Origin of the sequence: Klebsiella oxytoca NBRC 105695 (assembly GCF_001598695.1) — a bacterium.
GTDB lineage: Bacteria > Pseudomonadota > Gammaproteobacteria > Enterobacterales > Enterobacteriaceae > Klebsiella > Klebsiella oxytoca.
Map to the genome: position 1 here is coordinate 169760 of NZ_BCZK01000010.1, position 56017 is coordinate 225776.

Below are 56017 nucleotides of genomic sequence, written 5' to 3' on the forward strand. Positions count from 1 at the left end.
GGTTAGCGATAACGCGGCGCTGATTGGCCTGCGCAAGCTGGTGCGCAACATCGAGCTATCGGTGAGCGAGCCGCACAATCTGGCGGCGAAGCTGGAGATGCTGTGGGCCTCTTATTATGGCGGTGTGGCTATTAACCATGCGGGCACTCATCTGGTTCATGCCCTTTCCTATCCGTTAGGCGGCAAATATCACCTGCCGCACGGCGTGGCTAACGCCATTTTGCTGGCGCCTTGTATGAAGGTGGTGCGCCCACACGCGGTGGCGAAATTTGCCCAAGTCTGGGATCTGCTCCCTGAAGCCGACCTGACGCTTAGCGAAGAAGAGAAATCCCATGCGCTGGTCGCCTGGCTCGCCGCGCTGGTGAAACGCCTGCAGCTGCCCGATAACCTTGCCGCGCTGGGCGTACCGCCAGAGAGCATCAGCGAACTGAGCGAAGCGGCGCTGAACGTCAAGCGTTTACTGAATAATGCGCCATGCAGCGTTAACCAGGATCAGGTTGAAGCGGTTTACCGCACCCTGTTCCCCGCACAATAACACCAGGGAAGAGATGAAATGAGCAATTCAATTACCGGCGTTCTGACCGCCATCGTCACGCCTTTTACCGCAGAGGGAGCCGTGAATATCCCGGCGCTAAGGCAGCAGGTACAGCGCCAGCTCGCCGCGGGCAACGGTATTTTTTGCGGCGGTACCAACGGCGAATTCTTTGTGCTGAATGAAGCGGAAAAAATCGCCGTCGCTAAAGCCTGCGTGGATGAAGTTGCCGGTCGGGCGCCGGTGGTGGCGCATATTGGCGAAGTGTCGACTCGCGAAACGATCCGCCTGGGTCAACAGATCGAACAACTGGGCGTTGACGCGGTCTCCGTGATTACCCCCTGGTTTGTGCCGCTAAAACAGGATGAGCTGATCGCCCACTATACCGCCATTGCTGACGCCCTGAGTGTACCGGTATTTCTCTACAACATCCCGGCGCGCACCGGCAACACCATTGAACCGCAAACCGCGCGCGCGCTGGCGCAGCATCCAAACATTATCGGCGTCAAAGACAGCGCCGGCAGCTACGAAAGCCTGAAGGGTTTCCTCGATGCGGTCCGGGATATCGCCGATTTTGACGTGCTGAACGGCCCTGATTCGCTGATACACCAGGGTTTTGTTGAGGGCTGCTCCGCCTGTATTTCCGGGCTGGCAAACGTCGCGCCAAAAGAGATCAACGCCATCTGGGCAAATTTTAAAGCGGGCAATGTTGAGGGCTCCCGCCAGGCTCAGGAGAGCGTCACCGGTCTGCGCACCGATCTTTATAAAGTGGCGTTCTCGCCGGCGGCGGTAAAAAAAGCGCTGCAGCTGATGGGCCACGATGTTGGCGACAGTCGCTACGCGGTGAGCTTCACCTCGGCGCAGTGCGAGGAAATTAATCACATTATTGCCAAATATATTTCCTGACGATAGCGGAAATAGTTAATTAAATTTCCGGCACTGGTGTAAGCAAAAAATCAGTGCCGGCAATATTTAATATTTTATATATAACGTCTTACGTAACGTAAGGGATGTTTCAATGTTTATATGGATGCTTGACCCTGAAATATGGTTGACGCTGGTAACGCTCACCTTTCTGGAGATTATTCTCGGGGTCGATAATATTATCTTTCTCTCGCTGGTAGTGGCCAAACTGCCACCGCATCAACAAAATGTTGCGCGTAAGTTGGGATTAAGCGGCGCAATGGTTATGCGCGTGCTATTGCTGGTATCTATTGCCTGGCTGGCACATATAACGGTGCCGCTGTTTACTATTGCGCATTTTGTCGTATCGGTGCGCACTATCATTTTATTTGTCGGTGGTTGTTTCCTTATTTACAAGTCACTGCAGGAGATACGCGGTGAACTGCAGCTGGAAGAAGAGTCGCATGGCGGCGGCCAGCGTCAGCTTTCGCTGGCGGGCGCGGTTGTCCAGATTATGCTGCTGGATATTGTCTTTAGCCTGGATTCAGTTATTACCGCAGTCGGTTTGTCGCAACATATTTTCATTATGATTACGGCAGTCATTATTGCTGTTGGCATTATGATGTTCGCGGCAAAGACCATTGGCGATTTTGTCAATAACACGCCAACGATGAAAATGCTCGCTTTAACCTTTTTGTTGCTGGTGGGGATATTATTGGTCGCGGATAGTCTGGAGATACACATTGCAAAAGGTTATCTCTATTTTGCCATTTTCTTTTCGCTGGCGGTGGAAACGCTCAATATTATTCGTAATAAAAAAATCATTAAGGCTTCGCAGCCCGCAGAAGCTTACGACTCATTACAGCTAAACAAATAGAACCCTACTGAAAATAACGGAGTATGAATATGTCTGTAACCGCAATTCGTGACGGAATCATTAATCAGCATGAACAGGACGCGCGGGTCGAAACCGCGATGTTACCGTCATCCTGCCCGCAAAACCATGCGGCAAACCTGCTGCCGCTGCCGGACGGCTCCCTGATGTGCGTCTGGTTCGGCGGTACCCAGGAAGGCGTTGCCGACATCTCCGTTTGGGGATCGCGTCTGCTGCCCGGGAGCCGCCAGTGGAGCGATGCGGTCAAATTGTCTGATGACGCCAGCCGTTCCGAGCAAAACCCGGTGCTGTTTCTGGCGCCGGATAACGTGCTATGGCTGCTGTGGACCGCGCAGATCTCCGGCAACCAGGATACCGCCATCGTGCGCTATCGCCAGTCAACGGATCTGGGTCAAACCTGGGGCGAGATTGCCACCCTGCTCGATAAGCCCGGCACCTTTATTCGCCAGCCGATCATCGTCCTCGACAACGGCAACTGGCTGCTGCCGGTCTTCTACTGCCGCACTCAACCGGGTGAAAAATGGGTTGGCAACGACGATATCAGCGCCGTCAAAATCTCCTCCGATTGCGGCAAAACCTGGCGCGACGTCGAAGTCCCGCAAAGCCTGGGCTGCGTACATATGAACATCACCGCGCTGCCGGGCGGCACGCTGGTTGCGCTGTTCCGCAGCCGTTGGGCCGACAATATCTACTACAGCCAGTCCGTCGATAACGGCGAAAGCTGGTCAGTGCCGGAACCGACTGAACTGCCCAATAACAACTCATCTATTCAGGTGACCACCCTCGCCAGCGGCGAACTGGCGCTGGTCTTTAACCACATGAGCGCCGCCGGCGCGCGGGAACGCCGGGCATCGCTTTACGACGAAATCGACGATGGCGATAACAGCCGTAAAGAGCCGGAAGTGACCAGCGGGCGTTCGGCCTTCTGGGGAGCGCCGCGCGCGCCGATGACCGTAGCCATCTCCGCCGACGGCGGTAAAACCTGGCCATGGCAGCGCAACCTCGATGAAGGCGACGGCTACTGCATGACCAATAACTCGCTGGATAAGCGCAATCGCGAGTTCTCCTACCCGAGTATCAAACAAGGGGCGGACGGCACGCTGCACATTGCCTACACCTGGTTCCGCCAGGCGATTAAATACGTGCACGTTTCGCCCGAGTGGGTGAAGGAGTCCGCACGATGATCGTCGGCAACCTTAACGCCCTGCCGCTGGCAGGGCTTCCCCCGGCGCTGCGGCAGATCCTATCCCTTCCGCAAGCCACGCTAGCGGCGCTGAGCGGCAGGCCGGACGGCCGCTGGCAGCCGGAAAACTGTCGCTGGTATTGCAATATCGGCGAAGCGCATACCCAGCCGACCGCCCAGCGGCACACCGAATATCACCATCAGTGGGCCGATATTCAGGTGATGCTGGCGGGCTGCGAGTTGATTAACGCCGGAATGCTCTGCGTCGCGCAGGATAGCGATGAAGAGCGCAAACCGGATCTGTTTATCGCCCGCGATAGCCCGTTGCCGGTATCCATCACCCTGTATCCCGGTGATTTTGCGATATTTCTGCCCGGCGAACCCCATCAGGCGCTGTGCGCGGTAGACGTGCCGTCAACGGTACGCAAAGCCGTATTTAAAGTGCCGAGCGACATGCTGGAAGGGTAAATAAGAAGGAGAAATAACAATGACAATGGAAATGATTCTGGCGCTGGGCATTCTGGTGCTAATGATAGTTCTTATTATGTCAGACAAAATGGCGTTTGGCGCACCGCCGCTGCTCGCCTGTCTGCTATTGGTTGTGACAGGGCTCTCCAACGTTCAGCAGGCCTTTGCCGGGTTTGTTAACTCAAGCGTCATTATGATCGCCGGCTTTATGGTGGTGATGGCGGCGCTGCAGAAAACGCGGCTGATCGGTAACGTAAAATCGGCGATGGTTAATCTGGTAAATAAAGGCAGCTATAAAAGCTACGCGCTGCTACTGGTGATTGTCATGATTGGCGCCAGCCTGGCGGGTACCGGTTCAACCGGCTACTACGTGCTGATTCTGTCACTGGTTTCGACCATCCCCTACAGCAAGAAGCTGCCGACCTCAAAGCTGATGATGCCGCTGGGATTCGCCACCAATCATCCTCTGTTCCCGGTTAACGTCGCGCTGCTGTTTGGCGTCACCGCCACGGTACTGCAAACCGCCGGTTTCAACGAGGAGATTTCAATGGTGAAATTTGCTCTGGTCAATCTGGTGATGTCGCTGGCCTTTTTGGCCTGGTGCCTGGTTGCGTATCGCTTTTTACCCGACCACCCGATCGCCGATGCCTCCGAGGAAGCGATGGCGGTACGCGAAGAGGAAGCCGTGGTGCTGCCCGCGTGGAAAGAGTATTGCACCGTTGGCGCCTTTGCGTTCAGCGTCGTGGGTATGATGCTGATGAACCAGTTAGGCAACATCGCCTATGTCGTACCGGGTCTCGCCGCTGCCTTCGTGATGATGATTAACGTTGTCGACTTCAAAGAGGTTCGCGATCATATGGGCGCGCCGGTTATCCTGATGATGGCCGGGGTGATCGGCGTCGCCGATGCGCTGGCAGGCACGGGCTTCACGGCAATGGTCGGCGATGCGGTGGCGGGCGTGCTCGGCGCAAACGTATCGCCCTTCGTGTTTATTTTTATCTTTGCGCTACTGACCAGCACCTGCTCAACCTTTACCGGGTCGAACATGGGCTCGGTGTATATCTTCGCGCCGATCGCGATCGCCGCCTGTACCAGCCTCGGCCTCAACCCTACCGCAGCCGCGATTGCGGTGGTCATTTCTGGCTGGAACGGTGGCTATATGCCGATTGACGGTATGCCGGCAATGATTCTGGGAATGGGAAAATATAAATTACCGGAATTCTGGATATTCTCGGTGCCGATGTACTTAATACGGATTCTGGCACTGTGCGTCGGCGCGATTGTGATATTCCCGATGTAGTTTTCTCTTCAATCTGTTCTGGTCTGACGCGATAGTGGCTCTGGTTTTTCGTGGAGTACGCAGGAGACGTTTGCCCAACACGCGGGGATGGATAAGGGATCGGCAGGTTTATTGCCGATCCCTTTTTATTTTGCTTACTCGCCTGACGTTATTTCACGTAGCGTGATTACGCCATTTAAATAGGTTACCGCCTGGCCGCTCATTAATACCCGCTCACCCTTTAGCTCGCAGCGAATATCACCGCCGCGCGCGGAAACCTGCCGCGCCAGCATCTGGGTTTTGCCCAGCTTCGCACGCCAGTAGGGAATCAACATGGTATGCGCAGAACCGGTTACCGGATCTTCCCACACCGCTTCTCCCGGGGAGAAAAAGCGGCTGACGAAGTCATATTCGCCGCTGCCTGCGGCGGTAACGGTAACTTTATGCTCACCCGGGATCATCGCGGTAATATTCGGCCGCAGGGCTTCTAGCAGGTCGCGAGAGGCCAGCTCGATAAGCCATGCGCGTCCCTTACGCGCGTGCAGATAGCTATCAATACCCAGCGCGGAGAGCATCGCGGCGGGCGGCTCACCCTCCTGCGTTTCTCCCGCCGGGAAATCCAGCGTCAGCCACTCGCCTTCACGGCTCACGGTCAGGCGACCGGAAGCGGTCGCGAAGTGAATGACCGCGTCAGGATAATCCAGGTGATGAAATATCACGTGCGCGCTGGCAAGCGTAGCGTGGCCGCAGAGATTGACCTCGTTGCGGGTGGTAAACCAGCGAAGCGCAAAACCATCGCTTTCTGGCACCACGAACGCGGTTTCCGACTGGTTGTGCTGCTGCGCCATGTTGAGCAGCAGCGCATCCGGCAGCCACTCTTTAAGCAGGCATACCGCCGCCGGATTGCCGGCAAAAGGCTGGTCGCTGAAAGCCGCCACCAGATAAAAAGGGATTTCCGTCACCCGGCCTCCTTAACGCAGCGTAATCGTGCCGATTAAATAGGTCGTCGCCTGACCGCCGATCAGAACCCGCTCGCCCCGCCACTGGCAGCGCAGATCGCCGCCGCGGGCCGAAACCTGCCGCGCCTGCATCTCCGTTTTGCCGAGCTTTTCGCCCCAGTAGGGAATCAGCATGCTGTGGGTCGAACCGGTCACCGGATCTTCCGCCACCGCCTCGCCCGGGCAGAAGAAACGGCTGACAAAGTCATACTCTTCATCCGCCGCGCTGATACAGATCATTTTACCGAGGCGCTGGAGTCTCTGCATATCCGGGCGCACGGCTTCCACCTGCTGGCGGTTGGCCAGAATCACCAGATAATCGCGCGCCACGCGTATCTCCTGCGCTTCGCGCAGTCCGAGCCCGGCCAGCAGTTCCGCAGGCGGCTGCTCAACGGCGGTCGTCGCCCAGGCCGGGAAATCCAGGGTCAGCCAGTCGCCGCTGCGCGTGACGCGAAGCTCGCCAACAAAACGGGTGCTAAAGACAATCGTTGATGACGGGTGATCGAAATATTCAAAAATCACGTGCGATGCCGCCAGCGTCGCATGGCCGCAAAGGTTGATCTCATCCAGCGTGGTAAACCAGCGCAGCTCGTATCCTTCATCGGTGCGGACGAAAAACGCCGTCTCCGACTGATTATGCTGTTGCGCCATTTTCAGCAACGTTTCGTCCGGCAGCCATTCGGTGAGCGGGCAAACCGCCGCTGCGTTGCCGCCAAAGCTATGGTCGCTGAACGCATCGACCAGATAAAAATTAATTTCCTGCATCGTTCGGTCCCTTCATCTTTTTTACTTATCGATAACATGACATAAACGGGATAATTGCACACCTTTTATAAGAAAATTAATCCGTTAGGTTCAGGTTTTTCCTTCAAACAAAAATGAGACTCAGATCACAAAATGGTTGTGTTTTAGGCAGCGATCGTTTTAAGATCGTGCCACTTCTTTCCTCTTTGTAACCAGCCCTGAACTTATGATGACAAATACGGTTTCACGCAAGGTCGCGTGGCTGCGCGTAGTCACGCTTGCGATTGCGGCATTTATTTTTAATACCACCGAATTTGCGCCCGTTGGCCTGCTGTCGGACATTGCTGACAGCTTCGGCATGGAAACGGCGCAGGTGGGGATTATGCTGACGATCTACGCCTGGGTCGTCGCGCTGATGTCGCTGCCCTTTATGCTGTTGACCAGCAAGATGGAGCGCCGTCGTCTGCTGGTTGGCCTGTTTATTCTGTTTATCGCCAGCCACGTGCTGTCGTTCCTGGCATGGAACTTTAACGTGCTGGTGATCAGCCGTATCGGTATCGCTTTTGCCCACGCGGTATTCTGGTCGATTACTTCAGCGCTGGCGATTCGTATGGCGCCAGCCGGTAAACGGGCGCAGGCGCTGAGCCTGATTGCTACCGGTACCGCGTTGGCGATGGTTTTCGGTATCCCGATCGGCCGTATCGTCGGGCAGTACTTTGGCTGGCGCACCACCTTCCTGGTTATTGGCCTGGGAGCGCTGATCACCATGGTATGCCTGATCAAGCTGCTGCCCAGGCTGCCGAGCGAGCATTCAGGTTCGCTGAAAAGCCTACCGGTGCTGTTCCGCCGCCCTGCGCTGCTGAGTATTTATTTACTGACGGTGATTGTGGTGACCGCGCACTATACCGCCTATAGCTATATTGAACCGTTCGTTCAGACGGTCGCCGGCCTGAGCGGCAACTTCGCGACCGTGCTGCTGCTGACGCTGGGCGGCGCGGGTATCGTCGGCAGCATTCTGTTTGGTAAGCTCGGCAACCTGCATGCTTCCGGATTAATCAATGCGGCGATTGGCCTGCTGCTGGCGTGTCTGCTACTGCTGCTGCCCGCCTCGCACAACGCTAACCACCTGATGCTGCTGAGCGTCTTCTGGGGCGTGGCGATCATGATTATCGGGCTTGGTATGCAGGTTAAAGTGCTGGCGCTGGCGCCGGATGCAACCGACGTGGCGATGTCGCTGTTTTCGGGGATCTTTAATATCGGCATCGGCGCTGGCGCGCTGGTGGGCAGTCAGGTCAGTACCCATCTGTCGATGGCATCGATTGGCTATGTCGGCGCGATCCCGGCCGTCGTCGCGTTAATGTGGGCGGTGATGATTTTCCGCCGCTGGCCGATCTCGCTGGACGACCATCAGCCGCATCACTCCTGATCGTTCGACTAAAAAAAGCCTGCCGGTTGCAAAACGGCAGGCTTTTTTATTTTTCCTGTCGGCGCAAAGTCGTCAGGCGTGATAGGTCGAAATAATCTCCAGCACGCCGTTGATGATGAATTGCACGCCCATACAGACCAGCAGGAAGCCCATCAGGCGGGAAATCGCCTCGATACCGCCCTTCCCGACCAGACGCATAATCGCTCCGGAGCTGCGCAGGCAGCCCCACAGAATAATGCCGACCAGCGCAAAAGTAATCGGCGGCGCCGCCAGCACGACCCACTCCGGGAAGTTTGCTCCGTGCTTTACCGTCGACGCCGAGCTGATAATCATCGCGATCGTCCCCGGCCCTGCGGTGCTCGGCATCGCCAGGGGAACGAAGGCAATATTGGCCGTCGGTTCATCTTCGAGCTCTTCCGATTTGAGCTTAGCTTCCATCGAATCATGGGCCTTTTGCTGCGGAAACAGCATCCGGAAGCCGATAAAGGCGACAATCAGCCCCCCGGCGATACGCAGTCCGGGAATCGATATGCCAAAGGTGTTCATCACCACCTGCCCGGCGTACCACGCGACCATCAGGATAGCGAACACGTAGACCGAGGCCATCAGCGACTGCCGGTTACGCTCGGCGTTATTCATGTTTCCGGCCAGGCCAAGGAACAGCGCCACGGTAGTCAGCGGGTTTGCCAGCGGTAGGATCACAACCAGTCCCAGGCCTATCGCTTTAAAAAGATCCATCATAGTGAGTTAAAGTCCTGTAAATATTGGATTATCAAAAAATGACGCGCGCCGAGTATAGCGTCGGTTGTCAGAGTAGCGCGAGTTCCCGGCAGAATGTATCCATCATGCAATAAATCATAAGACAACCGCGCCAAATAGAGTGACCTGCATCACAACTATCCGTTTTAGCAAATCGTGGCATCGGCTTATTCATCAGGTTGACTTATATTTGCCTAGGCAATAATATCTCCCGCAACTAAGTCATTGCCTGGGCAACCATCGTGAAAAGTACAAGCGACCTGTTTAACGAAATGATCCCCCTCGGACGCTTGATCCAGATGGTTAACCAGAAAAAAGATCGCCTGCTCAACGACTACCTCTCACCGATGGATATTACGTCCACCCAGTTTCGGGTGCTCTGTTCCATTCGTTGCGAAGTGTGTATTACCCCCGTTGAGCTGAAAACCGTCCTTTCCGTCGATCCGGGCGCCATGACGCGCATGCTTGACCGCCTGGTCTGTAAAGGCTGGATTGAACGGTTACCCAACCCGACTGACAAGCGTGGCGTACTGGTGCAGCTAACGCCAGACGGCGCAGCCCTTTGTGAGCAGTGTCATCAGGTTGTGGGTCAGAAATTGCACCAGGAACTAACAAAAAATCTATCGACGGATGAAGTGGCCACTCTTGAGTGCCTGCTCAAAAAAGTTCTGTCGTAATAAGAAGAGGTAAGATGATGTCCAGACGCAATAACGACGCCATCACTATCCATAGTATTTTGTCGTGGATCGAGGATAACCTGGAATCGCCCCTGTCGCTGGAGAAGGTTTCAGAGCGCTCAGGTTACTCCAAGTGGCACCTGCAAAGAATGTTCAAGAAAGAGACCGGTCACTCGCTGGGACAATATATCCGCAGCCGTAAGCTGACCGAGATTGCGCAGAAGCTGAAGCAGAGCAACGAGCCTATCTTATACCTGGCCGAGCGCTATGGCTTTGAGTCGCAGCAAACGCTGACGCGGACTTTCAAAAACTATTTCGATGTTCCGCCGCACCAGTATCGTATTACTAACGTGCCGGGCGAGTCGCGCTACCTGCTCCCGTTGAACAACTGTTGTTAACCGCCTGCAAAAAAGACGTATTGAGGAAATCATGAAACTATTCGCTTCCGCCGCCATCGTGCTATTGGCGCTGGTCTCCAGCCAGAGTTATGCGGAGCAGACCACCACTCCGGTTCGCCACAACAACCGGGATGCGATGATTATTCCTTCCGAGCATAATGATTCGCCTTTTGATTTCAATCACATGGCTTCGGGCAGTGATAAATCAGATGAACTGGGCGTACCCTATTACAACCAGCAAGGCCTGTAAAATCCCTTTAGCCCCGTCACCGGGGCTTTTTTTTATCCTCTCGCCATTCCAGGACGCACGATCCGCAGGCCGAAAACGTTGATATACAGCCCGGCCATAATGAGCACGGCCCCCAGCAGTTGCAGGCTATTCAGCGTTTCGCCGAGCAGCAAGGCGGCGCTGGCCATTCCCACCACCGGCACCAGCAGCGACAGCGGCGCTACGCGCCAGGTCTCATAGCGACCGAGCAGCGAACCCCAGATCCCATAGCCGACAATCGTCGCAACAAACGCCAGATACAGTAGCGACAGAATCGTTACCCCATCGATATGCAACAGGCTTGCCGCCATGATCTGCGGACCATCGAGAAGCCAGGAGGCCAGCATAAAAGGCAGCACCGGGATCAGCGCGCTCCACACGACTAAAGACATAATCGGCGGCCGGCTCGCATGGGACATGATTTTTTTATTGAAGATGTTGCCGCAGGCCCAGCTCAGCGCCGCCGCCAGGGTCAGCAAAAAGCCCACCAGCGGAACATGCTGTCCGCCGAGGCTGGCCTCGACCAGCACCAGGACGCCGAAAATCGCCAGTGCGATACCTGCCAGCTGTTTCGCCTGCAAACGCTCGCCGAAGATAAACGCGCCAAGAATAATGGTAAAAAAGGCCTGCGCCTGCAGCACCAGCGAGGCCAGCCCGGCAGGCATACCGAGGCTAATCGCGCAGAACAGAAACGCAAACTGGCCAAAGCTAATAGTCAGACCGTAGCCCAGCAGCAGAGTGAGCGGAATTTTTGGCCGCGCGACGAAGAGCAGCGCCGGGAAAGCCACCAGCAAAAAACGCAGCCCGGCAAGCATCAGCGGCGGCATATTATGCAGCCCCAGCTTAATCACCACGAAATTCAGCCCCCATACCACCACCACCAGTAATGCCAGCAGCCCGTCTTTTCGCGTCATACCCTGCCTCGGTTGTTATTGGATTTTTTGTGAACAAAATCAAACTACAGAATAATTCGTCCGCCGCCTAGATCATTATTTTCGGTAGGTCGCTGGCGTGCTTTTCATCACCGATGGGAACTATACAAGCGTCGGTTAGCATGCTATTTGTGATCGGGACAACAAAAATAACATCACTTCAGGCAAGGAAAAAATGATACCGACACTCAGGCGCTCAACGGCGGCGCTGCTGGCTTCGTCGTTGCTGTTAACGATTGGCCGCGGCGCAACGTTACCTTTTATGACGATCTACCTCACCCGGCAGTACCAGCTGGAAGTGGATAAAATCGGCTATGCGCTGTCGAGCGCGCTGATCGTCGGGGTACTGTTCAGCATGGGGTTTGGCATTCTCGCCGATAAGTTCGATAAAAAGCGCTATATGACTCTCGCCGTGCTGGCGTTTATTGGCGGTTTCATCGCTATTCCGCTGGTCAATAGCGTCGCGCTGGTAGTGTTTTTCTTCGCGCTGATTAACTGCGCCTACTCGGTATTCTCCACCGTCCTGAAAGCGTGGTTCGCCGACGTGCTGTCGCCGGAAAAGAAGGCGCAGATTTTTTCTCTTAACTACACCTTTCTTAATATTGGCTGGACCGTTGGACCGCCGATCGGCACTCTGCTGGTGATGTACAGCATTAACCTGCCGTTCTGGCTGGCAGCGGGCTGCGCCGCGCTGCCGCTGGTGTTTATTCAGCTGTTTGTCCAGCGCACCAGCGCCGCGATTGCTGAGGATAATGCGGTCCAGTGGTCGCCTTCGGTGCTGCTGCGCGATCGTGCGCTACTGTGGTTTACGCTCTCCGGCCTGCTGGCGTCATTCGTCGGCGGCTCTTTCGCTTCCTGTATTTCCCAGTATGTGCTGGTGGTAGCGGACAGCGATTTTGCTGAAAAAGTGGTTGCCGTGGTACTGCCGGTCAACGCCGCCGTCGTGGTGGCGCTGCAGTACGCGGTCGGCCGTCGCCTCACCGCGCGTAATATTCGCCCGCTGATGACCTTTGGTACGGTCTGTTTTGTACTCGGACTGGGCGGTTTTGTTATTTCCGATAATAGCCTGCTGCTGTGGGGCCTCTCTGCCGCCGTCTTTACGCTCGGTGAAGTGATCTACGCGCCGGGTGAATATATGCTGATCGATAACATTGCTCCGCCGGGCATGAAGGCCAGCTACTTTTCCGCCCAGTCGCTGGGCTGGCTGGGAGCGGCTTTTAACCCGATGCTGACCGGGACAATTCTGACCCATCTGCCGCACTGGTCGCTGTTTGCAATATTGATGTTCGCTATTATTGCCGCCTGGCTGATGATTTTCCGTGGGATGAACGTACGCCCGTGGAACGGTAGTGCGGTCGCCCGCGCCTGAGCCCAGGCGCCGTGCGGCTGTCAGGTTGCTGTCGCCCCCCTGTCGGGTTTCGATCGTGGTTGCCGACAGCCTGCTCAATAATACTCCATCTCAGGTTTTTCACCCGGAGAGAGTCACGATGAACAGTAGCAATCAGGTTAAACAATTACGTTTACAGCGCGCCTGGTCCCAGGAGCAGCTCGCCGAGCTGGCGGGCGTGAGCGTGCGGACCATTCAGCGCATTGAGAACGGTGACCGCCCCGGTCTGGAGACCCTTAGCGCGCTTGCGGCAGTCTTTGAAGTTAACGTCGCCGAGATTAGCGGCGATTCGCCGGAAGGCCATGACGAATCGCTGGATTTACGCATTGAGGAAGCCAAAGCGCGTGTCGAACGCGAAAGCCGTTTTTACCGTTCACTGACCGTGGCGGTCGTGGTTTGCATCCTGCTGGCGGTGCTGAACTGGCTGACCGGCGCGGACAGCTACTGGTCCGCATGGGTGGCGATCATCTGGGGGGCGCTGCTGGCGGTAAAAGGATTACGCCTGTTTGTGTTTGGCGAATGGATCAAAAACTGGCGTCAGGCGCGGCTGCAGCGGCTGCTGCGAAAGTAACCTACTGAGCGATGGTGCGCGCTTCTCCCGGGGGCGGCGCAAAGCGCCTTGCCCGGGCTACGGGCCAGCAGACGGCTGTATACCTGTAGCCCGGCTAAGCGCAGCGCGAGCCGGGGAGAGATTTCCATCCGGGAAAGGCCTATATGGTAACCATCCCGCGGACGCCTTCGGCTTCCATATCGCTGCCGCTGCCCTGTTGGATAATCGCCCCGCGCGACATCACCAGGTAGCGGTCCGCCAGCCCGGCGGCGAAATCGTAGAACTGCTCGACCAGCAGGATCGCCATATCACCGCGATTCGCCAGCTGGCGGATAACTTCGCCAATCTCCTTGATGACCGACGGCTGAATACCTTCCGTCGGTTCGTCAAGAATCAGCAGCTGCGGGCGGCTGGCCAGCGCGCGGCCAATGGCCAGCTGCTGCTGTTGCCCGCCGGAAAGATCGCCCCCGCGCCGCTGCTTCATGCTTTTCAGCACCGGAAACAGCTGATAAATCTCTTCCGGCACCGCGCGCGCGTCGCGGGCGGGAAAGCGGGACAGCCCCATCAGCAGATTCTCCTCAACCGTCAGGCGTGGAAAAATCTCCCGCCCCTGGGGCACGTAGGCGATCCCCGACTGCACCCGCTGGTGCGGTTTACGGTGGGTGATATTCTTCTCCTGCCACAGCACCTCGCCGCTGCGCGCCGGGATCAGCCCCATCAGGCACTTCAGCAAAGTGGTTTTCCCCACCCCGTTGCGTCCGAGCAGGCAGGTGACCTCCCCCTGACGCGCGGCAAAATCGACGCCGCGCAGAATATGGCTGCCGCCATAATATTGATGTAGTTGATTAACCTGTAGCATCCGCGCTCCTTAGCGTCCGAGATAAACTTCAATTACCTGTTCGTTGGCCTGCACCTCGCGCAGCGATCCTTCCGCCAGCACCTGTCCCTGATGCAGCACCGTCACCCGGTCGGCGATGGTCTCGACAAAGCCCATATCATGCTCAACCACCATCAGCGAATGCTGACCGGCAAGGGTGCGGAACAGCTCGGCCGTATACTCCGTTTCTGCATCGGTCATCCCGGCTGCGGGCTCGTCCAGCAGCAGCAGATGCGGCTCCTGCACCAGCAGCATGCCGATCTCAAGAAACTGCTTTTGCCCGTGCGACAGCAGCCCCGCCGGCCGATGGCGTTCGCCCTCCAGGCGCAGCAGGCGCAGGGTTTCGCTGATTCGGTCGGCCTGCTCGCTGTTCAGGCGCGCCCGCAGGCTGGCCCACACCGATTTATCACCTTTCATTGCCAGTTCGAGATTCTCTGCCACCGTCAGCGCCTCAAAGACCGTCGGTTTCTGGAACTTGCGTCCGATCCCCTGCCGGGCGATGGCGATGGGATCGAGGGTCGTTAAGTCCACCGACTGATCGTAAAGCGCCCTGCCGCTCTGCGGCCGGGTTTTGCCGGTGATGACGTCCATCAGGGTGGTTTTACCGGCGCCGTTCGGCCCAATCACGCAGCGCAGTTCGCCGACGCCAATCTGCAGCGACAGGTCGGTCAGCGCCTGAAAACCGTCAAAGTTGACGTTAATCTTTTCCAGCTGCAGCACCGGATCGGTCTGCTCACGAAAACGGTCCGTCGGCAGCTGGCGGGTAAAGAGCTCTTCATCCGGTTGCATCAGCGATCTCCTTTACGCAGCAGGCCAATAACGCCACGCGGTAAAAACAACGTCACGATAATAAAAATCAGCCCCAGAAACAGCTGCCAGTACTCCGGCATCGCCATGGTAAAGTAGCTCTTCGCGCCGTTGACCAGCCCTGCGCCAAGAACCGGGCCGATTAGGGTTCCACGACCGCCCAGCGCCACCCAGATGGCCGCTTCGATAGAGTTGGTTGGCGACATTTCGCTGGGGTTGATGATCCCGACCTGCGGCACGTACAGCGCCCCTGCCAGGCCGCACAGCACGGCAGAAAGCGTCCAGACCAGCAGCTTAAATCCGCGCGGGTCGTAGCCGCAGAACATCAGGCGGTTTTCAGCATCGCGCACCGCCGTCAGCACGCGGCCAAATTTGCTTTGCGCCAGCAAATAGCCAATCCACAGAGTGAGCAACAGCAGCAGCACCGTCGCCATAAACAGCGCTGCCCGGGTACCAATGGCGGTGACGGGGAAACCGAGCAGCGTGGTAAAGCCGGTAAAGCCGTTATTACCGCCAAAGCCGGTTTCGTTGCGGAAAAAAAGCAGCATTCCGGCGTAGGTCAGCGCCTGGGTCATGATCGAAAAATAGACGCCTTTGATTTTCGAGCGAAAGGCAAACCAGCCAAACACCAGCGCCAGCAGACCGGGCACCAGCACCACCAGCAGCATCGCCCAGGCAAAATGCTGGGTGCCCCACCAGAACCACGGCAACTCGCTCCACGATAAAAACGACATAAAGGCCGGTAGTCCGTCGCCCGCCGCCTGGCGCATCAGATACATGCCCATGGCGTAGCCGCCGAGGGCAAAAAAGATCCCATGGCCAAGCGAGAGCATCCCGGCATAGCCCCAGACTAAATCCAGCGCGACGGCGACAATAGCGTAGCAGAGGATCTTACCGGTTAGCGTCAGCAGCCAGGCGGAAACCGCCAGCGGATGCGTAGCAGGCAGCAGCGCCAGAAACGGCATACTCAGCAGGCCCAACAGCAGCAGAATGCCGATCCACCGCAGCGGGCGCGGCGCTTTGCGCGCCAGCGTTAAGGTAACAGGTTGGCTCATCAGTCAATAACCCTCCCTTTGAGGGCGAACAGTCCCTGAGGACGTTTCTGGATAAACAGGATAATCAGTACCAGTATCAGGATTTTGCCCAGCACGGCCCCCATTTGCGGCTCAAGGATTTTGTTAAAGATGCCAAGACCAAACGCCGCCGCCACGCTGCCGGCCAGTTGACCGACGCCGCCGAGCACCACCACGAGGAAGGAGTCGATAATGTAGCCCTGGCCCAGCTCTGGCCCGACGTTGCCGAGCTGCGATAGCGCAACGCCGCCCAGTCCGGCAATACCGGAGCCGAGACCAAACGCCAGCATATCGACCCGGCCGGTAGGGACGCCGCAGCAGGCCGCCATCGCGCGGTTCTGCGTCACCGCCCGCACGTTCATCCCCAGGCGGGTTTTGTTCAGCGTCAACCAGGTGAAGAGCAGCACCAGCAGCACAAAGGCCAGTACCGCCAGACGGTTCCACGGCAGGATAAGATTCGGCAGAACCTGCACGCCGCCGGAAAGCCACGCCGGATTGGCGACCTCGACGTTCTGCGCACCAAACAGCATCCGCACCAGCTGGATCAGCATCAGGCTGATCCCCCAGGTGGCCAGCAGCGTCTCCAGCGGGCGACCGTAGAGATGACGGATCACGGTGCGCTCCAGCGCCATGCCGATCCCGCCGGCAATCAGAAACGCCACCGGCAGCGCAATCAGCGGATAGAAGGCCAGCCACTGCGGGGCCAGCTGCGCCAGCGCCTGCTGAACCAGCCAGCAGCTGTAGGCGCCAATCATCAGCATTTCGCCGTGGGCCATGTTGATGACCCCCAGCAGTCCGTAGGTGATCGCCAGGCCGAGCGCGGCGAGCAGCAGGACAGAGCCGAGGGAGAGGCCCATAAACGCCTGTCCGAGCAGATCGCCCAGCAGCAGGCGGTGCTGGATTTTGCTCAGGCTCTCCTGCGCCGCCGCGCGGATCGCCGGGTCTGGCTCATGCCGGGCGTCGGTATAAGGCGTCAGCAGCGCCTGGGTTTCCGGGTCGCCTGAGTGACCGAGCCGTTCAATGGCCGCCAGCCTCTGCGCAGGCTGCGGACTGGTTAGCTGCAGACGAGCAAGCGCAATTTCCAGCAGCGATTTGACCGCGCCGTCGGTTTCCGCCGTCAGGCGCTGCTGTAACAGGCCCGCCATTTCTGGCGTCGCTTCGCGCTGGAGGATTTTTGCCGCAGAGGCCCTTTCCGTGACGTTGTCACTGACCAGCTGATGCGTGGCCAGCGCCCCTGCCGCGAGGTTACGCAGACGATTGGTCAGGCGTACCGGTTTTATTGTTCCTTCGGGAGCCGCAACCGCGCCCAGCGCCAGTAGCTTATCACCCTGCTTGCTGAACGCATGACCGCGACTATCCGATTGTAATGTCTCGCTTTTCAGCGCCCTTAGCAGCGGTAAACGCGGCGCTGCAGGCGCGACGGCCCACTGCTCAAGCAGCAGCGCCTGTTGGCTGCGGGTGGCTGCCACGAAATCGTCGGCGTCGGCTGCCTGCGCCCGCCACGGCATCAATACCAGCAGCAGCGCAAAATAACTCATAAGGCGCAATGGGTTCATGGTGGTCCTCCTTACCCGGGAAATCGGGCCGTGCCCGAACGACAGAATCCGTCACCCCGGCTTAGCGCCGGGGTTCAACGTTTAGTTACTGGCGCTTTTTACCGGGTGATCCGGTTTTTTGTCGTTTCCGGCGATCCACGGGCTCCACGGCTGGGCGCGAACGGGTGCTTCAGTCTGCCAGACCACGTTAAACTGGCCGTTGCTTTCGATTTCACCGATCATGACCGGTTTATGCAGGTGATGGTTGGTCGCATCCATCGTCAGGGTGAAGCCCGACGGCGCTTTAAAGGTCTGACCGGCCATGGCTTCCCGAACTTTATCGACATCGGTGGTCCCCGCTTTGGTTACCGCCTGGGCCCACATATGCAGACCGACCCAGGTTGCTTCCATCGGATCGTTGGTGACCACACTATCCGCGTTCGGCAGCTTATGCGCTTTGGCCCAGGCGCGATAATCGGCGACAAACTGTTTGTTGGTAGGGTTATCCACGGATTCGAAGTAGTTCCACGCCGCGAGATTGCCCACCAGCGGTTTGGTATCAATCCCGCGCAGCTCCTCTTCACCCACCGAGAAGGCCACTACCGGAACATCGGTCGCTTTTAGCCCCTGGTTAGCCAGCTCTTTATAGAACGGAACGTTGGAATCACCGTTGATCGTGGAAACCACCGCCGTTTTACCGCCGGCGGAAAACTTCTTAATGTTGGCGACGATGGTCTGGTAATCGCTATAGCCGAACGGGGTATAGACCTCTTCGATGTCTTTATCCTGAATGCCTTTGGCGTGCAGGAACGCGCGGAGAATTTTGTTGGTGGTGCGCGGATAAACGTAGTCGGTACCCAGCAGGAAGAAGCGCTTCGCCCCGCCGCCGTCTTCGCTCAGCAGATATTCCACCGCCGGGATAGCCTGTTGATTCGGCGCTGCGCCGGTGTAGAAGACGTTCGGCGACATCTCCTCGCCTTCATACTGTACCGGGTAGAAAAGCAGGCCGTTCAGCTCTTCAAATACCGGCAGAACCGATTTGCGCGACACCGAGGTCCAGCAGCCGAACACCGCCGCGACCTTATCCTGCGTAAGCAGCTGACGCGCCTTTTCCGCAAACAGCGGCCAGTTTGAGGCCGGGTCAACGACCACCGGCTCCAGCTTTTTACCCAGCACGCCCCCTTTGGCGTTAATGTCGTCGATCGCCATCAGGGCGACCTCTTTAAGCGGGGTTTCGGAAATCGCCATCGTCCCGGAGAGCGAATGCATAATCCCGACTTTGATGGTGTCGGCGGCGTATACCTGCAAGGAGAAGCCCATGCTGATAACAGAGGCGGAGAGAGCAAAAGCTTTTAATAGTGTTCGACGCTGCATGTGTGTCACTCCTGAATAGCGCAAAAACAAAAATGAATTAACGACTAACCGGAAGTGATAAGGCAAAAACAATGCCAGCTTTTGCAGGGGCGTGAAAGCGTGATGAACCAGACGGGAAAAGCGAAGCGACGGGCAGCGTTGCCTTAAAATAGTGCAACGCTGCGCTATAAAAGCGTTACCAGACCTGAGCGGCGATACCGGTGACCAGACGGACCTTGTCCCACTGCTGGGCTTCCGTCAGCGAGTTCCCCTCTTCGGTAGAGGCAAAACCGCATTGCGGGCTAAGGCAAATTTGCTCCAGCGGGACGTACTGCGCCGCCTCCCGCAAACGCGCCTTCACGCCTTCCGGGTTTTCCAGCTCGCCATTTTTAGTGGTGATCAGACCCAGCACCACCTGCTGATGGCCAGGGCGGATAAAGCGCAGCGGCGCGAAGTCGCCGGAACGGTCGTTATCGTACTCCAGGAAGAAGGCATCGATGTTCACTCCACCGAACAGCACTTCGGCAACCGGCTCGTACCCGCCCTCGGATATCCAGGTTGAACGGAAGTTACCGCGGCATACGTGCAGACCAACGGTCAGATCCTGCGGTTTTCCCTCGAGGGCCTGATTCAGCACGCGGGCATAGATGCGCGCCAGCTCATCGGGATCTTCGCCGCGATCGCGTACCTGCTGGCGCTGTTCATCGGAGCACAGATAGGCCCAGACGGTGTCATCAAGCTGTAAATAGCGGCAGCCCGCATCGTAGAAGGCGCGGATGGCATCGCGCCAGGTGGTCGCCAGATCGTCGAAATAGTCAGCGAGGTCCGGATAAACCGTCGCGTCAATATCTTTGCGCCCGCCGCGGAAGTGTAAAACGCTTGGGCTGGGGATGGTCATTTTCGGCTGCGCGCTGCCGCTGATGCTCTTCAGATAGCGAAAATCCTCCAGCATCGGGTGATCGCCAAAGGCCAGTTTACCGGTGACGCGTACCCCGTGCGCTTTGGTCTGTACCCCGTTGAACTGGATACCCTTTTCGGAATCGTAGCGTTCGACGCCCTGCAAGCCGTCAAAGAAATCAAAGTGCCACCACGCGCGGCGGAACTCACCGTCGGTCACCACGTGCAGCCCGCACTCGCACTGCTGCTGCACCAGATGACGAATAGCTTCATTTTCTATCTGCCGTAGCTGCTGCGCGTCAATAGCGCCTGCAGCCAGCTGTTGGCGAGCCTGTTTGATGGCGTCCGGACGTAAAAAACTGCCGACGATATCTGCGCGGAACGGGGCCTGATGACGTTGCATGGTGTCTCCTTAGCGGCGGGCAAGGTTAATTGCCCACCGTGATAGTTCATTATTTGAATATTTAGACTTCTGGATGTCTATATGTCCAGATACTGTCATGCAGACGATTCATCGGCAAACGAGAATAATTCATGGCACATGAAATAAATTCATTTTGCGAAAGGTAGCCCTTCATCTTCCCAGCCTGTCAGGCCGCCGAGCATCATTTTTACCGGACGTCCCAGCAGCGCCAGCTTCATGGCGGCAACATCTGCTCCGTTGCAATGCGGCCCGGCGCAGTAAACCACAAACAGCGTATCCTCAGGCCACTGCGCCATTCGGGTTGCATCAATTTGTCGGTGCGGTAAATGCAGGGCCCCCGGCAGATGACGACGGGCAAAGGTTTCCTCACTGCCGACGACATGTAGCAGAACAAAATCCACGTCTTCTTCGCGCATCGCGCTGTAGACATCGGCGCAGTCAGTTTCGAGGCTTAGCTTATGACGAAACCAGGCGGCGGCATCGGTAGAGCTGGCGGGGGTAATCGCGGTTACAACACTCATGGCATCTTCTCCTTGTCTGTGGTACCACTACTTTAATTAACCGCCTGCACGACATCTGCCGATAACCATGACTGAAAACGCTGAAATCATGACAACCCCATCCGTGACGTTGTCACGCCACCGGGTGGTTGCCCTCGCCTACGATGGCCTGTGTACCTTTGAATTTGGCGTCGCGGTAGAGATCTTCGGCCTGCCGCGTCCGGAAATGGGCGAGCGCTGGTATCGTTTCGCCGTGGCCGCGGTGGATGAAGGCGAGCTGCGGGCAACCGGCGGGATACGTCTGATGACCGACGGCGGCATGTCGTTGTTAAGCGAAGCGGACACGATCGTAGTGCCCGGCTGGCGCAGTATCGATTCCCCTGTGCCGCCTGACCTGTGCCAGGCATTGGTTGCCGCCTATGCGCGGGGCTGCCGGATAATTTCGATCTGCTCCGGGGTGTTCGTTCTGGCCGCTGCCGGGTTGCTTAACGGCCGCCAGGCGACCACCCACTGGCGCTACACCGATCAGCTGCGGGCGCGTTTTCCGCTGATTGAAGTCATTGATGACGTGCTGTACGTCGGCGCTGAGGGCGTGATGACCTCCGCAGGCAGCGCCGCAGGAATCGATTTATGTCTGCATCTGGTGCGCGAGGACTTCGGTATTGATGCGGCGAATATTGTCGCGCGGCGTTTAGTGGTGTCCCCCCATCGCGACGGCGGACAGGCGCAGCAGATTGTTCGGCCGGTAGCCAAAGCGCGAGAAAGCCAGCGACTCGGACTATTATTCGATTTTCTGCACCAGAATCTCGCCGCCAACCATACCGTGGCATCGCTGGCGGAAAGAGCCGGTATGGGCTCACGGACCTTTTTACGCCGTTTTGAAGACGCTACCGGTAAAACCCCTGCCCGCTGGCTGCTTGATGAGCGACTGCTGCGCGCGACCCAGCATTTAACCCACAGCCGCCTGAGCGTTGAGCAGATTGCCGAGCTTTGCGGTTTCGCGAATGCCAGCACCCTGCGCCATCACTTCCGCCAGCAGTATGCGCTTAGCCCGTTGCAGTATCGAAAGACAATGCAGAGTGAAACAAACCGAGCGTAATTTATCAGCGATATTGTCGCTCGGAGGAATGTGGTAAGTGATTGTTTTGCTGGCTCTGTTACTTCACGTGTCATCTTAGATACGCGCATATCGCTAGTGCGAGACACTGGGCCGTCAATTCATATTCTATGGCCAGTGAACGATAAGCCTGGCCGGAAAAATCGTGCCGGCATATTGATACCGGCCGAAAGCGACTACGCGGTTATTCATTCAAAGGCAATGTGAAAACCACCGCAATTGTCGTCGTCTTTTATCGATATAAATCAGTCTGCGGAGATGAGCTTAAAAGAAATAAACCGCCCGAAATATAAGGCGGTTTTTTGAATATCCAGACAGCCGTTATTTAATGACATCCGGGTCTTCAGGGACTACCGGATCGTTTACGTCCGGACTTTCAGGTAAATCTTCGTCAGGTAAAGGGTCAGTACCCGGTAGCGGTTCAGTAATATCTGGGCGTTCTACCATAATGCCTCCTAAACAACGTGTGAAAGGGCTATTTGCTTTTGTTCGGTTTCTGGCTGCCTTTATCATCTTCAGGCATTTTTTTCGGCTGTTTTGGCTGGTCTTTTTCTGAATTTACAGTTGAAGATTTCATAGGAAACTCCATTATCATATGTAGCGTTGTGCTACTCGTTAACTATAGTGCAGAATGAATTATAGCTAAGGAGTTATTGAGTAAATCGCTATTCAATGAGGTAATTTTTAATATGAGTATTGATATCGTTAAAGATTATTTAAAAAGTATTTTTTTACCGCTTGTGCTTGTTAATTACCAATTTCCTGCTGCTCTGTGTGGTTTCGCCAATGGCTGTATCCTGCGCCATCAATTCCGCCAGCAGTAGATGCTTAGCCCGTTGCAGCATCAAAAGAGTATACAGCCTGACCGATATGCGGCTTTTTGGTCCGTGAAATAGTCACTATCGGCAATTTGTTAAGCATTTGTTTAGATTGCGCAAGTTAAGATATGTTCAACAACCGTAAACCTGTTCAATGAGGACAATTTAGCGCATAGCAAAACTAATGGAGGTTAATCATGCTGGGAAATATGCATGTATTTATGGCAGTTCTGGGAACCATTCTGTTCTTTGGATTTCTTGCCGCGTATCTAAGCCACAAATGGGATGACTGATGAACGACGATAATCCCCACCCGTAAACGCCCCCTGCTGCTGATGCACCAGGGGGCGTTTTTGTTAGCGTGATTTTTCTTGGTAAAGCTATTTAACCTCTGGCCCGTGCCATTCAAGTTTATTTCTCATTTCCTCCGGAACCAAAGAGAACAGAGAAGAAATTCTCTTCAATTGATGCTCGTATAAGAAACTTTTCTTTTCACTACAGTCCTCATAGTACCAGCGAGCATTTTTATTTAAAAAGCAAATATCTAAATCATTAAAATCATCATACTTCAACAGTAAGTAAAATTCATGTATAAGCTGAGATTCATAATATACAGACCTATCCCTTGCTTTAAAAAAAGCACCATGAGTGGACACGCTTCTTATTTGCAACAAACTCCCTTGAAGGATATCTAAGTATATGTCTTTTTTCCCATAACATGATAGCGGGGGCTACAACCTTACCAACGCCCCAACCTGCAACCCACATTGCTGCATCAGCCAGAGCCTCCTTAACCCATAACTTTAATCCGAGGTATCAGATTCAAATATCGCTGACCGCAGACAGGCTCGTGATGAGCCATGTTATACTTGTTGATTACTGCCAAGGAGGGAGAAATATGCGTATCAATACCAAAATGAGGTTGGCAGCACTGTTATACCTTATGGCGGCCTACGCTGTTGCCCTGCCGGCACTGGCGCTGTTCACGGACCTGGTGATAAACGGCGGGATTATTGATATGTGGCAAGGCTCGTATTCATTTTTGAACCTTCTTGATCTGCGTAAAATTCTTTATCTGCAGTTTGCCGGGCTGGGCGCTATCCTGGGTTTTGTCTACTGGCTATTTTTCTTTAGAAAATACCGTCATCACGATCCGCTGGATAAATATTTTAAGTAGCGCCGGGCGCTACTTATTGATTTATCCTGCAGGTTCATCGCTCAGCAGTTAATCACTACGTCAGAAATATCGCATTGCCGCTATTCCCTGCGCTGAATATCGGATAGTCAGCAGCGGCAATGCTTACCTGCCCTTTCGGCTCGATGGCGGTTTGACAGCGAACGGTTAATTCAGGGCCAGACAGGCGTCTGTGATTAACGCCCAGATTATGCCGCCACGCGCACAGCTCTGGGTGCTATTTACCCTGAAGTTCCCTGCGAATAATTTCCGCCCCGGCGCTTAACGCATTGAGCTTGCCGGTTGCGACCCGCCGCGATAGCGGCGCCATACCGCAGTTGGTTGAAGGATAAAGCTTATCGGCATCAACAAACTGCAGCGCCTTACGTAAGGTTGCGGCGACCTCCTCCGGCGTTTCGATCGCATTGGTCGCCACGTCGATAGCGCCCACCATCACTTTTTTACCGCGAATCAGTTCAAGCAGATCCATGGGAACATGCGAGTTATGACATTCCAGCGAAATGATATCGATGCTGGAGGTTTGCAGTTGAGGAAACGCTTCTTCATACTGTCTCCACTCCGTCCCCAGCGTCTTTTTCCAGTCGGTATTGGCTTTGATGCCATATCCATAGCAGATATGCACCGCGGTTTCGCATTTGAGTCCTTCAACGGCTCTTTCTAATGCCGCGATCCCCCAGTCATTGACCTCGTCAAAGAATACGTTAAAGGCGGGCTCGTCAAACTGAATAATATCAACGCCGGCGGCCTCCAACTCTTTGGCTTCCTGATTGAGTATTTTCGCAAATTCCCAGGCGAGTTTTTCGCGGCTCTTATAGTGATCGTCATAGAGCGTATCAATCATAGTCATCGGCCCGGGGAGCGCCCATTTGATCGGCTGTTTGGTAAGCTGACGTAAAAAACGCGCATCTTCAACAAAAACGGGCTTTTGCCGCTCGACGGCCCCCACGACGGTCGGGACGCTTGCATCATAGCGATTACGGATTTTGACGACTTCGCGCTTTGCGAAATCCACGCCGCTGAGGTGCTCAATAAACGTGGTGACAAAGTGCTGGCGCGTTTGTTCGCCATCGCTGACGATATCAATGCCGGCGCGTAGCTGATCGAATAAGGACAAACTCAGTGCATCTTTTTTCCCGTCGATTAATTCCTGGCTTTCGAGTTTCCATGCAGACCATAGTTTCTCAGGCTCTGCAAGCCAGGAAGGTTTCGGTAAACTGCCGGCCGTTGAAGTAGGAAGTAATTTTTTCATTATAAATAGCCTTATATCTGCGATGGATTAAAGAGCGGAATAAGCAGACCACTGCTCAAGAATATTTTTATACGGTTTGATAAAGTGCTCTTCAGTAAACTTTCCCTGCTCTATAGCCAGCTGGCTACGCTCTTCCCGGTCATAAACTATTTTGGTTAACGAATGATCCTGATGATTCAGATCCGGCTGATAGCACAGTCCTGCTGCGGAGTTAGCGTTGTAGATCTCAGGCCGGTATATCTTCTGGAACGTCTCCATCGTGCTGATGGTACTCATCAGCTCAAGGCTGCTGTAATCGCTCAGTAAATCTCCGGTAAAATAAAATGCCAAAGGCGCTACGCTGTTTTTCGGCATAAAATAGCGGACCTGCAGGCCCATTTTTGCAAAATACTGCTCGGTCAAAGACGAGGCGTTTGGCCGATACTCAAGGCCTAATACCGGATGGCGGTTTCCGGTCTGCTGATAGGTGTCTTTACTGGACACGCTGAGGCAGATCACCGGCGGCTTTTTGAAATTGGTTTTATATTCGGCGGAGTGAACGAAATGCTTAAAGATCTTCCCGTGCAAGTCGCCAAAATCATCTGGGATGCTAAAGCCTGAACGTTGTTTATTATGGTCCGGTAGCAATACGCTGAAGTCATAGTCGCGAACATACGAGGAGAAATTATTGCCAACGATGCCTTCAATACGCTCACCCGTTCTTTTATCAATAATTGTGGTTTGCAATATCTCAATCGCCGGAAAGGTGGTTCCAGTCTCTTCAATAACCATTTCCACGGAAATAATATTCAACGCAACAGAGTAGCGATCGCTTTTGGGATTATCCCAATGCGCCAGCGTATTGAACCGATTGTCTATCATGATTAAGGTGTTGCGCAAATTCTCCTGCCGATTTTTGCCGCGAGCCAGATTAGCAAAGTTGGTCGTAATACGCGTACTTTCCGAGGGGTTATAGTTTTCATCAAACAGTGTGCTTTTAATGGTAAACGTAAAATCTTTATTCATGGCGATCTGGCATCCTGGTTTTGCAATGAAAAGTGATTATCGGACGAATTCCCGGCGTTAACGGATTTGCTCGCCAGCACTCTTCATGTTGCCAATAAGTTAATATTAGCTAATTTATGCCAGAGCCCCGCAAGGAGGGAAAGCGACTTAATTTCATTGCAACATGAGCCATTTTCATGATCTGGATCACAGCATGGTTCAGCATCGCTGTAGGCGGGGATTGAGAGGATTCGCGGCGGGCGCAGGCGCTCAGATGGCCGCTACCGGGCCGCATAAATCGAAGCGCGGCGATCGGAAGGCCGCGCGAAGATAACTCGTTTTTACGCCTGTACGAGGCTATCCGCTGTGTTCACCGGCCAGCGTATCTCTCCTACGCCGTTCAGTTCGGGCAGGGCAAACAAGAACCCCTGAAATCGCTTGATACCTGCGGATTCAAGCCAGCACCACTCTTCGATACGTTCAATCCCTTCCGCCACCACCGCAATTTCCAGCTCATGACAGCAGCTGATGATAGAACGGACGACGGCCTGCTTAGGGCCGCTCAGGTGGATATTGGTAATAATCTCACGATCGATTTTGACTTTGTCAGGCTGGATTTTGGTTAACAACGACAGTCCGGCATAACCGGCACCAAAATCATCAATAGCCAGCCCCATTCCGGAGACGCGCAGTTTTTTAATCGCACTACTAAACTGGCTGAAACCGGAGATCATTTCGTCTTCAGTCACTTCTACGATAACCTGTTCAGGCATCAACCCATACTTTTTAATTTCCTGCAGCAGGAATTCCACGGCATCGGGAACCACCACCAAAGACATCGGCAGAATATTAATGGATATTTTATGATCGCCGATGTCTATTTCTTTTGCCAGCGCGAAAGCCACCGATTTAGAGTTGAGGTCAATTTCATAACGTTTATTATGGTCGATTGAAGCAAAAAAGCTCGCCGGACTCCCACCATCTTTATTACGAATAAGCGCTTCCAGTGAAGTGATATGACCGGCCAGGGGCTCAATAATGGGCTGAAATGCAAACTGGCAGCATTGAGTATCAACTGGGGAGCGTTCAGGTGTATGAAAAGGCGATCTTTGTGGGATAACTGACCATTTTTCAGGCTGGAAATACTGGGAAACCGGGAGAGCTCTTTTTTGCGTTATAAACGTATGAATAAATTTATAAACGCGCTCTTCCGTCAGAAGATAGCTCTTCAACTTGCTTAGCTGGCGAACGGTTTTCAGCACGGCATCGGCTTCTAGCGTATCCAGATCAAAGTACATCATACCGACGTTTTCGAAGCGCCTGCGCGGGGCGTAATCTCGCATCAGCTCGACGACACCAAAGTGTCGGCTGTCGTGTTTAATCTTGCTGAAGAGCTGCTCCAGAATACTTTCGTCACCTTCAAGCACTTGAAGGATAACATTATCTTTAAAAAGAAGAATGCCTGAAACGCCATGAGACATGTTATTAACATTCGCTTTTTCAACCAGCAAAGAGAGATTAATTTCATGAGTTAAAGGTATCTGACTTCTGTAAATCAGGGTTGTCAGCATAATCCCATCCAGATTTTTGCCAGGAGAAAAGAGACTGTGTAACACACTTTCACTTTTAAACACAGCTTATTTATAATATTTTGCATCCATCCACAAATCCAACTGGAGACTTATCCTTAATATAAAAAATACATGCCCCCACCGCTAATAAAGACCTCTTAAAGCCAAAAATAAATTTATAATATCCGATGAGGCCCCTGGTAGATTCAGAAATATAAAAAATGCATCCAGGCTATTTGTTTTCTGTTTATCAGGCCGCAATGGCATGAAAAATATAAAGAGCAAGATGAAGCGGCTAAAGCTGGCTAGTGTCGCTGTCCTGACAAATATATCCCTGCTCGCGCATGCGCAGTAGACTCTCGGCGCTGGCGCAGACCATACCCGTTGTCAGCATTTCAAAACCAAAACGGCGGTAGAAGCCGACTTTATCCACCACCGAATAGATAAAGGTTTTGCCAAACGGCCTCAGCCGCTCGCTGACCGCCTGCATCAGCAACTTCCCGTATCCCTTCCCCTGGCAGTTCGGGGCCACCGCAACATCCGCAAGATAGCTGCACCAGGTCAGATCGCTAATCGCGCGGGCAACGGCGACCAGCTGACCCTTTTCATAGCCAAACCAGCAAAAAGTACTATGACGAAACGCCCGTTCAACCAATGCCACATCGCGCTGATTAAGTCCCGCATCGGCAATGATCTCCGCAACCCTGCGCCAGTCAACAGACTCCAGGTGCTCTTTCTCTTTTAATACCATCATGATATTGCCCTAAACTCGCCAGCCCTGGCTTTCAGCATAGCTGAACGACGCTGAAAAAAGAGAGGCCGGCCCGCCAGGCCAATAGCATATTATGCTGTGGTAAAAACTATGGCCTCGGGAAATCTTCTGATACCCTGCGGAAAAACCAGCGCATTTATGCTTGCAGCAGGCGGTTAACCCGCCAGCCAGCAGAATTAAATAAAATCAGAACGTTTTCCGTCGGCAAAAAATGGGCAAAAAAAACCGCCATGTGACCTGGCGGTGAATGAATGCTTGCATGGATAGATTGTATTTTGCATTTTTACGTGCAGAGCACGAGCAGCTCTGTCTACGTCTCTAATCGGTACGCTACCACAGGCTACTTCAATGAAAGCTAAACGGCGGTGGCGCTCATAGCTTTTCCACCAGCGCCTTAAGTTGACTAATCAGCTCATCTTTCTCCCCCTCCCCGTTCCCCGTAACGGGCCAGGTGGACTGGCGGATAATCAGGCGCGTGGGCAGCAGTTCGCGAATTTTCAGCTGTGGGGCAGCCATAAGCTTGATCAGCAGCTCGACCGCCCTTTTCCCCAGCACGTTGAAATCCTGGGCGACGGTGGTCAGCGGCGGCTGGAAGTAGAGGCTGTCCGCCGTGTCATCATAACCGGTCACCGAGATGGCCTGGCTGCCGGTACGATAAAGCTGCGCCAGCGCGCTCAGCACCCCGAGCGCCATTTGATCGTTAGCGACCACGATCGCGCTAATGCGCGGATGCTGATGCAGCAGCTCGAACGTTTTACTCCAGCCGCTGGCGGCACTCCAGTCGCCAAACACCGTTACCGCATTACTGACGCCCAGGCGGTGCAGCGCCTCGCGCCAGCTGCTGAGCCGCATTCGCGCGGAGATCGAGCTTTCCGGCCCGGCAAGCAGTCCGAACTCGCGGTGTCCGGCGTCCCACAAATGCCGCACGCAGGCGCCACATCCATCACGATGATCGAAACGCACGCCGCAAACGTCGGCCTCCGGCGAAACATCGAGAAACATGCAGGCTATATCTGGATTCTCCGCCACCAGACGCTCCGCAAGACTACTTTCCAGCGGCAGGCTGATAATCGCTCCGCGAATATGCTGGGCGCGAAACTCATTGAGTCGCGCCTGCAGAGACGCGTAATCGACCTGCACCGGCATCGCAATTGAGACCTCAAGCTGATGCAAACCAGCATAGCTTTTCACCGCCGCGGCGATTTGCGAAGGCGCGTGCAGCGTCAGCGAGGCGGTAATCAGCCCAATCGACGGCGCGGACTTACCCGCCAGCAGCTGCGCGGAGCGGTTTGGTACATAGCGCAGCGTCTGCATCGCGCGGATCACTTTTTCGCGGGTTCGTTCGGACACCACCCCAGGATTATTCAGCACCCGGGAGACCGTTTGCTGAGAAACGCCGGCCTCGCGGGCCACATCGTCAAGCGTTGCCAGGCGACGCTGCATAGTGCACTCCTTCTGAATCAAAACCTCAATGTCGTCCGCTAACATTTTATGTTTAAAAGACGACAAAAATCAGCTGTTTTCCCAGCTTTTCGTGATCGCCGGTGGGTTTCATTTTCGCCAATATTGCGGCTATAGCGAAAATAACTGATAACAAAATCATATTATCTAGCGAACGACATTTTTATCACTTATCCGTCAGGAATGCGTATGCAACAACACCACTCTATTTCCGCCGCAGCAGCCACGTTCCATCAGATTCTCGCCCGCGAGGATTGGCAGAACCAGACCATTACCCATCTCAACCGTTTACCGGCCCACCCGACTTTCGCCAGCTGGCGCGATACCGACGCCGCGCGGAACAACCAGCCCTCGGCGTTCCGCCGCCGGCTTGACGGCCAGTGGCAATTCTCCTGGGCCCGCAGCCCGTTTGACGTGGATGCCCGCTGGCTGCAGGACGATCTGCCGGACAGCCGCAGTACGCCGGTACCCTCAAACTGGCAAATGCAGGGCTACGATGCGCCCATCTATACCAACGTTCGCTACCCTATCGACACCACCCCGCCGCGCGTTCCGCACGAGAACCCGACCGGTTGCTACTCATTGACCTTTCGCGTTGATGAGAACTGGCGGGCCGACGGCCAGACGCAGATTATCTTCGATGGCGTCAACTCCGCGTTTCATCTGTGGTGCAACGGCGAATGGGTCGGTTATTCGCAGGATAGTCGCCTGCCAGCGGCCTTCGATCTCTCCCCCTATCTTCAGCCGGGCGATAACCGTATCTGCGTGATGGTGATGCGCTGGAGCGCGGGAACCTGGCTTGAGGATCAGGATATGTGGCGCATGAGCGGTATCTTCCGCTCGGTCTGGCTGCTGAATAAACCGACGCTGCACCTCTGCGACGTCCAGCTTACGCCGCAGCTGGATGCCCTCTACCGCGATGCCGAACTGCTGGTGAACTTAAGCGTCGCCGCACCGGTCGCGCTGCTGGAGGAGCTGACGGTGAAAGTCGAACTGTGGGATGACGATCGCCTGGTCGCCAGCCACCAGCAGTCGCCCGGTTCGCCGATTATCGATGAGCGCGGAAACTATGCGGAGCGCGCGGCCATTCGTCTGCCGGTAGAACGTCCGGCGCTATGGAGCGCGGAAACGCCAGACTGCTATCGGGCGGTCGTGTCGCTATGGCGCGCTGATGAACCGATCGAGGCCGAAGCCTGGGATATCGGTTTCCGCCGCGTTGAAATCAAAAACGGCCTGCTGCTGTTGAACGGCAAACCGCTGCTGATCCGCGGCGTCAACCGTCACGAGCATCACCACCAGCGCGGACAGGTCGTTACCGAAGAGGATATGGTGCAGGATATTCTGTTGATGAAGCAGAACAACTTTAACGCCGTACGCTGCTCGCATTATCCAAACACCCCACGCTGGTACGAGCTGTGCAACCGCTACGGCCTGTACGTCGTTGATGAGGCCAATATAGAAACCCACGGCATGGTGCCGATGAATCGAATATCCGACGATCCGGCCTGGCTACCGGCCTTCAGCGCCCGCGTCAGTCGAATGCTGCAAAGCAACCGCAACCATCCGTCCATTATTATCTGGTCACTGGGGAATGAGTCCGGCGGCGGCGGTAACCATGAAGCGATGTATCACTGGCTGAAGCGCAACGATCCCTCTCGCCCGGTACAGTACGAAGGCGGCGGCGCCGACAGCACCACCACTGATATTATCTGCCCGATGTACGCCCGCGTTGACCGCGACCAGCCGATTCCGACGGTGCCGAAATGGGGAATCAAAAAGTGGATCAGTCTGCCTGGAGAACAACGCCCGCTGATCCTCTGCGAATACGCCCATGCGATGGGTAACAGCCTCGGCAACTTTGCTGATTACTGGCAGGCATTTCGCGACTATCCTCGCCTGCAGGGCGGGTTTATCTGGGACTGGGCGGATCAGGCCATCAGTAAAACCTTCGACGACGGCAGCGTTGGCTGGGCCTACGGCGGTGATTTTGGCGACAAACCGAACGATCGCCAGTTCTGCATGAACGGTCTGGTGTTCCCCGACCGCCGCGCGCATCCTTCCTTAATCGAGGCCAAACATGCGCAGCAGTACTTCCAGTTTGCGCTGCTCGCGCAATCCCCGCTGCGTATCCGCCTCAGCAGCGAATATCTGTTCCGCGCCACCGATAACGAAGAGCTGCGCTGGCAGGTTCAGGCCGCGGGTGAAACTTTTGCTGAGGGTAGCGTGAAGCTGGCGCTTTGCCCGGAGGGCCAGAGTGAGCTGACGTTGTGCGATGCGCTGACGCTGCCCGCCGGCGCGGAAGAGGTGTGGTTGACGCTGGAGGTAGTCCAGCCCCAGGCCACCGTCTGGTCCGACGCCGGGCATCGCGTTGCGTGGCAGCAGTTCCCGCTCGCCGCGCCGCTGGCGCTACGCGGCCCTCGGTCTGCCGGTATCGCGCCAGCGCTGGAGAGCAGCGACGCGGCCTGGATTGTCCGCAGCGGCTCGCAGCAATGGACCATCGATCGGCAAAGCGGTCTGTTAACCCACTGGCAGGTGGACGGCGTGGAACAGCTGCTGACCCCGCTGCGCGACCAGTTTGTGCGCGCACCGCTGGATAACGACATTGGCGTCAGCGAAGTGGAGCGTATTGACCCTAACGCCTGGGTAGAGCGCTGGAAAAGCGCCGGACTTTACGAGCTCAGCGCCCGCTGCGTCCAGTGCGACGCTCAGCGCCTGGCCCATGAAGTGGTTATCGATAGCCGCTGGCACTATCTGCGCGGCGACGAAGCGGTGATTGTCAGCCACTGGCGGATGACATTTGATAGCGAAGGCAAGCTGCATCTGGCGGTCGATGGCGAACGTGCCGGCACCCTGCCGCCGCTGCCGCGCATCGGGCTGAATTTCCAGGTTCCGGACCAGCACCAACCGGTATCCTGGCTCGGCTACGGTCCGCATGAGAACTATCCGGACCGCCGCACCAGCGCCTGCTTCTCCCGCTGGCAGCTGCCGCTGGAGGAGATGACCACGCCGTACATTTTCCCGACGGAAAACGGCCTGCGCTGCGACAGCAAAACGCTGGACTGGGGGCGCTGGCACGTGGGAGGCAACTTCCACTTCTCCGTACAGCCCTATGGCACCACGCAGTTAATGGAGACCGATCACTGGCACTGGATGAAGCCGGAAAACGGCGTCTGGATCACCCTCGACGCTCAGCACATGGGCATCGGCGGCGATGACTCCTGGACGCCCAGCGTACTACAGCAATGGCTGCTGCTTGAGACACAATGGCAATATCAGTTAACGATTCACTTCCAATAATAATCGGGGGCGCAAGCCCCCAACCTTACAGGCATAATAATATGGAATATTCACAATGAAACTCTCTGAACTGGCGCCACGAGAACGGCATAATTTTATATATTTCATGCTGTTCTTTTTCTTCTACTATTTCATCATGTCAGCCTATTTTCCCTTTTTCCCGGTGTGGCTGGCGGAAGTTAACCATCTAACCAAAACCGAGACGGGGATCGTCTTCTCCTCTATTTCGCTATTCGCGATAATCTTCCAGCCGATTTTTGGCCTGATTTCGGATAAGCTCGGTCTGCGCAAGCATCTGCTGTGGACGATTACGATTTTGTTAATCCTGTTTGCCCCCTTTTTTATTTTCGTCTTTTCGCCGCTGCTGCAGATGAATATCATCGCGGGCGCGCTGGTGGGCGGGATTTATCTGGGGATCGTCTTTTCCAGCGGCTCCGGGGCGGTAGAAGCCTATATTGAACGCGTCAGCCGCGCCAACCGTTTTGAATACGGTAAAGTCCGCGTCTCCGGCTGCGTCGGCTGGGCGCTGTGCGCGTCAATCACCGGCATTTTATTTAGTATCGACCCGAACATTACGTTCTGGATCGCCTCCGGTTTCGCTCTGATCCTCGGCGTACTGCTGTGGGTATCAAAGCCGGAGAGTAGCAACAGCGCCGAGGTTATCGATGCCCTGGGCGCCAACCGTCAGGCTTTCTCCATGCGCACCGCCGCAGAGCTTTTGCGGATGCCGCGCTTCTGGGGCTTTATTATTTATGTCGTTGGCGTCGCCAGCGTCTATGACGTTTTTGACCAGCAGTTCGCCAACTTCTTTAAGGGCTTTTTCTCCAGCCCCCAGCGCGGCACTGAAGTATTCGGCTTCGTCACCACCGGTGGGGAATTACTTAACGCGCTAATCATGTTCTGCGCCCCGGCGATTATTAACCGGATTGGCGCTAAAAACGCCCTGCTAATTGCCGGGATGATTATGTCAGTACGCATTTTAGGATCGTCTTTCGCTAACTCGGCGGTGGAAGTGATCATTTTAAAAATGCTGCATATGTTCGAGATCCCGTTCCTGCTGGTCGGCACCTTTAAATATATCTCTTCGGCATTTAACCCGAAGCTCTCGGCGACCCTGTTCCTGATCGGTTTCAATTTATCAAAACAGCTGTCAGGCGTTGTGCTCTCGGCGTGGGTAGGACGGATGTATGATACCGTCGGCTTCCATCAGGCCTATCTGATCCTGGGCTGTATTACCCTGAGCTTTACCCTCATCTCGCTGTTCACCCTGAAAGGCAGCAAAACCCTGCTCCCGGCCGCGGCATAACATCAGGCCGCCGGAAACCCTCCGGCGGCGCTTCGGCAATACACCGTTACTACACCGAATAAGTCAGTTGCCGCTAGCTGGCGATCCGCGTTTCCCCATCGCTATTTTCCAGCCCGTAAATCCGGGCTTCCGCCATGGATGAAACCAGCTCAGCCAGCTCCGCGGAGTGGCTGGTTAGCCAGATTTGGCTATAGCGGGAGGCTTCGACAATCAGCCGGGCCAGCGCGGGGAACATTTGACGATGCAGGCTGTTTTCCGGCTCGTTAATAGCCAGAAATGCCGGCGGACGCGGGCTCAGCAGCGCCACCGCCAGGCACAGGAAACGCAGCGTGCCATCGGACATTTCCGCCGCCAGTAAAGGTCGCCAGACGCCATTGCGGCGCATCTTTATCGAGAAACGCGAATTCTCATTTTCACAGTAAAATGTACACTCCGGGAACGCTTCGCCGAGGATCTCATGCAGCAGCTCTTCGGCGCCGATTTCCACGATGGTCTGAAAAGCGGCGGCAAGGTTGTGCCCATCGCTGTCCAGCACCGGCGAGCGGTAACCTACCGTCGGATGACGCAACGGCGAGAGTCTGCCTATATTGAATTCGTGATAAAAGCGCCAGTGGCGCATGGTTTCCCTGACCCTGGAGACTTCAGGAAAGCGGTGCGGCTCGCCCAGTTGGCCAAAAATCGATTCATTCTCATAAATCGCGTCGGTAAAAGTGCTTTTTTCACCATTGACGTCAACCAGGAACGCCGCCTGGTTTTTGCGTTCCAGCACGCGCGATGAAGGGCGTCGGGAAAATCCTGCCAGCCAGATAGACTCCTCTTTAACGATGGGATCCAGCTGGAACTGAGTCGGATACGGCAGTTTTTCCGGGAAACCTACCTGCAGCTGGTAGTCAAACTCATCGGTCAGGCAGGCAATCTGCAGCCGCCGCGGAAAGCGATCGTTCGGCGCGCTCGGCCCGGACCACATAATGTTCTCCAGGCCGCCTTCATCGCTGATATAACCGGAGAACTTTCCATCGGCGCAGGCGGTTAACAGATGGATGGCTTTATAAATGTTGGATTTGCCGCAGCCGTTGGGGCCAAAGACGATATTCAGCGCGCCGAGTTCCAGCTCAATATCCCTGACCGATCTGAAATTTTTTATCCGGATATGGTTAATCATAAATTCCCGAAACTGATAGAAGCGTTTCGCTCTACTGTATCGGAGGCAAAAGGAAAACGAAATATGAGGAGACCGGACGACAAGCGATCGCCCGGAACCTGCTTAGCCGAAGAGTTTTTTCATGCCGCGAGTTAGCGCGACTCTTTTGAGTTTTTCCGTATCCTCATGGCTCTCGTTGAAAACGCCGAAAAAATAGCGTTCATCATCAATGGTCTGCGATACGATTCTGTAGCTCAGCGGCTGACCGGATTTCGCGCCATACTGCGCAGGCGTCACGGAAATCTCCGTCGCGTTATCGGCAACGCTGACCATCAGGCCGTCGCCTTTCCCTCCAACCAGCATCACCTTAATTAACGGGTGCACCATGTCTCTCCCGGGTTGAGGTCAATGATTAATTTTCGATGGCCGCTGGCTGACAGTTGGCCGCTGCGCCGCCCTGGCCGGACGAGCCTTTCGGGGAAGCCGGACGCGCGCCCTCTTTACCAACAACGGGCGGTAACGGCACGCCTTCTTTGTCCACCGCAGGCGGCGCCTTCTGGCAGGTCGCCGTTTTCGTCACATCTGCGCCCCAGGCGGGCATTTGCAGACTCAGGAGCGCCACGGGAGCAAGCAGTAACGTATTCTTCAGTACTTTCTTATAGTTCATACCGGCCTTGAGTCAAAAATGTATTTCTCATGCTGAGCTAAGCGCTGATTATTAGTAGTAAAAGCTGACAAATGATGAAGGAAAAAAGAGGAATTGTGAACATCAATAGTTCTTATTTATGAATTGCGACGTTTCCAGCCCCAGCGCCCGAGGGATCTTATATCTAAGAATTATCTCAATCAATTGAAATAACAGGAATACCACCAATTCTGGCGAAGTTTTTTACAGGAGCACCGCTCTATACTGAAAACGAAAATAACCATCAGGATTATACAATGACAAAACTCCCTCTGATACTTCTTCTGGCTGGCGCGGGGCTATTACAGGGCTGCTCGGCGTTCGATAAACATCACGGCGTTAACTGGGGCGAAGGTACCTGCCCGACTCCCGCGCCAGAAGCGATTAGCAAATCGAAGCAGCTGATTATTGAGGATGGTAAAACCCTCAAATGCCAGATTCGTCCTTATGTCAGCAATATGGCCTGTCAGGGGATCACCGATAAAACTCATGCCGATGGCGTCGTTTGCCAGAACGGATTAGGGCAATCAATTTTGTTTACCTTCGACGATAAAGGCGTACTGCAAAAACACGGTAGCGTGTAAGCGCTCACGCTAGGGAAAATTCCTGGAGTGACGCTCGCCGCGGCCCGAACATTGGTACTTCGCCTGTTAGCCACTAGACTTAAATAAGTCAAACGAAAGGAGAGTCTCATGTCATCACAAGAGTATGAAAACGACGCGCAGAATCTGGCCGATAAAGTGGGCAATAAAGTCAATGAATTTGCCGGGGAAGCCCAGCAGCAGTTTGGTGATGCGGTAGATTCGCCGAAACATCAGCTAAAAGGCGCGGCCCGTAAATACGCCGCTCAGGCTTCGGATGCCGTTTCAGAGGTCTCCGAGCGCGTCAGGGAAAATCCGTTAACCGGACTGCTGGCCGCCGGCGCTATCGGCCTGGTCATTGGTCTGTTGGCAGGACGGAAGTAATTCTCCAGCCTGCGGGCCTGAAAACTGATGGCAAGCCGGTTTTACACCTTTCCCCTATTCCAGCCCGCCAATAGCTGAGAAACACCGGAGTGTTATCAGGTTACGCACTCTTCACCGGCCCGGTAAAGCGCTTGCCGCTACCGGGCTATTTCTCCCCTATGCGGTTTGTCAGCCATCAGAAGCGTTGAGAGCCTGAACGTGGGGTATTGCTGCAAGAAATCCTTAAAGCGCCCTTAAATTCCCACCACCGCAGCCACCTCAAACTGGAAAACGTACGGATCGGACAGCAGCTGGAATTGCTCATCATCGGCATAGGTGACGGCGACATGGTACTCTTCACCGGCAAAAGCGATGATAGCATCCAGATCGTTCCAGTAGGTCGCCAGAAAGAAGTGTTCCCACTCCCCCTGCGTTTCCCGCCTGACGAAGGCGCCCGCGTTGCCGGCAATGCTCCGCGAATGCTGCACTCCGGTTGCCTGCAAATGCCCCGCAAACGCATCGCCAAACGCAACGGGAACACAACCATGCCAGGTTCTGACAATCATCGACAGACTCCATATAAAATCAATAAAAATGAATTTATAGCAAATAAAATCGCCACTGTGTGATTTTTTATTCATTTCACACTATTGCGTCGACGCCCTTTTTTGCTGCCGTTTCTGCTTCTATCCCCAGGCCCAACCCTGCACGCTGACACATCCGCTAAAATTACAGGTATAATCCCACAAATTATTCAGCGGATTCAGAAACGAGATGACAAAACTCACCTTACAAGAGCAGATGCTAAAAGCCGGCTTAGTGACCAGCAAAAAGATGGCCAAGGTTCAAAGAACGGCGAAAAAGTCACGCGTTCAGGCGCGCGAGGCCAGAGAGGCGGTGGAAGAGAATAAGAAAGCGCAGCTGGAGCGGGATAAACAGCTTAGCGAGCAGCAAAAGCAGGCAGCGTTATCGAAAGAATATAAAGCGCAGGTCAAACAGCTCATCGAGATGAATAAAATCGATATTTCTAAAGGCAATATTGATTTTAATTTCACGGATAACAATTTCATTAAAAAAATCACCGTGGATAAACTGACCCAGGCACAGCTGATAAGCGGTCGCCTCGCCATTGCGCGCCTGGCGGGTGATAGCGACGGCGAGAGCAAATACGCGATTATCCCGGCAAGCGTAGCCGATAAGATCGCCCAGCGCGACGCCAGCAGCATTGTCTTAAACAGCGCGCTCAGCGCGGAAGAGCAGGATGAAGACGATCCGTATGCTGATTTTAAAGTACCTGATGATTTGATGTGGTAAATCGCGTTAGCCCGCTCAGGCAAAAGATTTAGACGTAGTCTGCGCGGGCAATGTGCTTTACACTGCGCGCGGCAAAAAATTGAGTAGATAAACGATTAACCAGGCGGTAATGGCGATGAACGGAACGATCACAACGTGGTTTAAAGATAAAGGTTTTGGATTTATCAAAGATGAAAACGGCGATAATCGCTACTTTCATGTGATTAAGGTTGCCAACCCTGAGCTGATTAAAAAGGATGCGGCGGTCACTTTCGAACCCACAACCAATAACAAGGGTTTGTCAGCGTACGCCGTGAAGGTCCTCCCGGAAAGCAAATATATCTATATCGCAGGCGAGCGGATTAAGCTCACGTCGATAAAATCTTACCTGGTTTATAACGAGGAGGAGCCTGCCGACACCCGCATTGATAAAGAGAACGCGGTCCTCTCCGTGGGCCTGCTGATGGGAAATATCAGGCCAAAATCAGCCGCTAAGCCCGGGGAAATGCGCTCGGTCAAAAAGCTGGCCATCACCACCTTCCAGGGCACCACGCTCATCTTCACGGAAGATGAGATAGACATCGACGCCACGGTGAAACTGCTTAAGGTGTAAGATCCTTCGGTGAAGAAAGCCGGGGCAGAGCTCACTTTCTGCCGCCCGCCTGCCCATGCAGCCTGACGTTTCCCGAACTGGTGTTGTGCAGCCGGGTACCGGGACAGTGGCGCAGGTTTGGCTCTTCTGTAAGCCGCAAAAAACAGCCGCAACGCGCAGGTTGCGGCTACCTTCAATACGCTTAACTGGCAGCTATCAGGCTCTACGCCCGGCGTTCATTGCTGTATCAATGCCGAGGATCGGCAATGATACGTGAAGGACTGCCGTATAGTACGAGTATCTTATTACCTTCGACAAACAAGGGGGTATTACCTTGTACAACGGTCATCAGATTACCGTTTTCCGTTTCGATAACATATTCCATCCCCGTCTGTTTTGTCGCAGAAGCTTCAAGCGCTGCGCCGGTTAGCCCCCCGACAACCGCCCCGCCAATAGCGCCGACAATATTCGCGCGAGTGCCTCCTCCAATTGCAGACCCTGCAGCCGCTCCCGCGGCCGTACCCGCAGCACCGCCCAAAGCGGATGTGCCACGAATATCGACCGGTCGCGCGCTAATGATAGTGCCGGCAATAGAGCGATTCACCATGCCTACCGAACCCACGGAATAGCTATTCGGGGAAATATCCTGCGCACACCCCCCTAACAACGTGAGCATCGTGATTAAAGCGACCCGTCTCATTTATCTACCTTCGAAGGGAACATCGGGCGGGAGAGTTCAATGCTTTCTAACGCTTGTAAGAACTGCGTAATATTGTTTTGTACCGCGCGGTTTATTGATTCACGGGCGCGAACAACGCCCACGAAGGCATAGGATGCAGGCACAGTTCCAGTAGATTCGATATCTTGCGTATAAATAATATCGCCATTAGAGCGGTTAATTACCTCATAACGCGCAACGGCTTTCGTTGTCATGGCCATGCCAAAGCTCGGAACGTCAATCGCTAAGACTTTCACGTTAAGGCTCACCGTATTAGCAGAGTTATCTTTAAAGATCGCCATTCTATCGAGCGCCTCTTGTAACGAGTCTCGCCAAATGGGGGTAATGGTTTCCATCCCCGCGACGATATCGCCTTTCTGCTCATCGGGACGCGCAAGCGAAACCGTGAGTGATTTTAGCTGTGCATCAATTTTCTTCTGGCTAACGCCAACGCCAGGTGTAGAAAAATTCAGAGGTGGAACGCTGGCACATCCTGTTAAAGACCCAATAACAACAGCAATTAAGAGTAGTTTTTTCATTATTTATCCCCGTTAGTTGTAAGGTCATCCTAACGTAATAAATAATCCAGATATATTGATTTTAATCAGTTAGTTAAATAATAGGATAAACATTATCTCTGGCGTGGACGTTAAATGGATTTTGCCATCGCTTTTTGGGCTCTCGGCTACGCTCACAACATTTATCACTGCAATCAGATAAAAGCGCGCAGGATACTGAAAGATAGACACTAATTTATTCAGAACTTTCTCAGGTTTTAATTTTTTAAAGGGATTGAGTAGCGGATATTTGCGCCATAAACCGGGCCCTGCTCAACGAACTTCGAGAGGGCCAGGTCCGCCGCGATTGCGGCCACGGCGCCGTTGAAAATAGAGGAGAAGCATACTGACCTATACTTAAAATCTGATATCCGATTAGAGGTAGCTATGTGCGGACGTTTTGCTCAATCACAAACCAGGGAAGAATATCTGACCTATCTGGCTGAAGAAGCCGAGCGCGACATTGCTTATGATCCGCAGCCTATAGGACGCTATAACGTGGCGCCCGGTACCAAAGTTCTGTTGCTCAGCGAACGTAACGAACGGCTGCACCTCGATCCGGTACACTGGGGCTATGCCCCCGGGTGGTGGGACAAACCCGCGCTTATTAACGCTCGTGCCGAAACCGCGGCCACCAGCAGAATGTTTAAACCGCTATGGCAGCATGGCCGGGCGATTTGCTTTGCCGACGGTTGGTTCGAGTGGAAGCGTGAAGGCGATAAAAAACAACCCTACTTCATCCATCGTAAAGACGGTAAGCCTCTATTCATGGCGGCGATCGGCAGCGTACCTTTCGAACGCGGCGATGAAGCGGAAGGGTTTCTTATCGTCACGTCCGCCGCCGATCGAGGCCTTGTCGATATTCACGACCGCCGCCCGTTAGTGCTGGAGCCTGAAGCTGCCAGGAAATGGATGCGCCAGGATGTCGGTGGGAAAGAAGCGGAAGAGATTATTGCCGACGGGGCGGTTTCCGCAGACCATTTCGCCTGCCACCCGGTATCGCGAGCGGTAGGTAATGTGAAAAACCAGGGACCGGAATTGATACAAGCACTCAGCTAAGCACAATCTGCATATACCTCTTACAGGCGCGATCGTTCCATGTTCGTAAAATATATCACCCAGAATAAGCTAATCCGCATTATGTGTTAAAGAAAGGTTATTATACAGCACAAAGTGAACAGAATTTACATTAACGTCACCTATCATATTCGCCATAATCAAAATTGGTGATGTTAATGACTGTACTTAAAAGCTTTTTCTTCTTCCTTGGCGCGGCTTGTACCTGCGCATTTGTGGTACTTTGCCTGTGGGTCGATATACATTATTGGGATTATAATATTTCGGAATTATCACTCACTGAAATTGTTCAGGAGTTGGTGTTAGCTACCATTGTTGTTATTCATTTTCTGCTGGCGAAGCAGTATAAATCCATGCGCTACTGCAATATTCTTATTGGCGGCTTTTTCCTTGCCATGCTAATTCGTGAGCTGGACGCCCTTTTTGATCTTATTTCTCACGGGAGTTGGGTGTGGTTTGCGCTGATTGCCGCTCTGGCAGCCTTAATTAATCCACTTATTCATTATCGTCAGACCATGGAACAGCTTACACAATATACCCGTACGCCCGGGTACGGCATGTTAATCAGCGGGCTGCTGGCTATTCTGGTCTTCTCCCGACTCTTCGGTATGCAAGGTTTATGGCAGGCCATACTCGATGACGGTTACGTTCGGGTTGTAAAAAATGTCGTTGAGGAAGGCAGCGAATCATTCGGTTATATGCTTTGTCTCACCGCCTCTATTGGTTATTACTGCAATTTTCGCGGAACCCTGGGGCAGGAATCAACCTGAACCCTGCGCTGATATTGGCGTGTTATCCGAGCTGCGAGCTCAACCAGGCAACTTGCTAAGAAAGGAATGGTATAGAGTTGCGGCGTTCTCCCTATCACCTGACCTGAAGCAAATCGCTGTATCTCGTGGTGTAACGCGGCGAAAGCATCTCTCTTTTCATTTGCCATGCGGTCTGAATACCCTGCCCGGCAAAATAAAGGGTGCCTCTTCCCTCTTGCGAGTTGAGATGATCGAGCACTTCCATAAGCTTGCCGCTGTTATGCCGCGGGGCGTTGTCATCAAACAGGTTTAACTGCGCGACGCCCTGGCTAAAAAAGTCGCCGAGCATGACGCCAGCTTTCTGATAGCGGTGGCCATCGCGCCAGATTTTATCCAGGCACTTTACCGCCGCATGGATAATGTCGCGGGAATCCTGCGTGGGGATGAGAAGCATCACCTGGGCGCTGTTGCCATAGTAAGGCTCATTCAGTGCAAAGGGGGAAGTCTTCACGAACGTCGAAATAAAGCGGCAGTACTGATGCTCACCGCGCAGCTTTTCAGCCGCGCGGGCGGCATAGCTGCAGATCGCCTGACGCACCTGCTCATACTCGGTGACGCGTTCGCCGAAAGATCGGCTGCAGACGATCTCCTGCTTTGCCGGCGGGAATTCTTCCAGCTCAAGGCAGGGCTCGCCGCGAAGTTCTCTTACCGTTCGCTCCAGTACGACATTAAAGTGTTTTCGGATAACCCATGCGCTCTGCTCTGAGAGATCCAGAGCCGTTTTGATGCCCATCGTATTCAGTTTCTTACTGATGCGTCTGCCAACGCCCCAGACATCCTCCACGGGAACCAGGGCCAACAGCCGGCGCTGACGCTCAACGTTCGACAAATCAACCACGCCGCCCGTCTGCCTTTGCCATTTTTTAGCCGCATGATTGGCGAGCTTAGCCAGGGTTTTCGTTTGGGCAATGCCAACGCCAACGGTCAGATGCGTACGCTTAAGAACCGTAGCGCGGATCTCTTTACCAAACTCCGTCAGGTCACGGCAGTTTCGCACCCCCGTTAGATCGCAAAAAGCCTCATCAATGCTGTAAATCTCTACCCGCGGCAACATCTCCTCAAGCGTTGTCATCACGCGGTTGGACATATCCGCGTAAAGCTCGTAATTGCTGCTGAAGCAAACTACGCCAGCCCGTCTGAAAAGATCCTTTTGTTTGAAAAACGGTTCTCCCATCGTTATCCCGGCGGCTTTAGCTTCTGCGCTGCGCGCAATCACACAGCCATCGTTATTGGAAAGGACAACCACCGGCCGCCCTTTTAAATCGGGTCTGAACACCGTCTCACAGCTGGCATAAAATGAGTTCACGTCACACAGGGCGAACATCTCAGCCAGCCGCTTTGATGATATACGTCACCACACCGAATACATCCAGCGTGTCCTCGCTACCCACGACGATGGGGGTATAAGCGATATTCATCGGATTGAGCTGAACCCGTGGATGAAGCTGCAGCTTCTTAACGGTGAACTCCCCGTCCACCGCGGCAATCACGATATCGCCATGGACTGCAGTTCTTGAGCTATCCACGACCAGAAGATCCCCCTCACCAATGCCCGCATCCTTCATGCTATCGCCCGCAGCTTTGACAAAATACGTCGCTGAGGGGTGATTGACTAACAGTTCGTTCAGGTCGATTCGTTGTTCAACATAATCCTGAGCGGGGCTCGGAAAACCACATTGAACGAGACAACTGTATAGCGGAAGTGAAAGGACTTCTCGCAGCTCTGCAGGGGTGTAAAAAATCATTGTAAGTATCCGCTCACATAAATACTGTTTATACATACAGTAGATTTAACCCGGCGACATATCAATATAGGTTCCGTCTATCAATTTACCTCACTGTCGTAACATATTGATGTAACGAGTAAGGTAAGTCCTAAAATGTTCCCGGCGATAAACTGTTTGTTGGTTTTGCCAGCAGTGCGACGATAAAATTTTGTCGCTATGGTTCTGCCTTCATAGCAAATTGCTCACCTGCAGCTCTTGCATACGGTTCGCAGGTGAGCAAACTGATCCCGCAGGGAAAATGACTTTTCCGCAGTTTGTACCGTGCATTTCTTGATATATCGGCGAACCGTTGCATAATTAAGATAATGCGCATCGCGCCCTTCTTCACGGGATATGCCAGTAGCAGCGCTATTCAACAGGAACCGCTTCTGCAGCTCACCCCCAGTCTGACCAGGCCATCGACACCTTCAGTAATAGCGTTTTTGAATGTTATTCAACAGCTTCATTCTATGAAGGCAGAAACACGTTTTCTCAAAAAAATCTTGAAATGAGGATTTAAGCCCATGAAATATGTATAGTTACAATGACATAGAAATAATTAAAGCCAACCTTGAGTGGATTGTTAATCAAACGACTGCGAATTCCCGGAGCCCCTCAGTTTCCGATCGCAAAACGCTCAACAGCCTTCAGGAGCTCATACAGAGCTATGAAGGGCTACTTGAGTTAATCATCCAGTATGGAATTGCTGTAGTAGATAAGGAAATCATCGAAGGGCTGTCCCTTACGGAGAAGTTTATTGCTAAGGTTAAATCGAATGCGCATGCATTTTAGCCCCCCCAACAGAATCTCCAGGCCAATATTGATGCGTTTAAGGGTTGATGCTGGAGAAGAAAAAGAACAGAAAACCGGGCTCTGGCACCCGGTTCTCGATGAATCGACAAAGCGCTCGACGAACCTCAGCCCGCGGTTTTCCGGCACCACTCAATATCCGGATCCTGCCCGCGTCGCTGGCGATAACGCTCAGCTAAATCAGATCAGTCCTGTTGCCGCGAGACAGCACCGCCTCGCGCAAGCGCTGGCCGTTTTCTCGCGTTAAACCGCCCTGCTCAACGAATCACCGGCAGCCCTGGTCCACTATCTGCTTAATCCAGTCGGTTAACCCGGAAGCCCGCCGCATGCTTATACTTTGCTGACGAGGAAAAGAAAGGATAAAAAAGGGAGAGCAATCTGTTTTGCTTTAATTATTTATATTAAAGAAAAACAGGCCGCTAAAGGTAAATCCCCTGACCTGTTTATCCGACATTAATAATCCTAAAAAAGAGTTATTTACACTGGGAACCTAAACCAAGTTTGACATAAGGTAATGACAGCATATCGGGTTCAGTACTGGAAAAGTAAATGACGCCAGTGCGGGACTCTCCTGGCTTATATGGGGATAAAAGTTCTAACTGTATCCCATGCCCCATTAAGGTTTTCCCCATATTATCATCGAGGTAAAAACACATTTTATTATCTTTACCAGGAACCAAAGGTTCACTGGAGTTGTTGTTAACCGTAACCTGATATGATAGCAAATGCTCAGCTTTCCCCGTCACGCTGTTCCATACACTTCCGGCCCCCTCTTTCTGCGCATAGACAGTGACGTCTGGGGACTTAACGGCGGAAATCGCCTGACCGGCGGCCATTAAAGATAGAAACAGACTAAAAATTTTAATTTTCCTGGAGAACATTATAATCCCTAACGCTAAAAACTTAAGAACAGGTACTAACATGACAACACAGCAAGGTTAAGTCACACTCATGCTATTTACAATACATTTATCGCTTATTTCATCCCTTTAGCTTAAATCTTATAAAAACTCACATTTTGATGTGGGCGCACATCACACAGAACATTTAAATAAGAAAAGAGGGACGTTTGATATTTTATTATAAAGCATGAGATGACTGCCTGCTTTTGTAACAAAATGTATTAGCCATTGAATTACTGAACTCACCAGTTAAATTATAAGCATGGAAATCAGTATCTGACTAAGTAAAAATCATCATTGATTGTGACCTGCCCCATATATTTTTATTCAATGGATGATAAACATAACAAATATAAGAATTGACAACCACGGATGTTATTTAAATTTGCTTTTTTAAATAACACAATTACAACAATTGATAATATCAAGATACTAAAGGTAAACATTTGCATAGTTATTTTTTGCGGCTTACCCTAAAGCCTCATATCAGGAGTTTATTCCCAATGAAGATATCATTATTAGCATTTATATTTATCACCCTGACCGGCTGTGTGGACCCCGGCCTTGTCGGGATACATCCAGAATTACGCACGAGTTATTTTAATGGTTATAAAAATGAAGTCGCGTCATGCTTACAATCCGCAGCGGTGAACAACGACTTATTGATGCAACAGGATGACTCGCTGCCAGACGGTTCCTATAGATATAACATTCTGGACGCAGGAGGAAACACCGTAGCATGGGTCGATATAGCAGATTTTAGCGGAAAGCAAAGCACCGTAAGTTTTTATTATGCCCGCCATAACAAGGATATGTATGAAGCTATTTCATCAATAATTGCACAGTGTAAAAGGGTGTCTTAAGGATAAAGATTGATTTTGGGGAAGAAAAATCTGCCTCGACAATCCCCCACGCATGACCATTCCCGCCGGGCGTTTTGATGTCCCTACGGTTACCGTCGGCAACGGATCCGTTACTTGCTGCCCGGTAGCTCCGGTTCGGAATTTGGTCAGTTATCGTTGGGGCACCATAGTCGCAGGCGCGCAGCTCGCGATAATCAATGCCATAACCCAGCCAGCAATCTCGTTCCACTTAAAATTAGGCTATGTTTTAATACAGAGTTGATATTATAACAATTTATAAAGGGAAGTTATTACACTTCCCTTAACGAAAATTTTAAGAAATTTGCAAACTATTCACATAGGGTAAATATTTATTTTATTCCATAGGTAAATTGCGCAATTTCAAGAAAGATAGCTTATCCCAGTAGCCTCTTTGAAATAAAATTTTATTATTTACTATTTGAAAAAAACCGCAACCTCTCAAACCGAATGGGTCACGCCACTCTAAAATTGCCCATTGCCCATCTTCGAAAATGTTTTCAACGATACAAACCATTTGTGCGTAAGAAAAATCTTGTTCAAACATTTTCTTTATAGCCTCTTTCCCAACAACTGGCTCATTGGCAACCTGATGGTTTATTGCATTATCATCATATAATTCTGAGATGGTTTCTATATCTGCATTATTAAATGCGTCAACCCATTGGCAAAGTACTTCTTTTGGCTTCATATACTTTAACTCCTCGGTATGTGATAATTTTTATTTTAATTTGCAATATAAAAAAATCTAATTTCATTAATGCATACTACTTTTACAATTAATTTCAAGACAATGTATACATTAAACGCATACAGGTTCTCGAGCTTTAAAATCCATTGCTCTTGCAAAAGCACGGAATATATTGCATTGAACTACTTGATCTATATTTGAACCTAATACGAGCATTTCTTTTAAATATCAAAGCAACGGCTCTTGTTGAGATACTGATGGTTTTTAACTATCTGAAATCAAAGATTTAACATTTGCCATAATATGGCCTCTAAATCTTTAAATATACTATTATTATGGTATATCACCAAAAACTATCAACTTCAACATTTATTTAAAACCAGGCCAAAAATTAAAACACCATGAGGATTCAGTACTCAAAATGCCTCTCTAACGCCAGCGCGTAGATCATCTCCCCAGTTGTCCCAATCCAGCTTTCCATATTTTTTTACCGTGCCATCCGTTTGGTCCGACACGTTCAAGATGTGGGGGATCAAAAACCACCACAGAAAACGATGAGGCTTCAAAAGGTAACCTGCGAAAATCGGCGATAATATCGGGGATTATAACCAACTGTCGGCCATCACAAAGGGCATGCCGCTCGGCATGGATATCGCTGAATATGCCGCGCTCGTCATGTTCAGGGAGGCACAACAACATGGCCCTTTGTGTTCAAAACCCCATGCTGATGGCGATAGTCACCATACAAAGACGCGGCGATCTCACCAAAATGAAGTTCTCTGATAAGCGGGGAAGATAATTGCAAATGGCGCTCTGTCAGCAAACCATTTCACCTGGCGCCCTGTTCGCACGGTTAGTAACATGAAAAAAATGGCCAGAACTGATGATGCTACCAATAGCCTATAGCTTTGAAAACGTCCGCTATACGTCAGAAGCGGATGTTGATGCTAAAGACCTGAGATAGAGGTACACCAGAAATGGCAGCCTCCTGATACTTACCCCTCTACAAAAAATCACCAATATCAGTTGGATGCTGATAACAAGGGCATTAGTTTTGGGTTTTATTTTTCATATCCGTATAAATTGATTCTACCTGATAAATACTCACCTAAATACACTTCACTGATTTTATTGAAGCCTTGCTTTATAACTTCGTTTTCTAACCAGTCACTATTCTTGTTAAGGATTTCGAGCAGATCATGGTTGGCCAAACCATCCACTATGATTGGATAACGTATATTTTCATCACCATTTTGTATAATGGTTAACTGACCATTTTGTTCAAGTATCACTCGTTTAAGCTGTTCTATTTCATAAATACCACTTGCTCTTAATTTGAACATCAAATCATTAGCTGAAACACCATTGCGTAAACATTCCTTAACATTGACACTTCCATTATGAACCAAAGTAATAGGCTTTCCATCAAGAATTCTTTTTACTAACCGATTATTTTCTTTTAAAAACTTAAGAACAAAAACCAGAAAAGTCCATATAATTAATACCAGAACAAATTGTAGTACTGTTATTGATTCATTGTAAATTACGCCACCAATAATCCCCCCCAGCACATAGTTCTGAACCTGATCCATTGCGGATGAAGGGGCCAGATTTCCCTTTCCCATGAGATTTATTTGAACAATTAAGCACAGTATTCCCAGTCCCAACTTTATTATGATAGGTGTATAAATTATCATTTCTATTCCTCAGTTTTTCACGATTTCAACATCTGGGGTTACTAACGAAACCTCTACCAGGCTGTATGTTTTTTGATCCAGACTTAAGTTGACACGATAATAAAAATCATTAATTTTAACGATAATGCCATCCGAAAGTTGTACTGAACTGGAGAATATAGAATTAACACTCACTTTTTTTTCTTGTGACAACAACCTAATAAAGTTGACCATTTGTGATGACCTGGAGTGTATATTTTGGCTATCGGTATAATCTGCATACTGAACACCAGAAATGAAGAGTAAAAATAAGAACGCAATGATCGTTAAGTCACGGTATTTAGTTTGTAAACGATGGCGCATATACAGGCTAAAAACAACGATCAGGATAAATAATGTACTAAATATAATAATGTATTTTAAATAATCATTGATATTAGACTGCATTTGTAGATAATCGATGCCATAAAATCTCATAAATTTATAATCCCTAAACCTTCAATACCCCATTTTCGTTATAGTAACACATAGCATCTTTCAGCCATGATGTTACTTAACAACCAGTAATTATCAGCCATCAGCTGCAATTTGTCATTATCTTTTAAGCCGTAAGTGGAGCATCGATGGATTAAGTATCTGCATATGGGGGATGTTGGCTCATGGAGCATTCTTATTTGGAATGAACAACTTAATCAAAGGTTCAAGCGCACAGCCGAAGGGTCTTCAAAATTGACCATCCATTTTGCAAAGATCTTCACAAATAAGTCTGGGACTCCCTGCTGAAAACCTTGTGCCGGAAATGAACATTTTGAGGCTATTGATGTAAGTATCCCGCATAATCGTGCCATTCACATTTAGAGATCCTCCGTCATAATCAGTCGGCCAACTAGTTTGCCGACCTGTACCTTGAGAACCGGGCGCTGAGTTGAGACTGATAACTGGCATCCTTTCTTTGTTAAAGTGCAGACAATCGCTATCGATTTTGCCGCCACGCATCTCGCAGCATTAGCTTTTGCCGCCGTTTTGTCTGGTCCGGTAGGAGTGCTGGGATGTGGCTTAATTATGGCTGGAATTGGTGCTATCGTTAACGATACCATCGTAGAAGAAGCTAACAAAATTATCGCTATTTAACACCAATTTTGTTTTGTAACCAATACAAAGCTATTATTATTTTATAATGGCTTCCTTCGATTGCAGAACTCTGCAAGCGATGCCAAAGGAATCGCAGATAAGAAATCAAATATATAATACAAAGTCAATTTATAGGTTTCAGTGGCATCAAATGGGCCATGCCTCATGATATTTTGGGGAAAAGTTTTGGCGGGATTTTGGGGAAGAAAAAAATAGACACAAAACCGGGCTCTGCTGAACTGCGCCCGGTCTTCTTCTACTCGCCAAAACGCTCGACTAACTCAGCCCGCGGTTTTCCAGCATCGGCTCAATCTGCGGATCGTGTCCGCGCCACTGGCGATAAAGTTCAGCTAAATCAGTACTATTGCCGCGAGACAAAATCGCTTCGCGGAAACGCTGGCCGTTTTCACGGGTTAAACCGCCCTGCTCAACGAACCACTGGTAGCCGTCATCCGCCAGCATCTGCGTCCACAGATAAGCGTAATAGCCTGCCGCGTAGCCGCCGCCGAAAATATGCGAGAAGTAGCTGCTGCGATAGCGTGGCGGCACGGCGGGAAGATCCATTTTCTCCGCATGCAGGGCTGCGGCTTCAAAAGTATCAACGTCATCGGGTAGCTTATCCACGGCTACGCTGTGCCAGTGCATATCCAGCAGCGCCGCCGCGAGCAGCTCACTCATATCGTAGCCTTTATTAAACTTCGCCGCGCGGAACATGCTGTCGCGAAGCGCTGCCGGCATGGCCTCGCCGGTTTGGTAATGCCGCGCATAGTGGGCAAACACCTGCGGCTCGCTGGCCCAATGTTCATAAATCTGCGAAGGAAACTCAACAAAATCGCGTGGCGTATTGGTTCCCGACAGGCTGGCGTACTTCTGGCTGGCAAACAGCCCGTGCAGCGTATGGCCAAACTCGTGAAATAAAGTGATAACTTCATCCCAGGAAAGCAACGCGCTGTGCCCGGCTTTCGGTTTCTGATAGTTACAGACGTTGTAGATAACCGGATGCTGCGCACGCAGGGTGGATTGTTCGACAAATACGCCCATCCACGCCCCGCCGCTTTTGCTATCCCGCGAGAAATAGTCGCCATAAAAAAGTGCGATACCCTCGCCGCTAGCGTCGATGATTTCCCAGACCCGCACGTCAGGGTGATAAACCGGGATATCGAATCGTTCCACAAAGCGAATGCCAAACAGCTGTGTCGCTGCCCAGAATACGCCATCACGCAGAACGCGCTCGAGAGCAAAATAGGGCTTAAGCTGTGCTTCATCGATAGCAAATTTCGCCCGGCGCACCTGTTCTGCGTAATAGAGCCAGTCCCACGCTGCCGCGCGGAAGTCGCCGCCTTCCTGATCGATAACCTGCTGAATATCCGCCAGCTCCTGTTCGGCTCGCGCCCGCGCCGCCGGAGCGATTCGCCGCATAAAGGCAAACGCCTCTGCCGGGGCGCCCGCCATCTGATCGGCCATCGACCAGCTGGCAAAGTCATCTGCGCCCAGCAGTTGCGCTTTGCGCGCGCGGATTGCCGTCAACCGCAGCACCAGCTCGCGTGTGTCATTCGCATCGCCCTTCTGATTTCGCGTCCAGCCAGCTGCAAAAAGATTTTCTCGCGTTTGCCGATCCTGCAACGAAAGCAGCGCAGGCTGCTGGGTGGTATTGAGCAGAGAAAGCAGCCAGCGTCCGCTTAACCCTTTCTCCTGCGCGGCTTCTGCCGCTGCGCTTATCTCATCATCGCTGAGACCTGTGAGCTGATGAACATAATCCACCGCCAGGCCACCCGATTTTACCGCCGCCAGCAGGCGCTGTTGGAACTGGCTTTGCAGCGCCGCCGCTTCGGTATTCAGCGCGCGCAGCGCCGCTTTTTGCTCTTCCGCAAGCGTGGCTCCCGCAAGGGTAAAGCGTTGCCAGGTTACCTCAAGGAGACGTCTGGACTCGGCGTCAAGGGAGAGCGATTCTCGCCGCTCCCACACCAGCTTCACCCGCTGAAAAAGAGCATCGTTGAGCCAGATATCGTTAGCCAGTTCAGCCAGCTCGGCGGAAAACTGCTCATCGAGTGCCTGAATGGTCGGGTTAGTCTCCGCGCCTGCCATCGCAAAAAAGACGTTGGTTACCCGCGCCAGCAGCTGACCGCTCTGCTCCAGGGCCTCCAGGGTATTGGCAAAATCAGCCGGCTGCGGGTTATTAACGATAGCGGCAATTTCTTTACGCTGGCGACGAACACCTTCGTCGAAGGCGGGTCGGTAATGGCTGACGTCAACCAGATCGAAACGCGGCGCCTGATAAGGCAGCAGGCTAACGCTGAAAAAAGGATTGTTCTCCGACATCTTCATCTCCTGAAAACGATTATCCTGTAAGATTAGGCAACTCATTGATTGACCGCAATCAATACTCTGTGTATCGCCGCGATCGACAACGTCTGACTGATGATTTCCATTACCCGTCGCCGGGATCGCGTGCTATGGTATGAAGACACAAAAAGCGTTGAGGAACAGTAAGATGATTATCCTGGTTACCGGAGCAACCGCGGGTTTTGGTGAAAGCATTACTCGCCGTTTTATCGCTAACGGTCACAAAGTGATTGCCACCGGGCGTCGCGAAGAACGCCTGAAAACTCTTAAGGATGAGCTGGGCGAGAATCTTTATACCGCCCAGCTGGACGTACGCAATCGCGCAGCCATCGAAGAGATGATTGCCGGGCTGCCGGCTGACTGGCAGGCGATTGATGTTCTCGTCAATAATGCCGGGCTTGCGCTGGGTCTTGAACCCGCCCATAAAGCCAGCATTGAAGACTGGGAAGACATGATTGACACCAATAACAAAGGGCTGGTTTATATGACCCGCGCCGTTCTGCCGGGAATGGTTGAACGTAATCGCGGCCATATCATTAACATCGGCTCGGTCGCCGGCGCGTGGCCATATGCAGGCGGTAACGTCTACGGCGCGACCAAAGCGTTTGTGCGCCAGTTCAGCCTGAACCTGCGTACAGACCTGCACGGTACGGCCCTGCGCGTGACCGATATTGAACCGGGCCTGGTTGGCGGAACCGAATTCTCTAACGTGCGCTTTAAAGGTGACGACGCGAAGGCGGGTAAAGCCTACGAGAATACCGAAGCCCTGACGCCGGAAGACGTCACCGAAGCGGTCTGGTGGGTCGCGAACCTGCCAAAACACGTCAACATCAACACCCTGGAAATGATGCCGGTCAGCCAAAGTTTTGCCGGACTGAACGTTCACCGTCAGGGCTAAGCTCCGTGACCCGGCCTGCAGGCCGGGTCTGGGCTGGACGGTAAAAATCCCGTAAAATAGCGCAACTACCTTATAAAAGTAACCATCAATGGCCGCAGAAGCTCAACTGAATCCGACACAGCCCGTAAATCAGCAAATTTATCGTATCCTTCGTCGGGATATCGTCCATTGTCTGATTCCGCCCGGAACCCCGCTTTCGGAGAAAGAAGTCTCCGTGCGCTTTGACGTTTCTCGCCAGCCGGTGCGCGAAGCCTTTATAAAACTGGCTGAAAATGGCCTGATCCAGATCCGTCCGCAGCGCGGCAGCTACGTAAATAAGATCTCTCTCTCGCAGGTACGCAACGGTTGTTTTGTCCGCCAGGCTATCGAATGCGCCGTGGTGCGACGCGCTGCCGGAATGGTGAATGATGAGCAGCTCTACCAGCTTGAGCAAAATCTTAATCAGCAGCGCACGGCGGTTGAGCGCCAGCAGTTAACCGATTTTTTCCAGCTGGATGATGAGTTTCATCAGAAGCTTTCGCAAATTGCCGACTGCCAGCTCGCCTGGGATACCGTTGAAAACATTAAAGCCACCATTGACCGGGTGCGCTACATGAGCCTCGATCACGTCACTCCTCCCGATATGATGCTGCGCCAGCATTATGATATTTTCCAGCCGCTGGTGGCCCGCAACCCGGATGCGGTTGAAAAGGCGATGAGCCTGCATCTGCAAGAAATTAGCGAATCCGTGCTGCTGGTACGTCAGGAAAATAGCGACTGGTTTAGCGAAGAGTAAAATGCGTAGCGGCAGAACGTTTCTCTGCCGCCAGAAACAAAATGATCGGTATTATCTGACAACCAAAACCGGTATTTTGGCGTGGCGTAAAATCGACTCGGCGTTAGAGCCCAACAGATGGGTTGATATTCCCGGTTTACGGGAACCAATAACGATAACATCAAATTCTTCATTACTGCTCACCGCCAGGATTTCATCACGTACGTTGCCAAACACCACCCTGGAGTGAATTCGCCCGGCGGGAATCGAGAACAGACGGGATATCGTCTTCATTTTTTTCTCCGACTCCTCGCGCATATAGGCTTCAAACTTACGTATATCAGCCGCAAAGCCGCGCAATATTGAGCTACTGCTGTTCGGCAGAACGTTGAGCAGCGTTATTTCACCTTCATCCGCTGAGGCCAAAAACTCGGCATGACGCACCGCCTTATCACTTAAATCCATTTCAAAAACGTCTACTGGCAACAAAATTTTTTTGTACATAGACCGTTCTCCTTTTTTCTGAGGAAACTTAGTAAGTTAACTCATCATGCCATAGTTACTTCAGCAGGTGAATGATAAATCACCCAAATAAATACTTTAGAGATTAAAATAAACGCCAATTATTTATACTTAACTGTTGTTAGATAAAGTTATGTATATTCAACGATCTGGATCAAGATTTATTATTTAAACAGCCCTCCCTGAACATAAAAATAGTGTTCAGAAATGGTATGTAACAGTAATGCCGCCATCATCGGCGGCACCATGTTTAGTTCTCCTGAGCCCAGGCGGCAACGGTCGCTTTGGCTCCGTGTTTTTTCAGCGACAGATAAGCGCGCGTAACCTCATTAACAAACCGGGGCTCCTGGCTCAGGTCCTGGCCGAAAATAGCCTCAATGCCCATCAGCGCTTTAACTCGCTCTTCTCCGTCCGCGCTATTTTGGACAGTCTGCTGGATGATCGGCAATAGCGGATCGGAAATTTCAATTTCCTGCCCCCGGTCGTCCACCCCGCTGACGTAGCGCATCCAGCCGGCAACGCCCATCGCCAGCAGCGTAAAGTCGCTGCCATGAACCAGGTGCCAGCGAATCGAATCCAGCATCCGCTGCGGTAGCTTCTGACTGCCGTCCATGGCTATCTGCCAGGTACGGTGCTGCAGCGCCGGGTTGCTATAGCGATCGATCAACAGGCCGGCATAGCGTGCCAGATCAACGCCCTGCACGCTTAGCGTCGGCGCCTGCTCAGTCATCATCAGCGCATGCGCGGCGCGGCGATAGTTGTCGTCCAGCATGCAGTCATTAATATGCTGGTAGCCGGCCAGATAGCCCAGCCAGGCAAGGAAAGAGTGGCTGCCGTTTAGCATACGCAGCTTCATCTCTTCAAACGGCAGCACGTCAGAGACCAGTTCGGCGCCGGCTTTCTCCCATTCTGGACGACCGGCGACAAAGTTATCTTCGATGACCCACTGGCGAAACGGCTCACAGGCGACGCCCGCCGGGTCACGAACGCCGGTAAGCTGCTCAATTTTCTCTAATGTATCGGCCGTTACCGCCGGAACGATGCGGTCCACCATAGTGGAGGGAAAAGTGACATTACGCGCAATCCACTCGGCTAACTCAGCATCGACAGCGTTAGCATAGGCGCAGACGACATTACGCATTACGTGACCGTTTTCCGGCATATTATCGCAGGACATGACGCTGAACGGCGG

The 56017-nt window shown here is 52.7% G+C and carries 59 protein-coding genes and 3 pseudogenes (2 of these 62 cut by a window edge); 28 read left to right on the plus strand and 34 right to left on the minus strand.

The window, feature by feature from the left end; translation table 11 throughout:
* The 6 genes from KO1_RS18110 to KO1_RS18135 all read left to right on the plus strand — a co-directional run.
* Positions 1 to 535, plus strand: partial view of an iron-containing alcohol dehydrogenase gene (locus KO1_RS18110; RefSeq protein WP_024274228.1) — the 3' portion only. It extends 611 nt beyond the left edge of the window; only the last 535 of its 1146 coding nucleotides appear in the window; its start codon lies beyond the left edge, outside the window; its stop codon occupies positions 533 to 535.
* Between the two features lie 18 nt (positions 536 to 553).
* The gene (locus tag KO1_RS18115; RefSeq protein WP_047719802.1) at positions 554 to 1438 is read left to right on the plus strand and encodes a dihydrodipicolinate synthase family protein; all 885 of its coding nucleotides are present in this window, start codon (positions 554 to 556) and stop codon (positions 1436 to 1438) included.
* A gap of 112 nt (positions 1439 to 1550) precedes the next feature.
* Entirely contained in the window at positions 1551 to 2312 is a 762-nt protein-coding gene (locus KO1_RS18120) for a TerC family protein (protein ID WP_004113287.1), read from the plus strand.
* Between the two features lie 29 nt (positions 2313 to 2341).
* Positions 2342 to 3514 carry a sialidase family protein gene (locus KO1_RS18125; protein ID WP_024274230.1) on the plus strand — a complete coding sequence of 391 codons (1173 nt, stop codon included), beginning with the start codon at positions 2342 to 2344 and terminating at the stop codon, positions 3512 to 3514.
* Entirely contained in the window at positions 3511 to 3981 is a 471-nt protein-coding gene (locus KO1_RS18130; RefSeq protein ID WP_047719801.1) for a NanQ anomerase/TabA/YiaL family protein, read from the plus strand. The genes KO1_RS18125 and KO1_RS18130 overlap by 4 nt, the downstream gene beginning before the upstream one ends.
* 19 nt (positions 3982 to 4000) lie before the next feature.
* Entirely contained in the window at positions 4001 to 5281 is a 1281-nt protein-coding gene (locus KO1_RS18135; RefSeq protein WP_004113290.1) for an SLC13 family permease, read from the plus strand.
* 134 nt (positions 5282 to 5415) lie between these two features.
* Here the strand turns inward: KO1_RS18135 and KO1_RS18140 are convergent, their stop codons facing one another.
* A complete protein-coding gene (locus KO1_RS18140) occupies positions 5416 to 6222 on the minus strand; it encodes a PhzF family phenazine biosynthesis protein (RefSeq protein ID WP_004113291.1) in 807 nt (268 codons plus the stop codon).
* Between the two features lie 9 nt (positions 6223 to 6231).
* Complete coding sequence (locus tag KO1_RS18145) at positions 6232 to 7023, minus strand: PhzF family phenazine biosynthesis protein (RefSeq protein WP_004102346.1); 792 nt, start codon at positions 7021 to 7023, stop codon at positions 6232 to 6234.
* A 205-nt stretch (positions 7024 to 7228) separates the two neighbouring features.
* On the opposite strand from KO1_RS18145, the gene KO1_RS18150 reads away from it, so the two are divergent.
* On the plus strand, positions 7229 to 8428 hold the full coding sequence (locus KO1_RS18150; RefSeq protein WP_023321061.1) for a sugar transporter: 1200 nt from the start codon (positions 7229 to 7231) through the stop codon (positions 8426 to 8428).
* 72 nt (positions 8429 to 8500) lie between these two features.
* Here KO1_RS18150 and KO1_RS18155 read toward each other — a convergent pair whose 3' ends face one another.
* Positions 8501 to 9169, minus strand: a complete 669-nt coding sequence (locus tag KO1_RS18155) for a MarC family NAAT transporter (protein ID WP_004102348.1) — start codon at positions 9167 to 9169, stop codon at positions 8501 to 8503.
* Positions 9170 to 9429: 260 nt separating this feature from the next.
* On the opposite strand from KO1_RS18155, the gene marR reads away from it, so the two are divergent.
* From marR to marB, 3 genes are read left to right on the plus strand one after another with little or no spacing between them, the layout of a single operon-like run.
* Positions 9430 to 9864: a multiple antibiotic resistance transcriptional regulator MarR gene (gene marR, locus KO1_RS18160; RefSeq protein ID WP_004102349.1), complete on the plus strand. Its 435-nt coding sequence runs from the start codon at positions 9430 to 9432 to the stop codon at positions 9862 to 9864.
* A gap of 17 nt (positions 9865 to 9881) precedes the next feature.
* Complete coding sequence (marA, locus tag KO1_RS18165; RefSeq protein ID WP_004102351.1) at positions 9882 to 10262, plus strand: MDR efflux pump AcrAB transcriptional activator MarA; 381 nt, start codon at positions 9882 to 9884, stop codon at positions 10260 to 10262.
* A 31-nt stretch (positions 10263 to 10293) separates the two neighbouring features.
* On the plus strand, positions 10294 to 10512 hold the full coding sequence (gene marB / locus KO1_RS18170) for a multiple antibiotic resistance protein MarB (protein WP_004102353.1): 219 nt from the start codon (positions 10294 to 10296) through the stop codon (positions 10510 to 10512).
* Between the two features lie 32 nt (positions 10513 to 10544).
* Here the strand turns inward: marB and eamA are convergent, their stop codons facing one another.
* Positions 10545 to 11444, minus strand: coding sequence for an O-acetylserine/cysteine exporter (gene eamA, locus KO1_RS18175; protein WP_024274232.1), 900 nt, complete (start codon positions 11442 to 11444; stop codon positions 10545 to 10547).
* Between the two features lie 193 nt (positions 11445 to 11637).
* Here eamA and ydeE point away from each other — a divergent pair, with 193 nt between their 5' ends.
* Positions 11638 to 12831 (plus strand): efflux MFS transporter YdeE, encoded by a 1194-nt coding sequence (ydeE, locus tag KO1_RS18180; protein ID WP_024274233.1) that lies wholly within the window; start codon positions 11638 to 11640, stop codon positions 12829 to 12831.
* Between the two features lie 118 nt (positions 12832 to 12949).
* Positions 12950 to 13420, plus strand: coding sequence for a helix-turn-helix domain-containing protein (locus KO1_RS18185; protein WP_023321063.1), 471 nt, complete (start codon positions 12950 to 12952; stop codon positions 13418 to 13420).
* A 139-nt stretch (positions 13421 to 13559) separates the two neighbouring features.
* On the opposite strand, the gene urtE is transcribed toward KO1_RS18185, so the two are convergent.
* From urtE to KO1_RS18220, 7 genes are all read right to left on the minus strand, one after another.
* Positions 13560 to 14258: an urea ABC transporter ATP-binding subunit UrtE gene (gene urtE / locus KO1_RS18190; protein WP_004102361.1), complete on the minus strand. Its 699-nt coding sequence runs from the start codon at positions 14256 to 14258 to the stop codon at positions 13560 to 13562.
* 9 nt (positions 14259 to 14267) lie between these two features.
* Positions 14268 to 15065: an urea ABC transporter ATP-binding protein UrtD gene (gene urtD, locus KO1_RS18195; RefSeq protein ID WP_004113299.1), complete on the minus strand. Its 798-nt coding sequence runs from the start codon at positions 15063 to 15065 to the stop codon at positions 14268 to 14270.
* Positions 15065 to 16138, minus strand: coding sequence for an urea ABC transporter permease subunit UrtC (urtC, locus tag KO1_RS18200; protein WP_004102363.1), 1074 nt, complete (start codon positions 16136 to 16138; stop codon positions 15065 to 15067). The genes urtD and urtC overlap by 1 nt, the downstream gene beginning before the upstream one ends.
* On the minus strand, positions 16138 to 17712 hold the full coding sequence (gene urtB, locus KO1_RS18205) for an urea ABC transporter permease subunit UrtB (RefSeq protein ID WP_016808779.1): 1575 nt from the start codon (positions 17710 to 17712) through the stop codon (positions 16138 to 16140). The genes urtC and urtB overlap by 1 nt, the downstream gene beginning before the upstream one ends.
* Before the next feature lie 81 nt (positions 17713 to 17793).
* Positions 17794 to 19065 (minus strand): urea ABC transporter substrate-binding protein, encoded by a 1272-nt coding sequence (urtA, locus tag KO1_RS18210; RefSeq protein ID WP_004102365.1) that lies wholly within the window; start codon positions 19063 to 19065, stop codon positions 17794 to 17796.
* A gap of 175 nt (positions 19066 to 19240) precedes the next feature.
* On the minus strand, positions 19241 to 20344 hold the full coding sequence (locus KO1_RS18215; RefSeq protein ID WP_004113301.1) for a cobalamin-independent methionine synthase II family protein: 1104 nt from the start codon (positions 20342 to 20344) through the stop codon (positions 19241 to 19243).
* A 149-nt stretch (positions 20345 to 20493) separates the two neighbouring features.
* On the minus strand, positions 20494 to 20886 hold the full coding sequence (locus KO1_RS18220; protein ID WP_004102369.1) for a rhodanese-like domain-containing protein: 393 nt from the start codon (positions 20884 to 20886) through the stop codon (positions 20494 to 20496).
* A 67-nt stretch (positions 20887 to 20953) separates the two neighbouring features.
* On the opposite strand from KO1_RS18220, the gene ftrA reads away from it, so the two are divergent.
* Positions 20954 to 21964, plus strand: a complete 1011-nt coding sequence (gene ftrA / locus KO1_RS18225) for a transcriptional regulator FtrA (protein ID WP_017145801.1) — start codon at positions 20954 to 20956, stop codon at positions 21962 to 21964.
* A gap of 339 nt (positions 21965 to 22303) precedes the next feature.
* Here the strand turns inward: ftrA and KO1_RS28765 are convergent, their stop codons facing one another.
* Entirely contained in the window at positions 22304 to 22429 is a 126-nt protein-coding gene (locus tag KO1_RS28765; RefSeq protein WP_004102372.1) for a hypothetical protein, read from the minus strand.
* Between the two features lie 242 nt (positions 22430 to 22671).
* Here KO1_RS28765 and KO1_RS28845 point away from each other — a divergent pair, with 242 nt between their 5' ends.
* The 3 genes from KO1_RS28845 (at position 22672) to KO1_RS18230 (ending at position 23977) form a co-directional block, all read left to right on the plus strand.
* A complete protein-coding gene (locus KO1_RS28845; RefSeq protein ID WP_254925826.1) occupies positions 22672 to 22806 on the plus strand; it encodes a hypothetical protein in 135 nt (44 codons plus the stop codon).
* 191 nt (positions 22807 to 22997) lie between these two features.
* Positions 22998 to 23093 carry a protein MgtS gene (gene mgtS / locus KO1_RS28275; protein ID WP_004102377.1) on the plus strand — a complete coding sequence of 32 codons (96 nt, stop codon included), beginning with the start codon at positions 22998 to 23000 and terminating at the stop codon, positions 23091 to 23093.
* Positions 23094 to 23698: 605 nt separating this feature from the next.
* Complete coding sequence (locus tag KO1_RS18230) at positions 23699 to 23977, plus strand: hypothetical protein (RefSeq protein WP_024274236.1); 279 nt, start codon at positions 23699 to 23701, stop codon at positions 23975 to 23977.
* Between the two features lie 235 nt (positions 23978 to 24212).
* Here the strand turns inward: KO1_RS18230 and KO1_RS18235 are convergent, their stop codons facing one another.
* The 5 genes from KO1_RS18235 to KO1_RS18255 form a co-directional block, all read right to left on the minus strand.
* Positions 24213 to 25244, minus strand: coding sequence for a methionine synthase (locus KO1_RS18235; protein WP_017145799.1), 1032 nt, complete (start codon positions 25242 to 25244; stop codon positions 24213 to 24215).
* A gap of 27 nt (positions 25245 to 25271) precedes the next feature.
* On the minus strand, positions 25272 to 26249 hold the full coding sequence (locus tag KO1_RS18240; RefSeq protein ID WP_017145798.1) for a DUF1852 domain-containing protein: 978 nt from the start codon (positions 26247 to 26249) through the stop codon (positions 25272 to 25274).
* A 320-nt stretch (positions 26250 to 26569) separates the two neighbouring features.
* Positions 26570 to 27799 carry a diguanylate phosphodiesterase gene (locus KO1_RS18245; protein ID WP_004102385.1) on the minus strand — a complete coding sequence of 410 codons (1230 nt, stop codon included), beginning with the start codon at positions 27797 to 27799 and terminating at the stop codon, positions 26570 to 26572.
* A gap of 295 nt (positions 27800 to 28094) precedes the next feature.
* The gene (locus tag KO1_RS18250) at positions 28095 to 28553 is read right to left on the minus strand and encodes a GNAT family N-acetyltransferase (protein ID WP_004102387.1); all 459 of its coding nucleotides are present in this window, start codon (positions 28551 to 28553) and stop codon (positions 28095 to 28097) included.
* Between the two features lie 390 nt (positions 28554 to 28943).
* Complete coding sequence (locus KO1_RS18255) at positions 28944 to 30014, minus strand: LacI family DNA-binding transcriptional regulator (protein ID WP_004102389.1); 1071 nt, start codon at positions 30012 to 30014, stop codon at positions 28944 to 28946.
* Between the two features lie 207 nt (positions 30015 to 30221).
* Here KO1_RS18255 and KO1_RS18260 point away from each other — a divergent pair, with 207 nt between their 5' ends.
* Positions 30222 to 33329 carry a beta-galactosidase gene (locus KO1_RS18260; RefSeq protein ID WP_064407079.1) on the plus strand — a complete coding sequence of 1036 codons (3108 nt, stop codon included), beginning with the start codon at positions 30222 to 30224 and terminating at the stop codon, positions 33327 to 33329.
* Positions 33330 to 33384: 55 nt separating this feature from the next.
* Positions 33385 to 34635, plus strand: coding sequence for an MFS transporter (locus KO1_RS18265; RefSeq protein ID WP_004102393.1), 1251 nt, complete (start codon positions 33385 to 33387; stop codon positions 34633 to 34635).
* Between the two features lie 73 nt (positions 34636 to 34708).
* Here the strand turns inward: KO1_RS18265 and KO1_RS18270 are convergent, their stop codons facing one another.
* The 3 genes from KO1_RS18270 to KO1_RS18280 all read right to left on the minus strand — a co-directional run bounded on the left by KO1_RS18270 (position 34709) and on the right by KO1_RS18280 (position 36443).
* A complete protein-coding gene (locus KO1_RS18270; protein ID WP_024274239.1) occupies positions 34709 to 35797 on the minus strand; it encodes an AAA family ATPase in 1089 nt (362 codons plus the stop codon).
* A 102-nt stretch (positions 35798 to 35899) separates the two neighbouring features.
* Positions 35900 to 36160, minus strand: coding sequence for a hypothetical protein (locus KO1_RS18275; protein WP_024274240.1), 261 nt, complete (start codon positions 36158 to 36160; stop codon positions 35900 to 35902).
* A 28-nt stretch (positions 36161 to 36188) separates the two neighbouring features.
* Positions 36189 to 36443 carry a hypothetical protein gene (locus tag KO1_RS18280; protein ID WP_004102396.1) on the minus strand — a complete coding sequence of 85 codons (255 nt, stop codon included), beginning with the start codon at positions 36441 to 36443 and terminating at the stop codon, positions 36189 to 36191.
* Positions 36444 to 36718: 275 nt separating this feature from the next.
* On the opposite strand from KO1_RS18280, the gene KO1_RS18285 reads away from it, so the two are divergent.
* Together KO1_RS18285 and KO1_RS18290 are read left to right on the plus strand one after the other, a co-directional pair.
* Entirely contained in the window at positions 36719 to 37045 is a 327-nt protein-coding gene (locus KO1_RS18285; protein WP_004102397.1) for a hypothetical protein, read from the plus strand.
* 108 nt (positions 37046 to 37153) lie between these two features.
* On the plus strand, positions 37154 to 37426 hold the full coding sequence (locus KO1_RS18290; RefSeq protein ID WP_004102398.1) for an ElaB/YgaM/YqjD family protein: 273 nt from the start codon (positions 37154 to 37156) through the stop codon (positions 37424 to 37426).
* Between the two features lie 233 nt (positions 37427 to 37659).
* On the opposite strand, the gene KO1_RS18295 is transcribed toward KO1_RS18290, so the two are convergent.
* Positions 37660 to 37971: a hypothetical protein gene (locus tag KO1_RS18295; RefSeq protein ID WP_004102400.1), complete on the minus strand. Its 312-nt coding sequence runs from the start codon at positions 37969 to 37971 to the stop codon at positions 37660 to 37662.
* A 208-nt stretch (positions 37972 to 38179) separates the two neighbouring features.
* Here KO1_RS18295 and KO1_RS18300 point away from each other — a divergent pair, with 208 nt between their 5' ends.
* The gene (locus tag KO1_RS18300) at positions 38180 to 38719 is read left to right on the plus strand and encodes a DUF2058 domain-containing protein (protein ID WP_004102402.1); all 540 of its coding nucleotides are present in this window, start codon (positions 38180 to 38182) and stop codon (positions 38717 to 38719) included.
* Positions 38720 to 38828: 109 nt separating this feature from the next.
* On the plus strand, positions 38829 to 39311 hold the full coding sequence (locus tag KO1_RS18305) for a cold-shock protein (protein ID WP_004102404.1): 483 nt from the start codon (positions 38829 to 38831) through the stop codon (positions 39309 to 39311).
* A gap of 226 nt (positions 39312 to 39537) precedes the next feature.
* Here KO1_RS18305 and KO1_RS18310 read toward each other — a convergent pair whose 3' ends face one another.
* On the minus strand, positions 39538 to 39990 hold the full coding sequence (locus KO1_RS18310; protein ID WP_004102406.1) for a hypothetical protein: 453 nt from the start codon (positions 39988 to 39990) through the stop codon (positions 39538 to 39540).
* The gene (locus KO1_RS28770; protein ID WP_004102408.1) at positions 39987 to 40547 is read right to left on the minus strand and encodes a YajG family lipoprotein; all 561 of its coding nucleotides are present in this window, start codon (positions 40545 to 40547) and stop codon (positions 39987 to 39989) included. Before KO1_RS28770 ends, KO1_RS18310 begins: the two co-directional genes overlap by 4 nt.
* Before the next feature lie 405 nt (positions 40548 to 40952).
* On the opposite strand from KO1_RS28770, the gene KO1_RS18320 reads away from it, so the two are divergent.
* Positions 40953 to 41624, plus strand: coding sequence for an SOS response-associated peptidase (locus KO1_RS18320; RefSeq protein ID WP_004102410.1), 672 nt, complete (start codon positions 40953 to 40955; stop codon positions 41622 to 41624).
* A 176-nt stretch (positions 41625 to 41800) separates the two neighbouring features.
* The gene (locus KO1_RS18325; RefSeq protein ID WP_004102413.1) at positions 41801 to 42412 is read left to right on the plus strand and encodes a hypothetical protein; all 612 of its coding nucleotides are present in this window, start codon (positions 41801 to 41803) and stop codon (positions 42410 to 42412) included.
* Between the two features lie 94 nt (positions 42413 to 42506).
* Here KO1_RS18325 and KO1_RS18330 read toward each other — a convergent pair whose 3' ends face one another.
* From KO1_RS18330 to KO1_RS18350, 4 genes and pseudogenes are all read right to left on the minus strand, one after another.
* Entirely contained in the window at positions 42507 to 43775 is a 1269-nt protein-coding gene (locus KO1_RS18330; protein ID WP_016808795.1) for a Y-family DNA polymerase, read from the minus strand.
* 1 nt (position 43776) lies between these two features.
* Positions 43777 to 44196 (minus strand): translesion error-prone DNA polymerase V autoproteolytic subunit, encoded by a 420-nt coding sequence (locus KO1_RS18335; protein WP_004102417.1) that lies wholly within the window; start codon positions 44194 to 44196, stop codon positions 43777 to 43779.
* Between the two features lie 938 nt (positions 44197 to 45134).
* Positions 45135 to 45328, minus strand: a pseudogene (locus KO1_RS29015) (hypothetical protein); the annotation flags it as partial.
* A 172-nt stretch (positions 45329 to 45500) separates the two neighbouring features.
* Positions 45501 to 45950, minus strand: coding sequence for a DUF4354 family protein (locus KO1_RS18350; protein ID WP_224226883.1), 450 nt, complete (start codon positions 45948 to 45950; stop codon positions 45501 to 45503).
* A 482-nt stretch (positions 45951 to 46432) separates the two neighbouring features.
* Here KO1_RS18350 and KO1_RS18355 point away from each other — a divergent pair, with 482 nt between their 5' ends.
* Positions 46433 to 46792: a hypothetical protein gene (locus KO1_RS18355; protein WP_004102425.1), complete on the plus strand. Its 360-nt coding sequence runs from the start codon at positions 46433 to 46435 to the stop codon at positions 46790 to 46792.
* Positions 46793 to 47147: 355 nt separating this feature from the next.
* On the opposite strand, the gene KO1_RS18360 is transcribed toward KO1_RS18355, so the two are convergent.
* From KO1_RS18360 to KO1_RS18370, 4 genes and pseudogenes are all read right to left on the minus strand, one after another.
* Positions 47148 to 47501, minus strand: coding sequence for a nuclear transport factor 2 family protein (locus KO1_RS18360; protein WP_004102427.1), 354 nt, complete (start codon positions 47499 to 47501; stop codon positions 47148 to 47150).
* A 419-nt stretch (positions 47502 to 47920) separates the two neighbouring features.
* A pseudogene (locus KO1_RS28785) lies at positions 47921 to 48200 on the minus strand (SAM-dependent methyltransferase); the annotation flags it as partial.
* Positions 48201 to 48562: 362 nt separating this feature from the next.
* A complete protein-coding gene (locus KO1_RS18365) occupies positions 48563 to 49198 on the minus strand; it encodes a DUF421 domain-containing protein (protein ID WP_004102429.1) in 636 nt (211 codons plus the stop codon).
* Between the two features lie 9 nt (positions 49199 to 49207).
* The gene (locus KO1_RS18370) at positions 49208 to 49654 is read right to left on the minus strand and encodes a DUF3290 domain-containing protein (RefSeq protein ID WP_004102431.1); all 447 of its coding nucleotides are present in this window, start codon (positions 49652 to 49654) and stop codon (positions 49208 to 49210) included.
* Positions 49655 to 50116: 462 nt separating this feature from the next.
* Here KO1_RS18370 and KO1_RS27450 point away from each other — a divergent pair.
* Positions 50117 to 50308 (plus strand): annotated as a pseudogene (locus tag KO1_RS27450) (colicin-like pore-forming protein); the annotation flags it as partial.
* 276 nt (positions 50309 to 50584) lie between these two features.
* On the opposite strand, the gene dcp reads toward KO1_RS27450, so the two are convergent.
* On the minus strand, positions 50585 to 52627 hold the full coding sequence (gene dcp / locus KO1_RS18375) for a peptidyl-dipeptidase Dcp (RefSeq protein WP_004102433.1): 2043 nt from the start codon (positions 52625 to 52627) through the stop codon (positions 50585 to 50587).
* Positions 52628 to 52799: 172 nt separating this feature from the next.
* Between dcp and ydfG the strand changes: the two genes are divergently transcribed.
* Positions 52800 to 53549: a bifunctional NADP-dependent 3-hydroxy acid dehydrogenase/3-hydroxypropionate dehydrogenase YdfG gene (ydfG, locus tag KO1_RS18380; RefSeq protein ID WP_004102434.1), complete on the plus strand. Its 750-nt coding sequence runs from the start codon at positions 52800 to 52802 to the stop codon at positions 53547 to 53549.
* 88 nt (positions 53550 to 53637) lie between these two features.
* On the plus strand, positions 53638 to 54324 hold the full coding sequence (locus KO1_RS18385; RefSeq protein WP_004102435.1) for a GntR family transcriptional regulator: 687 nt from the start codon (positions 53638 to 53640) through the stop codon (positions 54322 to 54324).
* A 51-nt stretch (positions 54325 to 54375) separates the two neighbouring features.
* Here the strand turns inward: KO1_RS18385 and KO1_RS18390 are convergent, their stop codons facing one another.
* Positions 54376 to 54807 (minus strand): universal stress protein, encoded by a 432-nt coding sequence (locus KO1_RS18390; RefSeq protein ID WP_004102436.1) that lies wholly within the window; start codon positions 54805 to 54807, stop codon positions 54376 to 54378.
* A gap of 268 nt (positions 54808 to 55075) precedes the next feature.
* A protein-coding gene (locus KO1_RS18395; protein ID WP_004113336.1) for a mannitol dehydrogenase family protein crosses the window boundary here: on the minus strand, positions 55076 to 56017 show its 3' portion. The gene runs 522 nt beyond the window's last position; the window shows 942 of its 1464 coding nt (coding positions 523-1464); its start codon lies off the right edge, out of view; it ends in the stop codon at positions 55076 to 55078.

Bases quoted from the DNA above. Each gene is read 5' to 3' on its own strand.
- marB (WP_004102353.1), top strand. From the start codon at position 10,294: ATGAAACTATTCGCTTCCGCCGCCATCGTGCTATTGGCGCTGGTCTCC.
- KO1_RS18220 (WP_004102369.1), bottom strand. From the start codon at position 20,886: ATGAGTGTTGTAACCGCGATTACCCCCGCCAGCTCTACCGATGCCGCC.
- KO1_RS18155 (WP_004102348.1), bottom strand. From the start codon at position 9,169: ATGATGGATCTTTTTAAAGCGATAGGCCTGGGACTGGTTGTGATCCTA.
- KO1_RS18390 (WP_004102436.1), bottom strand. From the start codon at position 54,807: ATGTACAAAAAAATTTTGTTGCCAGTAGACGTTTTTGAAATGGATTTA.
- KO1_RS18125 (WP_024274230.1), top strand. From the start codon at position 2,342: ATGTCTGTAACCGCAATTCGTGACGGAATCATTAATCAGCATGAACAG.
- KO1_RS28765 (WP_004102372.1), bottom strand. From the start codon at position 22,429: ATGGTAGAACGCCCAGATATTACTGAACCGCTACCGGGTACTGACCCT.
- KO1_RS18145 (WP_004102346.1), bottom strand. From the start codon at position 7,023: ATGCAGGAAATTAATTTTTATCTGGTCGATGCGTTCAGCGACCATAGC.
- marA (WP_004102351.1), top strand. From the start codon at position 9,882: ATGTCCAGACGCAATAACGACGCCATCACTATCCATAGTATTTTGTCG.
- KO1_RS18360 (WP_004102427.1), bottom strand. From the start codon at position 47,501: ATGAAGCCAAAAGAAGTACTTTGCCAATGGGTTGACGCATTTAATAAT.
- ftrA (WP_017145801.1), top strand. From the start codon at position 20,954: ATGACTGAAAACGCTGAAATCATGACAACCCCATCCGTGACGTTGTCA.
- KO1_RS18260 (WP_064407079.1), top strand. From the start codon at position 30,222: ATGCAACAACACCACTCTATTTCCGCCGCAGCAGCCACGTTCCATCAG.
- KO1_RS18135 (WP_004113290.1), top strand. From the start codon at position 4,001: ATGACAATGGAAATGATTCTGGCGCTGGGCATTCTGGTGCTAATGATA.
- urtC (WP_004102363.1), bottom strand. From the start codon at position 16,138: ATGAGCCAACCTGTTACCTTAACGCTGGCGCGCAAAGCGCCGCGCCCG.
- KO1_RS18255 (WP_004102389.1), bottom strand. From the start codon at position 30,014: ATGCAGCGTCGCCTGGCAACGCTTGACGATGTGGCCCGCGAGGCCGGC.
- KO1_RS18325 (WP_004102413.1), top strand. From the start codon at position 41,801: ATGACTGTACTTAAAAGCTTTTTCTTCTTCCTTGGCGCGGCTTGTACC.
- KO1_RS18250 (WP_004102387.1), bottom strand. From the start codon at position 28,553: ATGATGGTATTAAAAGAGAAAGAGCACCTGGAGTCTGTTGACTGGCGC.
- KO1_RS18285 (WP_004102397.1), top strand. From the start codon at position 36,719: ATGACAAAACTCCCTCTGATACTTCTTCTGGCTGGCGCGGGGCTATTA.
- KO1_RS18235 (WP_017145799.1), bottom strand. From the start codon at position 25,244: ATGAAAAAATTACTTCCTACTTCAACGGCCGGCAGTTTACCGAAACCT.
- KO1_RS18265 (WP_004102393.1), top strand. From the start codon at position 33,385: ATGAAACTCTCTGAACTGGCGCCACGAGAACGGCATAATTTTATATAT.
- KO1_RS18120 (WP_004113287.1), top strand. From the start codon at position 1,551: ATGTTTATATGGATGCTTGACCCTGAAATATGGTTGACGCTGGTAACG.
- KO1_RS18115 (WP_047719802.1), top strand. From the start codon at position 554: ATGAGCAATTCAATTACCGGCGTTCTGACCGCCATCGTCACGCCTTTT.
- KO1_RS18300 (WP_004102402.1), top strand. From the start codon at position 38,180: ATGACAAAACTCACCTTACAAGAGCAGATGCTAAAAGCCGGCTTAGTG.
- KO1_RS18355 (WP_004102425.1), top strand. From the start codon at position 46,433: ATGAAGATATCATTATTAGCATTTATATTTATCACCCTGACCGGCTGT.
- KO1_RS28770 (WP_004102408.1), bottom strand. From the start codon at position 40,547: ATGAAAAAACTACTCTTAATTGCTGTTGTTATTGGGTCTTTAACAGGA.
- KO1_RS18150 (WP_023321061.1), top strand. From the start codon at position 7,229: ATGATGACAAATACGGTTTCACGCAAGGTCGCGTGGCTGCGCGTAGTC.
- KO1_RS18335 (WP_004102417.1), bottom strand. From the start codon at position 44,196: ATGATTTTTTACACCCCTGCAGAGCTGCGAGAAGTCCTTTCACTTCCG.
- ydfG (WP_004102434.1), top strand. From the start codon at position 52,800: ATGATTATCCTGGTTACCGGAGCAACCGCGGGTTTTGGTGAAAGCATT.
- KO1_RS18280 (WP_004102396.1), bottom strand. From the start codon at position 36,443: ATGAACTATAAGAAAGTACTGAAGAATACGTTACTGCTTGCTCCCGTG.
- KO1_RS18185 (WP_023321063.1), top strand. From the start codon at position 12,950: ATGAACAGTAGCAATCAGGTTAAACAATTACGTTTACAGCGCGCCTGG.
- KO1_RS18305 (WP_004102404.1), top strand. From the start codon at position 38,829: ATGGCGATGAACGGAACGATCACAACGTGGTTTAAAGATAAAGGTTTT.
- KO1_RS18310 (WP_004102406.1), bottom strand. From the start codon at position 39,990: ATGAGACGGGTCGCTTTAATCACGATGCTCACGTTGTTAGGGGGGTGT.
- KO1_RS18215 (WP_004113301.1), bottom strand. From the start codon at position 20,344: ATGCAACGTCATCAGGCCCCGTTCCGCGCAGATATCGTCGGCAGTTTT.
- KO1_RS18295 (WP_004102400.1), bottom strand. From the start codon at position 37,971: ATGATTGTCAGAACCTGGCATGGTTGTGTTCCCGTTGCGTTTGGCGAT.
- urtE (WP_004102361.1), bottom strand. From the start codon at position 14,258: ATGCTACAGGTTAATCAACTACATCAATATTATGGCGGCAGCCATATT.
- dcp (WP_004102433.1), bottom strand. From the start codon at position 52,627: ATGTCGGAGAACAATCCTTTTTTCAGCGTTAGCCTGCTGCCTTATCAG.
- urtB (WP_016808779.1), bottom strand. From the start codon at position 17,712: ATGAACCCATTGCGCCTTATGAGTTATTTTGCGCTGCTGCTGGTATTG.
- KO1_RS18270 (WP_024274239.1), bottom strand. From the start codon at position 35,797: ATGATTAACCATATCCGGATAAAAAATTTCAGATCGGTCAGGGATATT.
- KO1_RS18230 (WP_024274236.1), top strand. From the start codon at position 23,699: ATGCGTATCAATACCAAAATGAGGTTGGCAGCACTGTTATACCTTATG.
- KO1_RS28845 (WP_254925826.1), top strand. From the start codon at position 22,672: ATGAGTATTGATATCGTTAAAGATTATTTAAAAAGTATTTTTTTACCG.
- ydeE (WP_024274233.1), top strand. From the start codon at position 11,638: ATGATACCGACACTCAGGCGCTCAACGGCGGCGCTGCTGGCTTCGTCG.
- urtD (WP_004113299.1), bottom strand. From the start codon at position 15,065: ATGCAACCGGATGAAGAGCTCTTTACCCGCCAGCTGCCGACGGACCGT.
- KO1_RS18240 (WP_017145798.1), bottom strand. From the start codon at position 26,249: ATGAATAAAGATTTTACGTTTACCATTAAAAGCACACTGTTTGATGAA.
- KO1_RS18330 (WP_016808795.1), bottom strand. From the start codon at position 43,775: ATGTTCGCCCTGTGTGACGTGAACTCATTTTATGCCAGCTGTGAGACG.
- mgtS (WP_004102377.1), top strand. From the start codon at position 22,998: ATGCTGGGAAATATGCATGTATTTATGGCAGTTCTGGGAACCATTCTG.
- urtA (WP_004102365.1), bottom strand. From the start codon at position 19,065: ATGCAGCGTCGAACACTATTAAAAGCTTTTGCTCTCTCCGCCTCTGTT.
- KO1_RS18365 (WP_004102429.1), bottom strand. From the start codon at position 49,198: ATGATAATTTATACACCTATCATAATAAAGTTGGGACTGGGAATACTG.
- eamA (WP_024274232.1), bottom strand. From the start codon at position 11,444: ATGACGCGAAAAGACGGGCTGCTGGCATTACTGGTGGTGGTGGTATGG.
- KO1_RS18370 (WP_004102431.1), bottom strand. From the start codon at position 49,654: ATGAGATTTTATGGCATCGATTATCTACAAATGCAGTCTAATATCAAT.
- KO1_RS18245 (WP_004102385.1), bottom strand. From the start codon at position 27,799: ATGCTGACAACCCTGATTTACAGAAGTCAGATACCTTTAACTCATGAA.
- KO1_RS18130 (WP_047719801.1), top strand. From the start codon at position 3,511: ATGATCGTCGGCAACCTTAACGCCCTGCCGCTGGCAGGGCTTCCCCCG.
- KO1_RS18385 (WP_004102435.1), top strand. From the start codon at position 53,638: ATGGCCGCAGAAGCTCAACTGAATCCGACACAGCCCGTAAATCAGCAA.
- KO1_RS18320 (WP_004102410.1), top strand. From the start codon at position 40,953: ATGTGCGGACGTTTTGCTCAATCACAAACCAGGGAAGAATATCTGACC.
- KO1_RS18290 (WP_004102398.1), top strand. From the start codon at position 37,154: ATGTCATCACAAGAGTATGAAAACGACGCGCAGAATCTGGCCGATAAA.
- KO1_RS18350 (WP_224226883.1), bottom strand. From the start codon at position 45,950: ATGTTAGTACCTGTTCTTAAGTTTTTAGCGTTAGGGATTATAATGTTC.